52 protein-coding genes and 3 pseudogenes (2 of these 55 cut by a window edge) are annotated in these 57671 nt (G+C 42.1%); 28 read left to right on the top strand and 27 right to left on the bottom strand.

Annotation, left to right across the window (positions count from 1 at the left end):
* The 5 genes from ID165_RS12765 to ID165_RS12745 all read right to left on the bottom strand — a co-directional run.
* A protein-coding gene (locus tag ID165_RS12765) for a M3 family metallopeptidase (protein ID WP_192351154.1) crosses the window boundary here: on the bottom strand, positions 1-1918 show its 5' portion. It extends 119 nt beyond the left edge of the window; only the first 1918 of its 2037 coding nucleotides appear in the window; it begins with the start codon at positions 1916-1918; the stop codon falls past the left edge of the window.
* 372 nt (positions 1919-2290) lie between these two features.
* Positions 2291-4720, bottom strand: coding sequence for a zinc-dependent metalloprotease (locus tag ID165_RS12760; protein ID WP_192351152.1), 2430 nt, complete (start codon positions 4718-4720; stop codon positions 2291-2293).
* 98 nt (positions 4721-4818) lie between these two features.
* A complete protein-coding gene (locus tag ID165_RS12755; RefSeq protein ID WP_192351150.1) occupies positions 4819-6924 on the bottom strand; it encodes a helix-hairpin-helix domain-containing protein in 2106 nt (701 codons plus the stop codon).
* On the bottom strand, positions 6921-7742 hold the full coding sequence (locus ID165_RS12750) for a hypothetical protein (protein ID WP_192351148.1): 822 nt from the start codon (positions 7740-7742) through the stop codon (positions 6921-6923). The genes ID165_RS12755 and ID165_RS12750 overlap by 4 nt, the downstream gene beginning before the upstream one ends.
* An 82-nt stretch (positions 7743-7824) precedes the next feature.
* The gene (locus ID165_RS12745) at positions 7825-9285 is read right to left on the bottom strand and encodes a hypothetical protein (RefSeq protein ID WP_225587120.1); all 1461 of its coding nucleotides are present in this window, start codon (positions 9283-9285) and stop codon (positions 7825-7827) included.
* 75 nt (positions 9286-9360) lie between these two features.
* On the opposite strand from ID165_RS12745, the gene yidD reads away from it, so the two are divergent.
* Entirely contained in the window at positions 9361-9585 is a 225-nt protein-coding gene (gene yidD, locus ID165_RS12740) for a membrane protein insertion efficiency factor YidD (protein ID WP_192351146.1), read from the top strand.
* Here the strand turns inward: yidD and ID165_RS12735 are convergent.
* From ID165_RS12735 to ID165_RS12715, 5 genes and pseudogenes are all read right to left on the bottom strand, one after another.
* Positions 9582-10685, bottom strand: coding sequence for a prolipoprotein diacylglyceryl transferase (locus ID165_RS12735; protein ID WP_192351144.1), 1104 nt, complete (start codon positions 10683-10685; stop codon positions 9582-9584). The genes yidD and ID165_RS12735 overlap by 4 nt on opposite strands.
* Before the next feature lie 10 nt (positions 10686-10695).
* Positions 10696-12531 (bottom strand): annotated as a pseudogene (gene nadE / locus ID165_RS12730) (NAD(+) synthase).
* 32 nt (positions 12532-12563) lie between these two features.
* Positions 12564-13304 carry a ribonuclease III gene (gene rnc, locus ID165_RS12725; RefSeq protein WP_225587119.1) on the bottom strand — a complete coding sequence of 247 codons (741 nt, stop codon included), beginning with the start codon at positions 13302-13304 and terminating at the stop codon, positions 12564-12566.
* 8 nt (positions 13305-13312) lie between these two features.
* Positions 13313-14564: pseudogene (gene fabF / locus ID165_RS12720) on the bottom strand (beta-ketoacyl-ACP synthase II).
* 19 nt (positions 14565-14583) lie between these two features.
* Positions 14584-14820 carry an acyl carrier protein gene (locus tag ID165_RS12715; protein ID WP_192351142.1) on the bottom strand — a complete coding sequence of 79 codons (237 nt, stop codon included), beginning with the start codon at positions 14818-14820 and terminating at the stop codon, positions 14584-14586.
* 152 nt (positions 14821-14972) lie between these two features.
* On the opposite strand from ID165_RS12715, the gene ID165_RS27125 reads away from it, so the two are divergent.
* From ID165_RS27125 to pyk, 3 genes and pseudogenes are all read left to right on the top strand, one after another.
* Positions 14973-15140: an IPExxxVDY family protein gene (locus ID165_RS27125; RefSeq protein ID WP_370539754.1), complete on the top strand. Its 168-nt coding sequence runs from the start codon at positions 14973-14975 to the stop codon at positions 15138-15140.
* Positions 15110-15400: an IPExxxVDY family protein gene (locus tag ID165_RS12710; RefSeq protein ID WP_370539760.1), complete on the top strand. Its 291-nt coding sequence runs from the start codon at positions 15110-15112 to the stop codon at positions 15398-15400. The genes ID165_RS27125 and ID165_RS12710 overlap by 31 nt, the downstream gene beginning before the upstream one ends.
* A gap of 7 nt (positions 15401-15407) precedes the next feature.
* Positions 15408-16833, top strand: a pseudogene (gene pyk / locus ID165_RS12705) (pyruvate kinase).
* A 330-nt stretch (positions 16834-17163) separates the two neighbouring features.
* Here the strand turns inward: pyk and ID165_RS26755 are convergent.
* The 8 genes from ID165_RS26755 to ID165_RS12675 form a co-directional block, all read right to left on the bottom strand.
* Positions 17164-18156 (bottom strand): NFACT RNA binding domain-containing protein, encoded by a 993-nt coding sequence (locus tag ID165_RS26755; protein WP_255505227.1) that lies wholly within the window; start codon positions 18154-18156, stop codon positions 17164-17166.
* Between the two features lie 47 nt (positions 18157-18203).
* Complete coding sequence (locus ID165_RS26750) at positions 18204-18506, bottom strand: hypothetical protein (protein WP_225587117.1); 303 nt, start codon at positions 18504-18506, stop codon at positions 18204-18206.
* A gap of 233 nt (positions 18507-18739) precedes the next feature.
* A complete protein-coding gene (locus ID165_RS27120; RefSeq protein ID WP_370539753.1) occupies positions 18740-18928 on the bottom strand; it encodes a hypothetical protein in 189 nt (62 codons plus the stop codon).
* A complete protein-coding gene (locus tag ID165_RS12695) occupies positions 18880-19506 on the bottom strand; it encodes an MBL fold metallo-hydrolase (protein ID WP_370539752.1) in 627 nt (208 codons plus the stop codon). Before ID165_RS12695 ends, ID165_RS27120 begins: the two co-directional genes overlap by 49 nt.
* On the bottom strand, positions 19503-19781 hold the full coding sequence (locus ID165_RS12690) for a hypothetical protein (RefSeq protein ID WP_192351140.1): 279 nt from the start codon (positions 19779-19781) through the stop codon (positions 19503-19505). The genes ID165_RS12695 and ID165_RS12690 overlap by 4 nt, the downstream gene beginning before the upstream one ends.
* Positions 19782-19783: 2 nt before the next feature.
* On the bottom strand, positions 19784-20161 hold the full coding sequence (locus ID165_RS12685; RefSeq protein WP_192351138.1) for a response regulator: 378 nt from the start codon (positions 20159-20161) through the stop codon (positions 19784-19786).
* Positions 20158-20430, bottom strand: coding sequence for an Hpt domain-containing protein (locus ID165_RS12680; protein WP_192351136.1), 273 nt, complete (start codon positions 20428-20430; stop codon positions 20158-20160). Before ID165_RS12680 ends, ID165_RS12685 begins: the two co-directional genes overlap by 4 nt.
* A gap of 35 nt (positions 20431-20465) precedes the next feature.
* Entirely contained in the window at positions 20466-20906 is a 441-nt protein-coding gene (locus ID165_RS12675; protein WP_192351134.1) for a response regulator, read from the bottom strand.
* Positions 20907-20948: 42 nt separating this feature from the next.
* Between ID165_RS12675 and miaA the strand changes: the two genes are divergently transcribed.
* Positions 20949-21857: a tRNA (adenosine(37)-N6)-dimethylallyltransferase MiaA gene (miaA, locus tag ID165_RS12670; protein ID WP_192351132.1), complete on the top strand. Its 909-nt coding sequence runs from the start codon at positions 20949-20951 to the stop codon at positions 21855-21857.
* Here the strand turns inward: miaA and ID165_RS12665 are convergent.
* Complete coding sequence (locus tag ID165_RS12665) at positions 21845-22180, bottom strand: hypothetical protein (RefSeq protein WP_192351130.1); 336 nt, start codon at positions 22178-22180, stop codon at positions 21845-21847. The genes miaA and ID165_RS12665 overlap by 13 nt on opposite strands.
* A gap of 1 nt (position 22181) precedes the next feature.
* On the bottom strand, positions 22182-23156 hold the full coding sequence (pfkA, locus tag ID165_RS12660; protein WP_192351128.1) for a 6-phosphofructokinase: 975 nt from the start codon (positions 23154-23156) through the stop codon (positions 22182-22184).
* A 553-nt stretch (positions 23157-23709) separates the two neighbouring features.
* On the opposite strand from pfkA, the gene ID165_RS12655 reads away from it, so the two are divergent.
* The 5 genes from ID165_RS12655 to ID165_RS12635 are packed head-to-tail and all read left to right on the top strand — an operon-like array spanning position 23710 to position 28040.
* Complete coding sequence (locus tag ID165_RS12655) at positions 23710-23991, top strand: hypothetical protein (protein WP_192351126.1); 282 nt, start codon at positions 23710-23712, stop codon at positions 23989-23991.
* Positions 23992-24852, top strand: coding sequence for a restriction endonuclease (locus tag ID165_RS12650; RefSeq protein WP_192351124.1), 861 nt, complete (start codon positions 23992-23994; stop codon positions 24850-24852).
* Positions 24853-24862: 10 nt separating this feature from the next.
* Entirely contained in the window at positions 24863-26425 is a 1563-nt protein-coding gene (locus ID165_RS12645; RefSeq protein WP_192351122.1) for a type I restriction-modification system subunit M, read from the top strand.
* A gap of 19 nt (positions 26426-26444) precedes the next feature.
* The gene (locus tag ID165_RS12640) at positions 26445-26780 is read left to right on the top strand and encodes a hypothetical protein (RefSeq protein WP_192351120.1); all 336 of its coding nucleotides are present in this window, start codon (positions 26445-26447) and stop codon (positions 26778-26780) included.
* Between the two features lie 48 nt (positions 26781-26828).
* On the top strand, positions 26829-28040 hold the full coding sequence (locus tag ID165_RS12635; protein WP_192351118.1) for a restriction endonuclease subunit S: 1212 nt from the start codon (positions 26829-26831) through the stop codon (positions 28038-28040).
* On the opposite strand, the gene ID165_RS27115 is transcribed toward ID165_RS12635, so the two are convergent.
* Entirely contained in the window at positions 28033-28302 is a 270-nt protein-coding gene (locus ID165_RS27115; protein ID WP_192351508.1) for a restriction endonuclease subunit S, read from the bottom strand. The two genes, ID165_RS12635 and ID165_RS27115, sit on opposite strands and share 8 nt — an antisense overlap.
* Complete coding sequence (locus ID165_RS12625; RefSeq protein ID WP_192351116.1) at positions 28299-29186, bottom strand: restriction endonuclease subunit S; 888 nt, start codon at positions 29184-29186, stop codon at positions 28299-28301. Before ID165_RS12625 ends, ID165_RS27115 begins: the two co-directional genes overlap by 4 nt.
* An 88-nt stretch (positions 29187-29274) precedes the next feature.
* On the opposite strand from ID165_RS12625, the gene ID165_RS12620 reads away from it, so the two are divergent.
* The 6 genes from ID165_RS12620 to ID165_RS12595 all read left to right on the top strand — a co-directional run bounded on the left by ID165_RS12620 (position 29275) and on the right by ID165_RS12595 (position 39784).
* Positions 29275-30201: a site-specific integrase gene (locus tag ID165_RS12620; protein ID WP_192351114.1), complete on the top strand. Its 927-nt coding sequence runs from the start codon at positions 29275-29277 to the stop codon at positions 30199-30201.
* 146 nt (positions 30202-30347) lie between these two features.
* Complete coding sequence (locus tag ID165_RS12615; RefSeq protein WP_192351112.1) at positions 30348-31202, top strand: DUF3800 domain-containing protein; 855 nt, start codon at positions 30348-30350, stop codon at positions 31200-31202.
* A gap of 106 nt (positions 31203-31308) precedes the next feature.
* Positions 31309-34176, top strand: coding sequence for a type I restriction endonuclease subunit R (locus ID165_RS12610; RefSeq protein WP_192351110.1), 2868 nt, complete (start codon positions 31309-31311; stop codon positions 34174-34176).
* A gap of 41 nt (positions 34177-34217) precedes the next feature.
* Positions 34218-35108, top strand: coding sequence for an aldo/keto reductase (locus ID165_RS12605; protein ID WP_192351108.1), 891 nt, complete (start codon positions 34218-34220; stop codon positions 35106-35108).
* A gap of 77 nt (positions 35109-35185) precedes the next feature.
* Positions 35186-37372, top strand: a complete 2187-nt coding sequence (locus ID165_RS12600) for an acylase (RefSeq protein ID WP_192351106.1) — start codon at positions 35186-35188, stop codon at positions 37370-37372.
* 426 nt (positions 37373-37798) lie between these two features.
* Complete coding sequence (locus ID165_RS12595) at positions 37799-39784, top strand: M1 family metallopeptidase (protein ID WP_192351104.1); 1986 nt, start codon at positions 37799-37801, stop codon at positions 39782-39784.
* A 257-nt stretch (positions 39785-40041) separates the two neighbouring features.
* Here the strand turns inward: ID165_RS12595 and ID165_RS12590 are convergent, their stop codons facing one another.
* Positions 40042-40413, bottom strand: coding sequence for a single-stranded DNA-binding protein (locus tag ID165_RS12590; protein ID WP_192351102.1), 372 nt, complete (start codon positions 40411-40413; stop codon positions 40042-40044).
* Positions 40414-40623: 210 nt separating this feature from the next.
* Between ID165_RS12590 and ID165_RS12585 the strand changes: the two genes are divergently transcribed.
* Positions 40624-41412: a type IV toxin-antitoxin system AbiEi family antitoxin gene (locus ID165_RS12585; RefSeq protein ID WP_192351100.1), complete on the top strand. Its 789-nt coding sequence runs from the start codon at positions 40624-40626 to the stop codon at positions 41410-41412.
* Between the two features lie 126 nt (positions 41413-41538).
* Positions 41539-42018 (top strand): nucleotidyl transferase AbiEii/AbiGii toxin family protein, encoded by a 480-nt coding sequence (locus tag ID165_RS12580; RefSeq protein WP_225587141.1) that lies wholly within the window; start codon positions 41539-41541, stop codon positions 42016-42018.
* A 172-nt stretch (positions 42019-42190) separates the two neighbouring features.
* Here ID165_RS12580 and ID165_RS12575 read toward each other — a convergent pair whose 3' ends face one another.
* Positions 42191-42562 (bottom strand): single-stranded DNA-binding protein, encoded by a 372-nt coding sequence (locus tag ID165_RS12575; protein WP_192351098.1) that lies wholly within the window; start codon positions 42560-42562, stop codon positions 42191-42193.
* A 531-nt stretch (positions 42563-43093) separates the two neighbouring features.
* Here ID165_RS12575 and ID165_RS12570 point away from each other — a divergent pair.
* The 7 genes from ID165_RS12570 (at position 43094) to ID165_RS12540 (ending at position 47474) form a co-directional block, all read left to right on the top strand.
* A complete protein-coding gene (locus ID165_RS12570; RefSeq protein ID WP_192351096.1) occupies positions 43094-43351 on the top strand; it encodes an AraC family transcriptional regulator in 258 nt (85 codons plus the stop codon).
* 243 nt (positions 43352-43594) lie between these two features.
* Positions 43595-44047 carry an AraC family transcriptional regulator gene (locus tag ID165_RS12565; protein ID WP_192351094.1) on the top strand — a complete coding sequence of 151 codons (453 nt, stop codon included), beginning with the start codon at positions 43595-43597 and terminating at the stop codon, positions 44045-44047.
* A gap of 50 nt (positions 44048-44097) precedes the next feature.
* Positions 44098-44532 (top strand): VOC family protein, encoded by a 435-nt coding sequence (locus tag ID165_RS12560; protein ID WP_192351092.1) that lies wholly within the window; start codon positions 44098-44100, stop codon positions 44530-44532.
* Positions 44516-44968 carry a DUF1569 domain-containing protein gene (locus ID165_RS12555; RefSeq protein ID WP_192351090.1) on the top strand — a complete coding sequence of 151 codons (453 nt, stop codon included), beginning with the start codon at positions 44516-44518 and terminating at the stop codon, positions 44966-44968. Before ID165_RS12560 ends, ID165_RS12555 begins: the two co-directional genes overlap by 17 nt.
* Before the next feature lie 172 nt (positions 44969-45140).
* Positions 45141-45515 (top strand): hypothetical protein, encoded by a 375-nt coding sequence (locus ID165_RS12550; protein WP_225587116.1) that lies wholly within the window; start codon positions 45141-45143, stop codon positions 45513-45515.
* A gap of 80 nt (positions 45516-45595) precedes the next feature.
* The gene (locus tag ID165_RS12545; protein WP_192351088.1) at positions 45596-46456 is read left to right on the top strand and encodes an HAEPLYID family protein; all 861 of its coding nucleotides are present in this window, start codon (positions 45596-45598) and stop codon (positions 46454-46456) included.
* A gap of 130 nt (positions 46457-46586) precedes the next feature.
* Positions 46587-47474: a zinc-dependent peptidase gene (locus ID165_RS12540; protein ID WP_192351086.1), complete on the top strand. Its 888-nt coding sequence runs from the start codon at positions 46587-46589 to the stop codon at positions 47472-47474.
* A gap of 475 nt (positions 47475-47949) precedes the next feature.
* On the opposite strand, the gene ID165_RS12535 is transcribed toward ID165_RS12540, so the two are convergent.
* The 3 genes from ID165_RS12535 to ID165_RS12525 form a co-directional block, all read right to left on the bottom strand.
* Positions 47950-48465: a hypothetical protein gene (locus ID165_RS12535; RefSeq protein WP_225587115.1), complete on the bottom strand. Its 516-nt coding sequence runs from the start codon at positions 48463-48465 to the stop codon at positions 47950-47952.
* 4 nt (positions 48466-48469) lie between these two features.
* A complete protein-coding gene (locus ID165_RS12530) occupies positions 48470-49735 on the bottom strand; it encodes a sulfite oxidase (protein WP_192351084.1) in 1266 nt (421 codons plus the stop codon).
* A gap of 65 nt (positions 49736-49800) precedes the next feature.
* The gene (locus tag ID165_RS12525; protein ID WP_192351082.1) at positions 49801-49983 is read right to left on the bottom strand and encodes a hypothetical protein; all 183 of its coding nucleotides are present in this window, start codon (positions 49981-49983) and stop codon (positions 49801-49803) included.
* Between the two features lie 228 nt (positions 49984-50211).
* Here ID165_RS12525 and ID165_RS12520 point away from each other — a divergent pair, with 228 nt between their 5' ends.
* The 3 genes from ID165_RS12520 to ID165_RS12510 form a co-directional block, all read left to right on the top strand.
* Positions 50212-52683 carry an ABC transporter permease gene (locus tag ID165_RS12520; protein WP_192351081.1) on the top strand — a complete coding sequence of 824 codons (2472 nt, stop codon included), beginning with the start codon at positions 50212-50214 and terminating at the stop codon, positions 52681-52683.
* 50 nt (positions 52684-52733) lie between these two features.
* Positions 52734-55178 (top strand): ABC transporter permease, encoded by a 2445-nt coding sequence (locus ID165_RS12515; RefSeq protein WP_192351079.1) that lies wholly within the window; start codon positions 52734-52736, stop codon positions 55176-55178.
* Between the two features lie 139 nt (positions 55179-55317).
* A protein-coding gene (locus tag ID165_RS12510; RefSeq protein WP_192351077.1) for an ABC transporter permease crosses the window boundary here: on the top strand, positions 55318-57671 show its 5' portion. Its footprint extends 64 nt past the window's final position; the window shows 2354 of its 2418 coding nt (coding positions 1-2354); the start codon lies at positions 55318-55320; the stop codon falls past the right edge of the window.

Below are 57671 nucleotides of genomic sequence, written 5' to 3'. Positions count from 1 at the left end.
CAAAAGAATCAGCAGTGGCTTCATCGAAAACTCCGTTTTCTTGGAATAGCTCAAATGCGTCTGCATCCAATACTTCTGCCCACTTGTAGCTGTAATATCCTGAAGAATAGCCTCCTTGGAAAATATGCGAGAAGGAAGTGCTCATTAATGTTCCGGGAACTTTGGGAAGTAGATCAGTAGGCTTCATCACATCTTCCTCAAACTCGAAAATACTCGAAATCTTACTTGGATCCTCGCTGTGATAAGCCATGTCCAATAGTCCGAAACTGAGTTGCCTTACCGCCTGATATCCCTGCTGAAAGTTTGAGGCTTTTTTGATCTTCTCGATAAGATCTTCGGGGATTTTCTCACCTGTTTGATAGTGCTTTGCAAATAGATCCAAACATTCCTTTTCGTAGCACCAATTTTCAAAAATCTGTGAAGGCAGCTCCACAAAGTCCCAAAATACACTTGTACCGGAAAGTGACTCATATGTACCTTTGGCCATCATGCCATGAAGCGCATGACCGAATTCATGGAAAAGTGTTGTTACTTCGTTGAAAGTCAGTAGGCTGGGTTTTGATTTTGTAGGTTTGGTGAAATTGCACACGATAGAGACGTGTGGACGGATATCTTCTCCTTCCTTGATGCTTTGTCCCTTGTAGCTGGTCATCCATGCGCCATTTCTTTTGCCTGGACGCGGAAAAAAATCTGCATAGAATATGGAGAGGTATTTTCCCTCTTTGTCCTTGACCTCATAGGCAGTGACATCCTTATGGTAGAGCGGAATGTCTGCTACGGGAGAGAAGGTGATTCCATAAAGTTTTTCGGCTGTCTGAAACACACCGTCAATTACCTTCTCCAATTGGAAATACGGCCTCAACAGTTCATCGTCAAGTGAATATTTTTCCTTTTTCAGAAGTTCGGAATAATAGGCGAAATCCCACTTTTTCAACTCTGTAAGACCATCCAGTTCGGCTGCAAAAGCCTCCAGTTCTTTCATTTCGGTTATTCCCTTTGGTTTTGCTTTTTCGAGCAGGGAGTCCAGGAATGACATGACTTGGTCAGGACTTTTGGCCATACGCTCTTCCAGTACAAAATCTGCATGACTCTTATAGCCTAGCAGCACTGCTCGGTTATGACGAAGTTTTAAGATTTCTTTGATGACTTGTTGATTGTCAAGTTCATCCCCTTTAGCGCATTTTGTTCCATTTGCCATGAACAGTGTCTCACGCAGGGCCCTGTTTTTAGCATAAGTCATCGCCGGGATATAGCTTGGATAGTCAAGCGTAAATGCCCATTTCCCGGGTTCTCCTTTCTCTTCTGCAATTTGGGCAGCAGCTTCTTTGATCCCATCGGGTAGCCCTTCAAGATCAGATTCCCGATCCACGAAATACACGAATTTGTTAGTCTCTGCTAGTACGTTCTCACCGAATTGCAAGGTTACTTGAGCTAATTCTTGATCGATTTTTCTAAGTTGATCAGCTTTTTCACTTGTGAGTTTGGCTCCGTTCCGTACAAAAGATTTATAGGTTTTCTCGAGCAGAGTAGCTTGTTCCGGTGTCAATTTCAGTTGACTCTTTTGTTCAAAAATCCGGGCTACCCGCTGAAAAAGTTCTTGGTCTAATAGGATGTCATTTCCATGCTCGGTAAGTAAAGGAGATATTTCTCTGGCCAGGGATTGAATTTCATCATTAGTTTCGGCCGAGTTTAGGTTGAAAAATATTCCGGCTATAATACCGAGGCGCTTGCCGGTACTGTCCAATGCCTCTATTGTGTTTTCAAAAGTAGGTACCGCTTCGGATTTAATCTTGGAAATGTCCTCCTTCGCTTCTGTGATTGCGGCTTTGATGGCAGGAAGAAAATGAGCTGGGGTGATTTGATCGAAAGGGGCGGTCTCAAAAGGAGTGGCGAAATCCGCCAATAATGGGTTATTCATATATAGTTAAGCGTTTGGGTAATTAAACAGTGGTTTGTCAAGAAGGTTTCATCCAATGTCCTATCCTGATCAATGCTCCCGCTAATTTACCGATTTGCTTTGTAAAGCTTTGCCAAATATGCACATCATGCGTTTTTTTCTGAAAGTCTATTCCATTGAAGCCCCGTGACTGTCCCCACTCACGGAAAAGTGGGTATTAACGTCCGTTCGTGTCATCACGAACGGACGACAGGGAGTAGGGATTGAAGTCCATTCATGGTGGCACGAACAGCGGTAGTACTAATTCATTTTTCGAGTATAGAGCCCAAAAGAATGAAGGTGTTTTCATTCCGGAATTACCGGACTATAGCCAGTGCAGAGGTAGGGTAAACTTCAGAAATCAAAATCACAGCTCATAATATCCATACCAATCGGAGATCCGTCCGGCGATTTGATTTCTTCCTGAATGGTTAACTCCACCGGTAGATCCAAGAATGCCTCTATTTTGTCAATAAGATATTCCGAATGCATGTGGAATTCCCCAGAGCTTTCCCTGTTTTCTAAGACTGTATCTTTCAGATCATCCAAATGGCCTCTTACGATAGCCCTTACAGAGTTGGATGTTCCGGTGCTTTTTGCCAATGCGATCATGTGATCAATCATCTTAGCCTCAGTCATTAGCTTGATTTCCGAATTCAAACCTTTTGGAAGGTTATTGGAAAATACCTGCTTTTCGATGGTGGTCAGAACATTGTCAAAGCTTGGGAGGTTTGAATTTTGTAGATTTTGGAGGTAAATACGATCCGCCCGTGCTTCATTGAAGATGAAATTGAAAGTCAAATCTACTATGCTTTCTGCAGGCGCTATTGGGTCGAAGGTAAGCCCTGTTCTGGAAACGAAGGTTTCTCTGTTTTTACCATAACCAAATGGTCGTGGTGGAATTAGGGTTAGGACATGCTCAGGAACTTCCAGTTGATCTGGTGAAATGGTGTAAAGTAGAGCTTTCAATGCATCATTCTGCTCCTTTTCGCTCACCCACTTGTGATTGGGCTGATTGTCATCTTTGATTTTGTAGTTGTAGTCCAAACCTCCAATAAGCTTCGTAGTAGCCTCAATTTGATATCTATGCATCAGATAGAGTGGTACAAAAACTTCTTCAAGTAGCGCTTGGGGCTGACCTGTGGGAATGGCATTTAATCCAAAAGTTTTCATTCGGTTTTTTCGAAGTTCAAGCATGCGCATCAGCTCCCCTGAAGCGGATTTCCCGTTATCCCATAGATGAGATCTTGGATGTGCACCGCTTGGGCTTCTAGAGTCCGAATCTGTAATGAATTCATGTCCTGCTTCGTAAGTTTCTTCCAACGTTTTTTTAAGAAATTGGCTTTCCTCTTCACCTTCGGGAACGACGGCATACCCGTATTTGATAGCCCATTTGTCCCAATCGCCTATTTTATCATCATAGGCATTGCTGAGGTCAAGCTCTCCATCCGGGGTTTCGGTGATCAGAGGATAGGGATAATCCATTACGGATGCGCGGTTATTCGCCGAAGTAGCATAGCTATGTGCTAAACCAATGGTGTGGCCTATTTCATGTGCCGATAACTGTTTGAGTCTGGCTACCGCAAGCTCAAGCATTTTGGGATTGGCGGGAGAACCTTCTTCGAATGGTTGTAATAAGCCCTGAGCAATTAAATAATCTTGCCTCACACGTAGCGAACCTAAGGAAACATGGCCTTTCAAAATCTCTCCTGTCCGTGGATCACGTACACTTGCACCGTAGGACCAGCCACGTGTAGAGCGATGTACCCATTGGATCACATTGTATCGCACATCCATCAGATCCATGCCTTCCGGTGCCAGTTCTACGCGAAAGGCGTCAATAAATCCGGCGGCTTCGAATGCTTGATTCCACCAGTTTCCACCTTCTATCAACGCGGAAGCTACCGGCTCGGGCGTACCTCGATCAAGGTAGTAGACAATCGGTTCTACCGCTTCGGACATTGCTGCGCTTGGGTCTTTCTTTTCCAACCGGTGGCGGGCGATGAATTTCTTCGTGATCGGATCTGAGATAGGGGTGGTGAAGTCCATGTAGGAAATACTTCCAAACCCGGCTCTGGGATCAAACTCACGGGTAGTGTATTTGTCGTCAGGAAGCTCAATGAATGAGTGCCGCTGACGTACTGTCACTGCATCGGGGGTAGGAGTGACAGATCTTAAATTTCCGCCTGTTGCCTGCCCGGTCAATGTGATGGTGGCTTCTACTTCGGTGTTTTTCGGGAAATTTTTGGTCATCGGGTAGTATAGTCCAGACCGGCTAGCGTCGGTGCGAAAAGATCCCTGTTTGCTTCTACTTAACTTTTCTCCAACTCCGTGGGCATCCTGAAGGTAAAAATTGGTTGCATCAACAATAAATTTGTCTCCCTCTTTTAGTGCAATTTCAAATCCCCAAAGGATTGATTCTGCAAATGCATCTTTGATGGATTGAACTTCGGCCGGATTATCAGAGTATGCTCTGAAATCGTAATTCTTGTGCACCAAGAATAGCTTGTTTCCGGACTTTCTGAATTCCACTATTCTTGTATTGCCCAACTGGCCACGATCTAAACCGATGTCATTGGATCCTATTCCGGCCTTAAGAGAATTTACATAAAGGAATTCCCATTCCAGCGCGTCGATTTCTAAGTAAATCTTTCCTTTCTCCTCATCTAAGTAAAATGGGATAAACCCATCATTTTTACTCATTTTTCCCAAGTCTAGGGTTTGAGCGAACCCAAGATTTAATGAAAGCAAGAAGAAAATGGTTAGTTGTAGTGTTCTTTTCATAGGTTTTGGTGGTTTCGGTACAAATTATCAAAAAAGCTGGCTCCCGGTAATACCATTGATGGAATTTAACCCCGAATTTTAAGACTTAGAATCGGGGGTTAACGATGAAGCATGTAGCGAATCAACAAAGCGGTTTCCGTTTGTCTGGAGCCTTCAATCTCCTGTAGCCCCGAACTGATGGTCTCCCTATCTGTATAGGATGTACGGGAAAATCGAAAATAGGCGGTGATTTGCGAGTTGACTTTATATTGTGCGAGAAGATAGTAACGCATGCCCTGTCCTGCAAAAGCAGGTATGGAGAAGGTCCACAGCACGTTGTTTTCAAAGGTATAAATCCGAGTGTCATAGTCCTCTGTATCGAAGAGAGCAACTCTCCCTGTCAGTCTGAATTTACTGAAGCTGTATTGGGCATCTTGAAGTATCATAAAACCCGTCATTTTTTGCTCATCATAATTAACTCTACTAAACAGAATTCTGGAGCGAAAAAAGAACGATTTACTGACTTGATGTTCAAGACTGAGCATTCCATTTATTTTATTTAACGGTCTGATCTGATAGGGGAGTGCAGGCTCTCCCGAATCTGAAAGATTTCTGTCTTTTTGCTCTTCTCTGACTTGAAAGAAGGCTGTGAGATTTCTCGTGGGTTGATAACTGATTCTGCCTAACCATTCGTAGCCTTTGGATGGTGCATAAAGTCGGTATCTGAACCATGGGAATCTGAAAAAATCATAATATGCATTGATTCTCCACTTGGAAATAGGCTTGATCTGTATACCAAGGTAAACACCTTGCTCGTTTGCAGGCCGTGTGCTTTCCGAGAAAGAATTTGCATAGAAACTATGGAAGTCCTTACCGTATTTTCTCCACAGTAATGAAAAATCCAACTGCTTGCTCAAACTGGAAACAAAGCCAAGCACTTTGCCAATGCCGCCTGACTGTGAAATAGCCGATTCTCCAAAAAGAAAGAAATTCTTCCAATTGTAATTCATGTAGAAACTTCCTACTTGGTTGCTCTGTCCTGAAAAATCGAACTGGTTGTAGAGTCTGGGCACTTTGATCCAAGGATGATCAAATCGGGTAAATAGGTAGTTGACTCCGGATTGCAGTTGACCGGAGGCGGCCGAATACTGGATGTTTCCTCCCAGGCTTAGCTCCTTGAATTGGTTTTTGGTACTGAGCTCACTTTGCGTGCGGTGAAGCCCACTTTGATTAAATGAATTGATGGTCAGAGCTTCTGAGCTAAGTGTGTCAACACTGCTGCTTGTAGCCCTGCCGTCCCTGGGAGCGTAAGATGTAATTATACTACTTTGCCATTTCCCACTTTGATAGGTAAGACCTGCTCCTCGAAAGAAGCCAAACTCCATAGCAGCAGTATAGGGCAAAATCCCTACACTGCTTTTACGGACAGTGGGGACTGTTTCGGCACCTTTACCTAAAGAATAACTGGCTCCAAACACCAAACCCTGCCCAAATTGAGCCTGAAAATCTCCCAAAGCAATGGTTTTCCACTTGCCCAAGTAGTACTTGGTGAAATGAAAAGAAAGAAAATTGAACCCGTATCTTGCCGTTTTGCGATCCCAAGTGAATTGCTCGCCGGGGTCTTTATCCAGTGTAAATCCTAAACTGAAATCCCTGGCATGCTGAATACGGAATCTTAGATAGAATTCATTCGGGTCTCCCAAATAACGATTTGAAATTCTTCCCGTAGAACTGGTGTCGGGAGGGGTAAAACCTTTGCGGGGTTCCCATGTACGGCGATGGCGAAGTAAAAAATATGCTTGCTCTTCATTGGCAACACGCTTCCAAAAAGATTGGGTTTGAGTGGAAGTGCCGGTTCCCAAGGTCAAAAATGGGATAATTTGTTCTATAGTTTTCAGGTCAAAACCCGGGACCGCTTGGAGCTCATAGAGTGAAATCAGCGAACCCTGGCGAGCTCTGTAGGAGATTAAGCCGGAGATCTGGCTTGGGTTGAGTAGATAGCTTGAGGCTAGCGTTTCGGCACTTGCACGATTGATGTCCATTGGGTTTAGATAAAGCTGGAGTAGGACTTCGTAGATCGATTCGTAATCCAAGTCCTCATCTTGGACAGGGAAGAGACGTTCCATTAATGATTCCAAATCCATTTCCGTCTTAGGGGGATACTGCGCCAGTACAAAAGAACTCAGGCAAAAAGAAAGACCGATCAGGAAAATTAGTGCCTTCATTTTTCCGGCAGTGAGAATCCCAAACTTACATGATTTGTACTACCCAAGGCTTGATTTTGCCCATGGGCATAGTCCAGAATAAAGCGATTTGATTTCAGACCCAATCCAAAAAAAAGCCGGCTGGGATTGCTGTTGATGCCTGTTCGGATAAATGCCCAATCTTTGATGCCATATTCCAATCCTGCCTTTATTACAGGTTTGATTTGAATATCCTTTTCCACTTCGAGATGCGCTTGGAGCTGTGGGATAGGAGTGTAAAGGAGCCCTAAACTAATTCCCGTCGGTAATCTTACGTCAGTGTCTTTTGATATTTTGGTTCGGTTCAGATTGGAAATACTGGCACCTACAGAGAATGTAGAGCTAAGCTCTGCCATTCCCCCAAGGCTGAAAATAATAGCGTTTCCATCCCCGAATCCTTCGATATGGGTTTGAAACCATTCCAGTTTTCCGCCTATACTTACAATTCCCAATTGATTGGCGAAAGCGAAGCCAAGGGATTGCTGATTGAATAAGTTGCCTCCATAGCGGGAAACTCCAAAACCTACCGTTCCGGCTTTCACTTTCCAGGCTCCTGCTAGATCGACGGTACCTAGTTCCTTCAACCCAAATCGACTGTCGTATCCCGCAGATACAGCAGAAGACTCCAATTTTGCAAGCCCACCGGGATTATTGAAATAACTCCAGGTATCCATTCCGTGCACCCGTAGATTGCCCATACTCTGACTTCTAGCACCGTGCACTTGGGTGAGGGGGTCTGTTTGCGCTTTTGCACAATAAGCCAGACAAGCCAAGAAGCATAAAAAAGTCCATAGCTTCATAATGGATCGATAAAAAGTCTCAACTAAATATAGTTAAAAACTTGATATCCATACCAAAAAACCAGGGTTTTTTACGGGGAATTTAGAAAGGCGCGGAAAAATTAAAGAAGAAGTTACCTTCTTTGCTGTTATTCATGGAATATTCGAAGCGTAAAACAGCATCATAAAAACCAACCAAATCTATCCCCGTTCCATATCCCATCAGGTATTTATTGGCTAGTCGGGAATTCTCGGGGATATGATTTCTATCCTTTACATAGCCATGATCGAAATTTGCACTGAGATATAGTCGAATGGGAATAGTGTTGAATTGCTCCAGCTTAATCAGATTGGAAATGTCAATTTTCCAATCCAAGAATTTATACCTGAAGCTGTTTTTATGTACATATAATTGCTGTCCTTCCACTACATTCAGTTCATAACCCCGTATGAAATTTGGACTGTATCCGATCCCTCTTACAAGCGTATATGGCTGCCCTGTACTCAAAAACCAATTGGCTGTAAGACCGGAGTTGAAGTGGAACTTATCGGAAATTTTGAAATATTTGTTTGCTGTGAGATTGACTTCCACTTCATCTAATTCATCGGTGAATATGATTCCATATTTCGTGAGAGAAACCTGTAAAAGCTCACCGTCAGTAGCGTAGGACACATTGTCTCTTCTATCATGTCTGAAGGTATAGGTGGCAAATGCATAACGGAGTTTATTGCCACCGTGCTGGAAGTATTCCGGATTTTCGGTCAATACATCATCTGCCACCAAAGTATAGCTGTACCCTAAGGTAAGAAAGTGATAGTTATAGTAGCTTCTTCGGTAAGTGTATCGTAATGCAGCGGCAAAGTTTTTTCTAATTATATCTTCTTTTTCATTGGTGAAAAAGACCTGTTTATTGAATTCGGATTTGAGGGGGATTGTTTTATTTTCCTTGTAGGTAAGTTGTACAGCTAACCCGTGCTTTTGTTTTTTGTCAATATATGGCTTGCTATACTGAAGATCCAAAGCCTTTGTAAAACCAAGTTGCCCGGCAAATCTGAGTTTGTCATTTCTCCCTCCTACATTACTATGGCTTAAGCGCAAACCGTAATTCACTCTGGAAAAATCCCGGCTCTGGTTGGTCCACCATTCCGAGAAATTCCGGTCAGCGAGCTCAAAAATTATCTGCGGTAAGAGGTACCAGCGTTCCTTTACAGTAATGAGAATTTCCACTTCATTATCTCCGGTGACCAGTGGAGTGATTTCTACTGAAGTGAAAAGCATGAGATTGTATATCTTCTTTTGATCAGCAATAAGTATTTCCAGAAAGGTATTCCAGTCATAATAGAAGTCGGTGATGAAGTCCAGCTCTCTGAGAATTACACTCTTTTTTGTTTTTACATTTCCTACTATAAAAATATTGTTAACCTTTACACTATCAGGGGATTGGTTAATCGCAGGTGCATAGGAAGTGTCTCCTTGTGCATAGGATGTGTTTTGTCCCGACTCAAAAAAAAGAGCTAGAAGCAATAGAGAGAAGTAAAGGATATTTGGTTTCTTGCCGATCAAGAGGGAATTCTGAAAGTTTAATTTTGGTTACTTACGAAGTTGTTGGCAGATTCGCTACAATTATAGAACTTATTCATGGCAAAATCCTTACTTCGAAAGATAGCTATATTTCCGGTCTTGGTGTATCAATACACTATTTCCCCTTTATTTCCTTCGAGTTGTAGATATACACCTACGTGCAGCCAATACATGAAGGAGGCAATAATGAAGCATGGGGTTTTTAAAGGAGGATGGATGGGGCTCAAACGGATAGCCCGCTGCCACCCTTGGGGCGGCCACGGGCATGATCCAATTCCTTAATTTTTGATTGGCTTCAAGCCGTTTTTCAATGCTCGAATCACTAATATCACTCCACCAATGACTAGTGGAATACTCAATAACTGTCCCATATTGAAGGCCATAGCATCTTCGAAATCCACCTGACTTACTTTGAAGAACTCCCAAACGAAGCGCATGCCGAATACGGTGATCAGAAAGATACCCAATAGAATCCCCTCAGGCAACCGTTCTTTATATTTGTTCCAAAGGGCAAAAAGCACAAGGAATATTACAAAATAAGAGAGGGACTCATAGATTTGAGTCGGGTGCTTTGTTCTCCCAAATGTCTGGACAGTCACTAGGTAATGGTCTCCTTTATCTGAAATTGCCATATTTAGGGGGCTTTCTACAGGTTCGGCTAAGTAGTCCTGACTTGATTTGAATTGGGTCAAAGCATACTTAATATCCCTTCTCAAGGCGGTTTCCAGCTCTTGGAGGCTGTATGTGCCTTTATTGATTTCCAAGTCAATATTTACAGGGACAATCCCATTGCCTACCAGTTCTCCTTGACGATCATCAGGTTTGTAAGGATCTACAGACTCTACAGGCACCTTCAAAGTGCTAAGTAACTCCTCACTATCCCAAGCGTAAACTATCCCATAATCAGATCCTGTATCTTTTCCGCCTATTTCAGAATTCATCAAATTACCAAAGCGGATCAATGCTCCGGTCAATGCTGTTACGATTACTATTCGATCTACTACCCAGAGGTAACTTTGTCCAGGAGTTCTTTTGGCATAGAGCCATAAGGCAAAAAGAATAGCAATAGCAGCCCCGTGGCTGGCAAGTCCACCTTCCCAAACTTTTAAGATTTCGATTGGATTGCTTAAGTATTTGGCAGGCTCATAGAAAAGAACATGACCAAGCCGGGCACCTACGATAGTCGCTATCACCATGTAGATGGTCAATTTGTCAACCAGCTCAGGGTTTTGCCCTTCTTTCTTGAAAAAATGAACCATAAACTGCTGCGAAATCACAAAACCGGCGGCAAAAAGTATACTATACCAAGGTGGTCTTTCCCATCCCGGAATTACAGAGGGGTTTGGATCCCAAACGATATAGTTCATGATTAATTCAAACATAATTTTTGTTTTATAGTTGATCTAGTTGAGCAAGTTCTTCCGCAAATCCTCCGGATAAAATCGGAAATCTGTACCAAGTTTTTGGATCCACATTGAATTCATCCAAATGGAAGGAAGGGGCAAGTCTTTCCCTTTTCCATTGATTGCGAGACCAAAGTCGGAAGAATTTTTTGATATAGCCTTTCAAAATATCAGGTTCTAATTCAAGTTCTTCAGAGAGGATCAGAAAAACATCCATAGGTGAACGGCGATCCCGAATGGCAAGTTTTTCTATTTCCAAGATGACAGCGTATGGCATCAAGTCTTTTTCGTCAGTTTGGGTTCTCTCCTGCGGCCGGAGTTCTGCAGTCGGCTGAAGAGAATTCACTTTCCTCAAACCCGGGTGATCTAGGTTTTTCTCGGCCCAGCTTAGCCAGCTTAGGATGAAATATTTATCCACTGCTGCAATTGGAGAAATACTACCCGATGTATCCCCATCCATGGTGGCATAACCTACATCTCCTTCACTTCTGTTGGAAGTGGAGAGGAGCAGGGCATTGTTGATATTGGCGAGCATCCAGATTATCGGGGACCGGGTTCTGGCTTGGATGTTTTGAAGCGTGATATCGTCCTGTTCCCAAGTCAATTTTCTGCCTATGGCTTTCTATCTTGGCAGTGTAGGATTGTACTTCTTCGTCGATTTCCCAATGATAAAAGGTGGCACCTATGCTTTTGGCCAGGGACTCAGCAGAAGAGAAGGTGTCATCCGAGGAGTTTTTGGTTCCTTGATATGCTGTGGTCAGTAATTGAGCCACCAGTTCTTTTTCAGGATTATGGGATTGTGGAGTGGATACTATTCCTGCTTTTTGACAGAATTTCTCTACGCCTAATTCATCTATCCCCCGCTTCACCATCTCAGCTACCAAAATTGCAATCGAAGAAGAATCCGCTCCACCCGAGAGCGAAAGAACAAAGCCATTGCTTTCGGCTTTTCCTCATATAATCAAATAGAGCCAAAGCTGAAGCTTGGACAAATTCCTCATTTTTTGAATTTATAGAGCTATGCCCTGGCTTTTTGGCTCCAGATAAAAACTGTTGACCTGAACGTCTTCAAAAGAGAGAAGTCTATTCCTTGAGAGTAATTCCCCGGATTTGGCAAGCATTATTTCCCCGTCGAAAATCATTCTGCCGGCTTCATTTCCCAGTAAGTTAGCATAGCAATAGTAGCAGTCAAAACTGGCTGAACTTTCTTCTACTAGCTCTTTGCGGAGCTGGCTTTTTCCATGGCAAAGTGACTGGCACTGGGATTGAATATCAAATTGACCTTTCGTTCACAAAGCCTATAGCCAGGCCTTAGACTGCCTCTCCATGCATCTTCACAGATTTCGAATCCGAAGTGAATTTCTTTATGGTGAAAAGTAAGATCGCCAAGAGGAATCATTTGATCTTGAAACGCTATTTCGACGACTTCATTTGCTCTCCATGGCGTAAACCAACGGAATTCATAATGTACGCCATCGATTGCCATAAATTGCTTTGCCACAAAGCCCTTGACCGCTCCATTTTCAAGGACTGCTACACAATTATAAACCTTATCCTGAATTCTAACGGGAAGACCTATAGCTACTGTGATTCCCATACAGTGGGGTAGCAAGAGTGCAAGTTGGGCCAGTGCTTTCTTTGGATACCAGTAGCTTAAAAATAAATCTTCGGATCCATATCCTGTGATAGCCAATTCAGGCAAGCACAGGATTTCAACCTCTTGATGTTTGGCTTCTTCAATAGCCAGTATAATTCTGTTCAGATTTCCTGACCAGTCCAGCGGTGTTTGATTGACGGTAGCTCCCGCGATTTTAATTGAAGACATGAATTGGATTGATTAATCCTAAAATTACTAAGCTATGTGGCAATACTTAGTGTTTCGCATGCATTTTTGGATGCTTCTTGCTCTGCTTTCTTTTTTGTGCTTCCTTTTCCTTGTGCGATTTCTTTTGCATCGACGTGTAAAGCTACCTTAAATTCTTTGAATCGTTGGTTTCCACTGACTCCAAGCACCACAAATTCCACCGGCTTATTTTCCTTTTGGGACCACTCGATGATCTTACTTTTGTAATTTGTAGTAGTAGCTATCATGCTTTCTACATCAAAGTGAAGTAGAATTCTTTGGGTAATGAATCTCTTGGTGAAGTGATAGCCTTTGTCAAGGTAGACGGCTCCAAGAAAAGCCTCCAGCATATCTCCGTACAGCGACTTGTTTCCTGTGAATGTCCGCTCACCGATCTCCATGTCCAATGCTTTTCGCAGACCGATTTTGATCCCGGTATCGTTCAGTGTTTCTCTGTTTACCAATTTTGATCTGGTTTCGGTGAGAAAACCTTCGTCCCGGAAGGGGAATTTCTGGAAAAGGAATTCGGCGATGACAGCTCCCAAAATCGCATCACCAAGAAACTCCAATCGCTCATTGGAGAGTCGGAATCCATGTGAAGTTTCCTCACCCAAGCCAGACGGCGTAAGTGCAAGCTTATACAGCGATAAATTAAAAGGCCTGCTTCCCGTCATCAGTCTGATGGAGGTAGCAAGCCTTTTGTCTTTTTCACTAAAGAAGAGATTATTAAATCCGAGTCTTTGAAATAATTTCAAAATCCAGACTAATTATATTTTTTGAAAATCACCGAACAGTTATGTCCGCCAAATCCAAACGTATTACTCAACGCATAATTTATCTCTCTCTCCTGTGCTTTATTGAAAGTCAAGTTTAGTCTTGGATCAAATGCCTCGTCGTCTTCGAAGTGATTGATCGTAGGAGGTATCACGCCTCTGTTCAAAGCATAAATGCAAGCAATTGCTTCTACAGCGCCGGCAGCACCCAGTAGGTGACCGGTCATGGACTTTGTACTGCTGATGTTCATCTTGTACGCATGCTCACCGAAAACCCCCTGAATCGCCTTGATCTCTCCTACATCTCCCAAAGGAGTAGAGGTGCCGTGCACATTGATGTAATCTATGTCTTCGGGTTTGAGATTAGCGTCTTCCAAAGCAATTTTCATCACACTGCTGGCTCCCAAACCATCGGGATGCGGAGCTGTGATATGGTGCGCATCGGCAGTCATTCCGCCCCCTACCAGTTCGGCATAGATTCTGGCACCACGTGCTTTAGCATGCTCATATTCTTCCAGAATTAATGCTCCGGCTCCTTCACCCAATACAAAACCATCACGATCCTTGTCAAAAGGCCTAGAGGCTGTCTCCGGTGATTCATTTCTTTGGGAAAGGGCTTTCATTGCATTGAATCCACCAATACCAGCTTCAGTCACTGCTGCTTCAGAACCTCCGCTGATGAAAATATCAGCTTTTCCCATTCGGATGTATGTAAATGCATCGATAAGGGCGTTGGTTCCTGAGGCACAAGCAGAAACTGTTACAAAGTTTGGACCGCGAAAACCATATTTAATAGATATAAAGCCGGAACTTATATCAGCAATCATCTTAGGGATAAAGAAAGGGTTGAAGCGCGGAGTCCCATCTCCGGTGGAGAATGTCGTCACCTCATCCTGAAAGGTTCTTAACCCTCCGATTCCCGATCCCCAGATTACTCCGGCTCTTGATTTATCGATTTTTTCAAGATCCAACCCCGAATCTACCACGGCTTCATCAGCTGAAATCATGGCATATTGGGTAAAAGGATCCATTTTTCGAGCTTCTTTCCTATCAATAAACTGCTCTACATCAAGGTTTTTGACCTCGCAGGCAAATTGGGTTTTGAAAAGGGAAGCATCGAATTTGGTAATCGGCGCAGCACCGCTCACACCATTAGCCAAACCGTTTCCAGAATTCCTCTGCGGTATTGCCTATTGGTGTGAGGGCACCTATACCTGTTACAACAACTCTTTTTAAATTCATGGAATGAATTTAGGAATTATTATTTTACGTTAGCTTCCAAGTAGGTTACTGCTTGTCCAACAGTACCGATTTGCTCAGCCTGATCATCAGGAATAGAGATGTTGAATTCTTTTTCGAATTCCATAATCAATTCTACAGTAGCAAGAGAATCAGCACCAAGATCATTGGTAAAGCTCGGCTCCAAAGTAACTTCAGACTCTTCTACGCCAAGTTTGTCAACGATGATGGCTTTTACTTTTTGTGCAATTTCAGACATTTTGTGATCAGTTTAGTTAATAACACTTCGCAAAGAAATATATTTAATGCCTAATTGACAAAGAAAAGATTCAAGTAAATTTTTAAGCAAATCGTTGTCCATAGAAGTTGGATTATATTTTCTAACTTTGTTTTGATTCATTTTTTCCCCGCATGAAGAAGGCCAAATTACTGATTGAACATACGTATGATTTCGAGCTTTTGGGGCTTGTATCCCCTGTAAAGGACTATAAGATGGCATGGCTTATCAATAGGGAGTTGGATCTTAACCTCATCAAATACGATGACCTATTATTGGAATTTATGACCCTCCAAGCCTAAAAATCTCGCAATATTTCCTTTCTTTACCGCATGGATTTGTTCAACTGCTAAAGAATAAGGCCTTGAATTCTACAAATCAAGTGTCTTATTTGATCCCGGAATTGAAATCAATGGATTATTTCCTTTTGGTTCAGGACGAGACCTTTCAAATAAGTATTAATACATTTGCCAACCAGCTGGCGAAAAATCGTTACATACAAAATGTGATGAAGCTGGATGTAAGCAAACTAAAATCAAAAGAAAACCTATTAACTTATTAATCCCCTAATGAGCCATTTCAATAAGACTAAAATTCTAGCAACTATAGGCCCCGCTTCAAATAACTACGAAACTATCAAAAGCCTGGCAGCAGCCGGGTGCCAATGTGTTTCGTCTGAATTTTTCACACGGTACTCATGACATTCACGGTGAAGTAGCGAAAATAATCAGACAAATCAATAAGGATGAAAACCTTAACCTTGGGATTCTCCAAGATCTCAGGGACCAAAAATCCGTGTGGGCGAAGTAGAAAACAACGGTGTAGAGATTAAGTCGGGAGAGTTGATCACCATTACAAATGATCCTGTAATCGGTACTAGCCATTTGGTCAGCACTGTGTATCAAAACCTTCCGAATGATGTGGTTACAGGGGACAGGATTTTGATTGATGATGGAAACCTGGAAGTAAGGGTGAATGATACCGATGGAAAAAATGTTAACTGTACAGTAATCCATGGAGGAATTCTGAAATCCAGAAAAGGAATAAATCTTCCTAACACAAAAGTAAGTGCTCCTTCCCTCACAGAAAAAGATATAGAAGACTTGGCTTTCGGCTTGGAAGCAGGAAGTTGATTGGATTGCACTTTCTTTCGTAAGAACAGCTGCTGACATTATCGATCTTAGAGAAAGGATAGAAGCGAAAGGCAAAAGTTTGTAAGATAGTAGCCAAGATAGAAAAGCCTGAAGCGCTTGATAATATTGACGAAATCATTGAAGCTACTGATGCAATTATGGTTGCCCGCGGTGATTTGGGGGTGGAAGTTCCTATGGAAATCGTACCTCTCTGGCAGAAAAGAATCGTTGAAAAATGTAAGCTTGCCTGTAAGCCCGTGATCATAGCCACTCAGATGATGGAAAGTATGATCGTGAATCCACGCCCCACCCGTGCTGAGGACAAATGATGTAGCCAATGCTGTGCTTGACGGTGCAGACGCAGTTATGCTTTCGGCGGAAACGGCATCAGGAAAATACCCGGTGAATGCAGTGAAGCTATGAGCAGCATCATCAGCTATTTGGAAGAGAATGCTGAGATCTATCACAATCTCTACAAAATCCCTGAGGATGGACAGTACATTCTTAAGCAACAACTTGATCCTGATGGCTTCCAGACTTTCCCGAAATGTGAAAGCTAAGGCAATCGTAGGGATTACTTCTTCCGGTTTCACAGGATTTAGAATAGCTTCTCATAGACCGTCTGCAAGTATTTTTGTATTCACCAGAAACAAGTCTTTGATCACTCAAATGAGTCTGGTGTGGGGAGTACGTGCCTATTTATATGAGAATCAGGTTTCAACTGACGCTACCTTTACGGATATCGAGAATACCCTGAAAATGATGATCATGTGAATACGGGTGATATTATCGTAAACACAGGCAGCATGCCGCTAAAATCAAACGCAGAACCAATATGCTTAAAGTTCATATAGTAGAATAAGCTTGTAGGGAAATCGCCATTAACCATCCAAATCGAGAACCCCGAAGGATTTTAGAGTAAAAGCGATTTCTGAGGATAAGCTTGTACCGAGCTGCTTGATAAGATCAAAAAAGAGACTCCAGAAATGGAGTCTCTTTTTTGATCTTTAGTCTGTGTCTCATGCCTTGAATCAAAGAGCAAAGATGCTTTCTGACTTCTTTTTAGAGATATTCGCCACAAAACTATCTGAAGATTTCTATTAATTCTAGATACAAGTCATAAGACTTGCACCAATTTGGTGTTGTTCACTGTTTACTGACTACTGCGACCTGAATACTGATTTTATTCTACTCACCCTTTTCCAAAAATCTCTTCTGGGCCTTTAGGGACGACCATCATAACTTTTTCTTTTTCTACCATTACCGAACCCGCAGGAGAGCCTTTTACTTTTCTCACGTACTTGGCTTCTGTATGGATCACAGGAGCGAGTGACTCATTCTTATTCTTGGAGTAAAAAGCTGCCAGGGATGCTGCGGTCTCCAGCACGCTCATAGGGATGCTTTTAAGACCAGAGGTCTTGATTAGCACATGTGACCCAGGAACCATGCGAGCATGCAGCCAGATGTCATCTTTTTTCGTGTAGCCGCGAAGCATTTCATCATTTGCTTGGGCTGACTTTCCTACCCAGATAGAGAAGCCCTCGAATTCAAATGGTTTGAAAGGTAATATCACAGCGTCTTTTTGGAGAACCTTATCCTCTCCGTGAGATTTCTTGTAGTTTTTCAGTGCCCTAAAGTCCTCAATGGTGTTCAGTTCTTCTAGGTTGGATTCGAGCTCGGCTGCTTGCTTGATTTTTGCTTCAATTGTCTTTTGCAGCTGTTCCCATTCCAGTTTCCTGTTTTTACTTTTTCTGTATAAGGAGGTCGCATGATCCTGTGGTTTTTGATTTGGCTTGAGTTTGACCGATACGGTTTCTCCAGTATAAAAATCCATCAGCTCTGCCTCCAATTTCCCTCCTTGGAATTCATGAAGATTCGCCATGATCACATCCGCAAGTTGGGAGGGAGAAGGGCTGTTGCGCAGTTCTTCCAGTTTTTGTGTGGATTTTTCGATGTATGAGTTGGTTCGTTTGAGTTGCTCTTGATATTTTTTGAGGAGCATGTTTTTTTCCTTCTCAAAGGTTCCCCTAACCAGCGCCAGATAAAACAACTCATTGATTGCCTGGATAGGGTTGGCGAAACGTTTTATCGGATTTTCTTCCGGCAGGAGGCTCAGATGGATTTCTCCGTTTTTTTCTGCCAAAGAAAAAAGGGGAGTGTCCAATATGTCCAACAGCTCCTGCATAAGCTTCCATTTGTCCGCCAGTTCAGCTTCTGGATAGTTTCTTTCTTTTAGCCAGTTTCTCGGAACTGCACCCAGGGTAGGGAGAAATTTGGAAGCATTCCCCTCCTGAGATTCAAAACTTTCCCGGCTAAGATCATAGCTTTGTTCAATGAATTCCAGTCCAAATCCCTGTCTTCAGTGATACCGTTTCTGAACAACTTGACCGGAGCAGTTTTTCCTTCTTCGTAAAGCAGTACATTACTTCTGTTTGCGTGCAGTTTGAATAGGAGAATCTTGCCTGAACTTAGTCTCAAATAAAAAGCCCGCTCAAAATTAAGTACGTGGCAAGCAATTATTTTTTCTCCAATCAATTCTTTGAACAGATCTATGCTGTTTCGTTTTGCACGTTGGAAATTTTCAGGGAAAGAAAAAATAGATTTGAGGAGGAAGAAAATGTGCCCGAATGTATCGTGATTCAGTTTGGTCTTCAGTTTCTATGATCAGCTCGTCCTTGTTCTGGGAAAAACAGGCACTGATTGTTTTGCCCAGGAATACTTTTTCAGTTCAGGGCACAGGTATTTCAGGAAATGGTAATTGAGATGCATTAGCCCAAAGTTAGCTGAAGGCCGTCATAGGCCAAAGCTATTCCTTCGGGTAATTCCTGATCCACGGAACCATGCAGACCGAGTTTGTGTGAAATGTGGGTGAAATAGGTCTGTTTCGCACCGACTTTCCGTGCAATTTCTATAGCTTCTCCCAAGGTGAAATGTGAAATATGGGATTCTTTCTGCAAGGCGTTGATGACCAAAATCTCAGTGCCTTCGATGAGTTTGAAAGAGGCTTCGGCGGATATAATTGGCCATCCGTGATGTAAGTGAAATCTCCGATTCTAAAACCTAAAACGGGTAGCTTGTAATGCAAAACCGGAATAGGTGTGATGGTGATTCCTTCAATTGTAAAAGGATTTTCATCGATCTCTATTGTCTCTACCTGCGGAACGCCGGGATACCTTTTTCCTGTAAAAATATACGCAAATTCACGTTTGATTTGTTCCAGCACCTGAAGCCTTCCAAAGACCGGCATGTCCTTTTGTTGCTTAAAGTTAAAAGGTCTGATATCATCCAACCCAGCGGTGTGGTCCTTGTGCTCATGGGTATAGATTACCGCATCAAGCTCGGTGATTCCCGCTCTGAGAATCTGACTTCTGAAGTCTGGACCTGTGTCAATTACGATACACAATTCGCCGATTTGAATATAAACTGAGGCTCTGAATCTCTTATCCCGAAAATCCAGTGAGTTGCATACAGGGCAGTCGCAACCGATCACGGGGACGCCTTGGGAAGTGCCGGTTCCTAAAAAAGTTACTTTCAAAATTTCAACTGGGTTTGTCTCAGCTCTGTGAGAAAGTCATGGTTTGCTTTATCCTTGAAGTCTGCAGGATCTAGATTCAACTCGATCAGGATGTCTACAAGGGCATTGATTTTGCCTTCCAGAGGGAAATATTTGTTTACGATTACGATTTTGGCATCATTCAACACACAGTAGCCGGATTTGAAGTTACCCTTTTCGTAGCGCAGCATATAATCTGATGAAGCGAATAGATTTTCGAGTTTGTCCAAAAAATGCTTGGTGTGTTTTATAGCCATAATCAACTCAGAAATTTCTTTACAGTAGCGAGTAATTTATCGTAGTCAAGCGGTTTTTGGATGAAGTCATCAAAACCCAATCTTCTGAATTCATCCATTGTGTAGTTGTGCATATTGCCCGAAATAGCAATGATCGGAAGCTTTGATTTGGAGGGATCATTCATTTCACGAATTAGTTTGGTGCAGCTAGTCCCATCCAACACAGGCATGTTGAGATCCATAAGAATAAGATCAAACTCCTCTTTTTCCAACATCTCCAAAACCTGTTTTCCGTTTTTGGCAGCTTTCATTTGATAATTTTCAAAAGAGAGAATGCTTTTAGTCAAGTTGATGATAACGGAACTGTCTTCCCCTACAAGAATTTTTTTTGGGTTGTTCATGTGCTAAAAGTAGTTTCTTCTTTGATATAATTCTCAAAAATAACACGCTCATTTTTTAGTTTTATTAGTACTGTTTCCAAAGTTTCCCAGTCTTGGGACCGTACTTTCACATGGGCCTCACTGGATAAGCGGTAAATGGCATTGGCCCCCAAAGAACCCGAGTTACCTTTTACCGTGTGCAGGTGTTCAATCAGAACTTGTGATTCTCTGCTTTGAAACGCAGTGTCTATCAGAGGGATCAATTGATCAAATTCTTCTAGAAAATCCACATATATAGCTTTAATGGAATCTTTGGGGTTGTGTTTCAGCAGCTGATAATATATTTTTTATCCAAGACTAACCCTTCTTCCCCTGTAGTTACTTGATGATCTACATTTTTAGTTGAAGGGATGTGGGAAGAGATGACGTCCATTAGTTCTCTCGGTCGGATCGGTTTGGTGATCAGGTCGTCAAATTCCATTTCCAAAAAACACTTTTTGGTAGATTCGTCGGAATAGGATGTAATCGCTATGATGGGACACTGAAATGGAGACTGGCGTCTGATAATCTTTGATACAGTGATCCCATCCATTTCCGGCATTTCAATGTCGATGAGGATCAAATCAAATTTATCCTTGCAAGCCTTGTCTACCGCTTTCACACTCGTTTTAACCGCCTCGAAGTTATATGATTGTCCGATCAGGTTTTCAAGAAGCTTTCGGTTCAAGTCATTGTTGTCCACAATCAACACCTTATTGTTTTTCATGACTTTACTTCGGATTTTTGCTTTCAGCTAATCACATTTATTTTGTCAAATCAACCCTACTTGATCTTAGTGGTGGGAGCCACCGCAGTCGGCAAGACCGATTTATGTATAAATCTAGCCAAAAAATTCAAAACTGAAATTGTGTCCTGTGACAGCAGGCAGTTTTACCGTGAAATGAATCTAGGAACGGCAAAACCCGATTTAGAAGAATTAAGCCAAGTTCCGCATCATTTTATAAATAGCCTGTCAATAGAAGAGGAATATGATGTCCGAAAGTTTGAACAGGATGCATTGTTTTTGCTTCAGGAGTTGTTTGCAAAGTATCAAACGGTGATCATGACAGGAGGCTCCGGATTGTTTGCCGATGCTGTCGTAAATGGGATGGATGAAATGCCGGAGGTTGTACCTGAAATCCGTGCTGGGATAATTAAGGAATACGAGGAAAAGGGCTTAGTTTTTCTGCAAGATGAAATAGCCAAGAATGATCCCGAATATTTTGAATTGGTAGATCGAAAGAATCCCCAGAGATTGATGCGGGCTTTGGAAATATTCAGAGGGACCGGCAAGAAATTCAGCTCTTTTCGGGTAAAGTTAAAAAAGCCTCGCCCGTTTGAAGTCATCAAAATCGGTTTGGAAAGGGACCGGCAAGAATTGTATGCCAGAATAGATCAAAGAATGGATCAGATGATAGCAGCGGGATTGTTTGATGAGGCTGATGCGCTCTTTGGCAAAAGACATTTGAATGCGCTTCAGACAGTCGGCTACTCAGAGATCTTCGGATATCTTGAGGGAAAATATGATAAGGAGGAAGCTGTCCGGTTGTTGAAAAGAAATTCTCGTCGCTATGCCAAGCGGCAGATGACGTGGTTTAAGAAAGATGAGGCTATAAATTGGTTTTCTCCGGAGAAGCAGGAAGAAATTCTAGCATATATACAAGCTCAGATTTTCTGAAAACTTCCGATTTTCCCCACCCAATTGTAGGGGGCTTTTTTTAGCAGTGCGTTGTATTGAATACGGTTGACTTTAAGTTCCCGGATGATTTTAAGTGCTTTTTCAGTAGTGTTTTTTTCTATCTGCCTTTCCTTTAGCGCAGCTATTAGCAAGTCTGGATCAGACGAATCTTCCACCAAGATGCCCAGAGCCGGATTTAAGGAATTCAACTTAAAGAGGAGCTCTTTCTGATGATTGAGTTTGCGCTGTAAGGCATTTTTTACAGTGAGAAAAAATAGGAGGCATCCGCCTCCCAACATGATAAATAGTGGTATAAAGCCCATCTTATATACTGCAAATTTTCATTAATTTAAGATGATCTTCGATCAGGTGCTTTGTTTTGCCGATGCAGTCAGCGAATGGGGTGAATACCACTTCTTGATTGACAATCCCTGCCATATGATACTGATGGCCGGCAAGTAGCCCTTCCACCGCAGACATTCCACATCGGCTTGCTAACACGCGGTCACGCGCTGTTGGATTTCCTCCCCGTTGAATATGACCCAGTGTCGTGACTTTAAAATCCTTTGCGGGATCATTCAGTTTTGTTTTCACTTTTTCCATAATGGTCTGGGCATTGCCCGCATCATCGCCTTCAGCTACCACAATGATGCTTGAGGATTTGCTTTTTCTAAGGTTTTTCAGTGATCTTACGACATCGTCCAAGTTAGTTTTGGTTTCAGGAACCATCACAAATTCAGCTCCACCGCCAATTCCCGATTCTACGGCGATAAATCCGGCATCCCTTCCCATTACTTCGATAAAGAAAATTCTGTCGTGGGCGGCGGCTGTGTCCCGGATTTTGTCGATCGCTTCCAAGGCAGTATTCACTGCAGTGTCAAATCCAATGGTGTAATCCGTGCCATACAGGTCATTATCGATAGTTCCCGGGCAGCCGATGGTAGGAATGCCATATTCTTCAAAAAATATCTTGGCTCCCGTAAATGTACCGTCTCCACCTATTGCCACCAATCCTTCGATGCCATGGGCAGTAAGATTATCATAAGCCTGTTTTCTCCCCTCAGGTGTTTTGAATTCCATAGATCGGGCGGATTTCAGGACAGTTCCGCCACGCTGTACTATATTACTTACCGAATGAGACTGCATGCGCCTGATTTCGCCATCGATCATGCCTTCGTATCCGCGATAGATTCCATATACTTCCAGTCCTTTGAAAATAGCTGTACGAACGACTGCTCTCACACAGGCGTTCATGCCGGGACTATCCCCTCCAGAAGTAAAAACTGCTATTTTTTTCATATGTCTAATTGTCTTTCAATGGTCACCCTGAATAGTCGGGACAGGCTATGGAATCTCGCACGGCGTATAATCATGCCTCCGTGTGATCGCATACCTACGGGATCACGCTCGATTTCATATTCCTAGATTTAATACCCAAAAATAGGAATTAAAGAAAGAATGCTCTCAGTTTCTTAAATTATTAAACTTTTAATAAATACTGATTTTGTGAAGGGGTTGAATTCCAGCACTAAAAATCGAAAGTGGGCTTCCTCCAAATTCTAATCCTTGCTAATTCGTTCCATTGGATCCGGCTACTTATGGATATGAGCCTCAGTTCGTAATTGCTGTCTACAAAAATAAAACCCATATCATCTTAAGTTGATTAGAAAAACAATATACCTAAATACGAACCCTAATGGATAGTCCGAGTTTAATCGACAATTCATGATTTGGGGATTTTTAGTGGCCTTATTACATTAGGGATTTCTTTTCCTATATTTGACTACCTAGTCAATCCAGCAACCGGGGTGACGGATTTTTGAAAACACGACCAAAGCAGACCTTCTGAACTATGACTTACCTGGGAACCAAGATACGGAGCCAAGGGCTTATTTATGCGTCAAATAGCCGTACATATCGAGGTGGATACCGCCTTGGTATGCCAATCGATCTGGGAAAATGGAAAGCCCAACCACATCATATCCCGAAAATAACCGCCATTCTGGGAAAGGATGAAAAGGGGCTGTCTACGCTTTGGCTGGCTGATAGGGGCCAGGATGCGATCCAAGGTGAAAGGGAAGTTTTGGAAGCACTAAGGTTTGCAGAGAATATTTTTTCTCAAAAGACGAGATAAATGGACAAACACTTCATCTACAAATACGACGACCTTTTCAACCCTACCCTGAAAGCACTGAAAAAGCTTGGTGACTCTGGGGCGGTAAGTGAGATCGAAGAGGAAGTGGCTCAACTTTTAGGCCTGACCGAAGAAGCCATTAATGAAGGTCATGGGAAAGGGAATACCACCAAATTATCCTATAGACTTGCTTGGGCGAGGAATTATCTGAAACAATACGGGCTCTTAGAAAACTCTTCCAGAGGAGTATGGGCTTTGACTGAGGAAGGGCAAAAGGTATTGGAAGTCAACAAGGAAAAAGTTAAACGGGCTGTTGTCAAAAAAGACCGGGAACAGCGACTTGCAAAAAAGGAAAAGGACTCTCCTGAACTTCAATCCACTACTGAGGAAATTGAGGGATTTTCTTGGCAAGACAAGCTGCTGGACACGTTAAGGAGCATCCATCCCGATCAGTTCGAAAGACTTTGTCAACGACTCTTAAGAGAATTGGGGTTTGTTAATGTGGAAGTAACCGGAAAGACCAATGACGGTGGAATTGATGGAAAGGGAATAATACGGATTGGAGGGGTGCTCTCCTTTCATGTGGTATTTCAGGCCAAACGATACCAGGGATCGGTTTCTTCTTCTGTGATTCGGGACTTTAGAGGTGCGATGAGTGGCCGAGCCGACAAAGGCCTGATCATGACCACTGGGAGTTTTACCAGGGAAGCCAAAAAAGAGGCGCAGCGGAACGGTGCTATTCCCATTGACTTGATCGATGGAAATGACTTTGCAGAAAAACTAAAAGAGCTAAAGCTGGGTGTAAGCGTCGAATTGGTTGAAGAAGTGAAAATCAAGCCTGAGTGGTTTAAGAATATTTAAAAGGAACAGCATGTCAGAAGATCAAAAGAAAATTTTAGAAAGTCAGCTTTGGGGAATTGCCAACCTGTTACGAGGTAAAATCAGTGCCGATGACTACAGGGATTATATCCTGGGCTTTATTTTTTACAAGTATCTTTCAGAAAAACAATACCTCTATGCCAATGAACTACTTGTCGGAGAAGAGGTAACGGATTACAAGGAAGTCGCCGATCAGGATACACTGGAAGCTATTAAGGAAGAATCCTTGCTGAAACTGGGATACTTCTTAGCGCCTTCCCAATTGTTTTCCGTTTTGGCGGCCAAAGGAAATGCGGACACGGAAAGTGAAAGCAACTACATACTGGAGGACTTAAAGTCTGTACTGAACCATATCGAGCAAAGCACCATGGGCACAGAATCAGAAGAGGACTTCAATGCCTTGTTTGAAGATTTGGATCTCAACTCCACCAAAATCGGCAGGACTGTCGGTGCAAGAAATGAGATTATAGTCAAAATCCTCTCCCATCTGGACAAGATCGATTTTAAGCTCAGCGATATGGATGCCGATGTACTGGGGGATGCTTACGAATATATGATTTCTGAGTTTGCCGCCGGAGCGGGTAAAAAAGCAGGGGAGTTCTATACCCCTCAGCAGGTTTCCAAAATCCTGGCGAAAATCGTTACTTCCGGTAAAGAAAAAATCAAGTCGGTCTATGACCCTACCTGCGGATCGGGATCCCTGCTCCTGCGGGTGGCCAAGGAGGCCGATGTGAGCGAATTTTATGGGCAAGAGCTCAACCGTACTACCTACAATCTGGCACGGATGAACATGATCTTGCATGATGTCCATTACCGCAATTTTGACATTCGTCAGGAGGATACACTGGAAAATCCACAACACCTGGGTCGACGTTTTGAGGCGGTGGTGGCCAACCCTCCGTTCTCAGCGCATTGGAAAGGGGATGACAATCCCTTAAACTCCACCGATGAGCGCTTTAGCCAATATGGACGATTGGCACCGAAAACCAAGGCTGATTACGCCTTTTTGCAGCACATGCTACACCAATTGGCCGACAATGGCGTGATGGCCAGTGTATTCCCTCATGGGGTGCTGTTCAGGGGAGCTGCCGAGGGACATATCCGAAAGTACATTGTCATGGAAAAGAACTGGTTGGATGCCGTGATCGGCTTGCCTGCCAATATCTTTTACGGTACCTCCATCCCCACCTGTATCATGGTGCTGAGCAAATGTCGTAAAGTTGATGACAATGTCATTTTTATCGATGCCAGTGGGGAGGACTGTTTTGTCAAGGAAAAGAACCAGAACGTGCTGCGCAATTCCGATGTAGAACGCATCGTCAATACCTACCGCAATCGAGAAACCCTGGACAAATACAGCGCAGTAGTCACCCTAAAGGAGATCGCCGAAAATGACTATAACCTCAATATCCCCCGTTATGTGGATACTTTTGAAGAGGAGGAACCCGTGGATCTCGATACTGTCATGAAGGAAATCAAGACCCTGGAAGCCCAGCGTGCGGAGCTGGATCGGGAAATCGCTGGATATTTTAAAGAGCTGGGGCTCCAGTTTTAATTATCAAAACAGTCAGAATATGAGCAGCAACAGCCAACTTTTACTATACCAAAATGCTGACGGTACAATAAAAATTGATGTCCATCTGGAAGACGAAACAGTCTGGTTGACAATCGAGCAAATGGCTACGCTTTTTCGAAAAGGAAAGTCAACCATCAATGAGCACATTCTCAATATTTACAAAGAAGGTGAATTAGAACAAAACAGCTCCATGAGAAAAATCGGGATTTCCGATTTTTCTACCAATGAAAAATCGGGTTTGGAATATGAAAAATACAGGGATACACAAAAATCCATCGAAAAGGAACAAAGCCTCAAAGAAATCGAGGAAGATATTAAACGGTTGCAAAAATAGGCGATAAAATATCCTCAATGTTTTCAGCTAAGAAAAAGAAAATCAATAATGAGCAAGAATAACAAATCGGTAGGCAATTTTCCCCCTTTGAGATTTAAGGGGTTTGGGGGAGAGTGGACTAAAAACAGTCTTGGGAAATTTGCGGAAATATTTGATGGGACACATCAAACTCCGAAGTATGTGAAATTTGGAATTCCGTTTGTAAGTGTTGAGAATATTGGTGATTTAGCAGGAACAGAAAAGTACATAACACCGGAAGCTTTTGAAACTGAGTATAAAATCAAGCCCCAAACTGGTGATATTTTAATGACCAGGATAACGGCTGGTATTATAGGTTCAACAGCAATAGTTAAAAATGATAACCCTTTAGCATACTATGTCAGCCTAGCTCTAATAAGAATAAAAAATGAGAGCCTCAAAGTTGAATATCTCAATCATTTTATTTCTACAAGCTTTTTTAAGCGAGAACTCCACAAGCGAATTATTCATATCGCATTTCCCAAAAAGATAAACCTAGGAGAAATCAACCACTGCTTTATTACGGTGCCTGATGAGTGTGAACAGCGAAGAATAGCATCTTTCCTTTCCTTAATTGGCCAGCGTATCCAGACCCAAATCAAAATCATTGAGGAGTTGAAGGCTCTAAAATCAGGGTTAAGTAGTAACATATTTATGCGAAAAGTGAAACTGGCTGAGCATGAAGAAAAGTGGGTACCAGTTCAACTAAAGGAAGCTCTTACCATTCCTGAAAAAATCAAACCCTCTAACATTGATAAAAACAAGTTGCTAACAGTCAAACTCCATCTGAAGGGGATATCCAGAAATGACAACTCTGATACACTATCAATTGGTTCGACAAACTATTACGTTCGAAAAAAAGGGCAACTAATTTACGGAAAGCAAAATCTTTTCAATGGTGCATTAGCTATAGTATCCGAAGAGTTCGACAGTTTTCTCAGCTCAGGTGACGTCCCTGCATTGGACATTATTAGTTCAAAAATTGATCCAGAGTTTCTATTCCAATATATCAGTAGACCCTCTTTTTATAAGCGCCTTGAATCAATAGCAAGTGGTTCAGGAAGCAAACGTATCCATGAGAATGATTTGCTTAGCCAAAGCATTACAGTTCCTTCCATCGAAGGACAGCAAAAAATCGCTTCCATCCTATCCGCAATCGACAAAAAAATTAAACTCGAAACCAAGCACCTAGAGCTTCTGAAACAACAAAAGCAATACTTTTTGCAGAACTTATTTATATAAACAGGCTTTGCAAAAAGTACTTTTTCTGGTTTTGGTATTGGGCCAAAATTTGCTTTTCGGACGCTATTTTCTTGTCGATAGATGAGAGGAAATTGGCGATTTTGGTTTGTTCAGCAGGATTGGGTAATAAGATTGTTAGTTTCAGTAGCTCAATTTTTGACAAATTGAACCTAGTGCTTCCTTGTGCCAGTTTGACAACTAGGGTTCTAAACATACTACTTCTAAACAAGTACTTAGCAAATAGTGGATTCAGTTTATTCAACGAAGTGGGTCTGTAGCCAAAGCAAAACTGTTTAAATAAACATCTTCTACTTCTTCCAACAAAACAGAGCTCATACCAACTTCTTCAGGAGTTTCAGAAGAAACAGTAAAAAAAACATCTCCCAATTTCACTTTAGTTTGCCCCTCATTTTCCGGGACATTAACAAAGCCGCTTTTAGATATGTCAATGCTCGAAGAATCAAAAATCTGTTTATACTGAATATACCTCTTGCCCACGCCGAAATCCTCTTTGGTTTTTCCAGTAAGTCCATTATAGGTTTTTCCAATTTCTTCCAACCTCTTCTCCTCCCAATCCGGGAAATCATTCCCTTCATCATCTTTAAACCTTATCTGCTGAGAAAAGATCTTTTGCCGGAGACCGGACATTAGGGTTTCTAATTGTTTAATGATTTTGATTTGGGCTTCGATTTGCTTATCCAAGGTTTCTAAGAAGGCTGCTATTTTTTGTTGCTCAGTTTTATCTGGAACAACCAGTTTAAATCTGAGAAGTTTAGCAACTGACAGTCCTGGTTGTGCAGAGGATTCCGACAATCTGTTTAGGTTGTAATACCTTAACCTTTGAGCTAGCCATTCTGTATCAGATTCATCATTTGCCATTCCAGCAATCGCATGCTCTGAAATAAATGCTTTACCATAAGATCGGTTTATATTCCCACAAAGAGCCCCCTGTCTTCCAATCAGTAAATAGAACCCATCATGAGTAAATGTATCAGTAAACCCACGAAGACCGTTCCCTCCATAAACGGGATAGTTACCATCGTCATTTATATGCGCCGACGTAATTCCAGTTCCACTCTTAAATTCTTTAAATAAACCTTCAAGCCTTTTCTCAACCCACTCCTCCCCAAACCCCTTAAATCTCAAAGGGGGAAACTAGGAGAACACCCATCCCTAAGGATTTAAAAATTCGATTGGTTTCCTTTGGCTTTTATTCATTTTAAAACCAGAAAATATGTCAAAACAAAAGACTCTTTCGGAAGTCATCACGCTATGGAAAACTGACAAAAGACAGTACATCAAAAAATCCAGTTTTTCCGCTTATGTCCTATTGATCGAAAACCATATCCTGCCTGCATTTGAGGACAAGACTGGATTGAACGAATCGGATGTTCAATCCTTTGTATTCCAGAAGTTGGATCAAGGTCTTAGTCAGAAAACCGTAAAGGATATCCTGATCGTCTTGAAGATGATACTCAAATTCGGAACTAAAAACCAATGGCTGGAGAATACCCCGTTGGACATCCGGTTTCCTACGGAGCGGGAGAAACAGCACTTGGAAGTATTGAGCAAAACCCAGCAGAAAAAGATCATGAACTACGTGCAGGAACACTTTACTTTCCGAAATCTGGGAATCTATATCTGCCTGAGTACCGGTCTTCGGATCGGCGAGCTTTGCGCCCTCACCTGGGAGGATATAGACACGGATCATGGAGTCATTCAGGTAGGTAAGACCATCCAGCGGATTTATATCATAGAAAACGATATCCGAAAAACAGAGCTGATACTGGATTCGCCCAAAACCAAGAATTCTATCCGGGAAATCCCCATGAGTCGCGATTTGCTGCGCCTGCTGAAACCTATCAAGAAAATTGTAAATCCTGTCTTTTTTGTGCTGACCAATGATCAAAAGCCCACGGAGCCCAGAACCTATAGAAGTTACTACCAGAAATTTATGAAGGAACTGGATATGCCGGAACTTAAGTTTCATGGACTCCGGCACAGCTTTGCCACACGCTGTATAGAAAGCAAATGCGATTATAAAACGGTAAGTGTCCTGCTAGGCCACTCAAATATTAGCACGACCTTGAACCTGTATGTACACCCTAATATGGAACAAAAGAAAAAGGCGATTGAGCAAATGAGCAGGGCATTGAGGTAGATTTTACTATTCCAATTTCTTATCTTCATATCGACAGTACACGCCACGCTACCCGTAAGATCAGCGTCCCAGGGCGTGTCTTTTGCTTTTTATGTACCTGTGTCAATCGGAACTATTTATTTAACTTTAGGGAATACTTGTTTGATATGAACAAAGGGTTCTACATATTCTGCGATGAGTCGATAAGTTCCGGTCGCTATTATTCCAATTTTTACGGAGGATGCCTGATCCCTATTGCCGATTATGAACGCGTCAATAATCTACTTATCAGCAAAAAGCAGGACATTGGTATGGAAGACTCGGAACTGAAATGGAGCAATATCAACGGCTACCGGGTAGAAACCTACTGTGAAATGATGAACCTCTTTTTTGAGATCATTAAGGAAGGGATTGTCAAGTTTAGGGTAATGTTTACAGATAATCGCTTCATTCCCCGAGAACTTAGTAATGAACATCGCAAAAAGGAATATCATCTCCTTTATTACCAATTTATCAAGCACGCATTTGGCTTCAGTAACTTAGAATCGGATTACGATATACCACTTGAACTATATTTTGATGAGTTGCCGGATCAATATGAAAAAAACCTTCATTTCAAAGAATATATCCATAGCTTGCAGTATCTGCCTGAATTGGCTTTGGCAAGATTGAAGGTCCGTAAAGACGCAATATATGAGGTGGATTCTAAAAAACACATCCTTCTACAATGTACTGACGTGGTTCTTGGGTCAATGGGTTTCAGACTAAACGATCACCATAAGGATAAACCTGATGGAGAAACAAGAAGGGGAAAAAGAACAGTAGCGAAAGAATACGTTTACAAGTTTATCAATAAAAAAATAAGGGAAATCCGGCCAAACTTTAATATTGGTGTCTCTACGAGTATGGACGGTGATCCACTTAATCGGTTCCTTCACCCATACAGACATTGGTTATTTGTGCCGAATAACCATGATTACATACCCAACAGTAAAAACAAAAAACGCCCCAACTCATCCTAATTGCACTCCTACGTACGACGTAGGCCTTCGGATCAATCAAAGCGCTTCGACAGGTAAAACAACAAAAACCAAAACATAATTCAAATAGAGATAGCTCATTTTTTTTATGACCACCCAACCTGAACAAATACTAGAAGATAAATTGGTGACTCAACTGGAGAAGCTGGCCCATAAAAAGGTGATAATCCGTGACGAGAAGGATCTACTGACAAACCTGAGAGTCCAACTGGAAAAGCACAACAAAACTGTCCTATCCGATAGTGATTTCAAGCAAATACTCAATTACATCAATAAAGGAAATGTATTTGAACGGGCAAAAATCCTCCGCGACCGAGTGCCTTACATCAATGACCAGGGTGAGACCAAGACCATAGAACTCGTCAATCAAATCCATTGGTGTCAAAATGAGTTTCAAGTGACCCGGCAGATCAGTATTGACGGCAGCTATAAAAACCGCTATGACGTAACCCTGTTGATCAATGGCTTACCTCTGGTACAAATAGAACTTAAGCGAAGAGGTTTGGAGCTTAAGGAAGCGTTTAACCAGACCAATCGCTACGAACGTCATTCCTATTGGGCGGGACACGGATTGTTTCAGTTTGTACAGCTCTTTGTTATCAGTAATGGAGTAAACACCAAGTACTACGCCAACTGTCCTCTGAAAGGCCGATCCTTCAAGCAAACGTTTTTCTGGGCAGATCAGAAAAACCAGTTGATTACACAGCTATCGGATTTTTCTGAAGTCTTTTTGGAGCCCTGCCATATCTCCAAGATGATCACCAAGTACACCGTACTCAATGAATCCCAGAAAATGCTGATGGTATTGAGACCTTATCAGTTTTATGCGGTGGAGGCGATCGTGGAACGGGTGAAAACCACTCCCAAGTATGGATATATCTGGCATACTACAGGATCTGGCAAAACCCTTACTTCCTTTAAGACTGCTCAGATACTCACCAACCTACCGCAAGTCTATAAAGTAGTATTTGTTGTAGACCGGAAAGATTTGGATTACCAAACCACCAAGGAGTTTAACGCTTTTAGCAAGGGAAGCATTGATGGAACAAACAACACCAATACCCTGGTCAATCAACTTTCGGGTGACAATAAGCTGATCGTTACCACCATTCAGAAGCTCAATACCGCTATCACCAAAAAGAGGTATTTGGATAAAATGGAGGTTTTGAGAGACAAGCGTATCGTTTTTATCTTTGATGAATGTCACCGCAGTCAGTTTGGAAAGACTCATGAAGATATCAAGAGCTTTTTTGAGAACTGCCAGATGTTTGGGTTTACAGGTACACCTATTTTTGAAAACAATGCCGGAACCAATGAGTACGGAAAGCGAACCACTAAAATGCTGTTTGGCGACTGTCTGCACCGATATGTGATCACAGATGCTATCCGGGACGGCAATGTGCTGAAGTTTTCGGTGGAGTATATCCGGACGTTCAAAAAAAGGGACAACGTCTTGGACATCGAGGTAGAAGCCATAGATGAAGCCGAGGTCATGAATGCACCTCAACGGCTCAATAATGTCAGCGATTACATCATCGCCCACCACAGCAGAAAAACCCATAATAGAGAATTCACAGCCATCTTTTGTGTATCCAGTGTTCCTGTACTGATTGAATACTACAAACTCTTTTTACAGAAAAAAGAAGAAGGACAGCATAATTTGAAATTGGCTACTATTTTTTCCTATCAGGCAAATGAAGAAGATAAAGACGCAGTGGGCTTTATCGAAGAAGAGGAACTCCTGATGGCGGCCGAACCTACCGTGAAGTATGGGACTGGAGCGCAAGATCTTTCCTTCCAACATTCGAGGGATGAGCTGGAAGATTTCATCAAGGAATACAATACCCAATTTGGCACCAATTTTACCAGTAGGGACAGCCAGTCTTATTACAACTATTACAATGACATTGCCAAAAGAGTAAAGAATAAACAGGTGGACTTATTACTGGTCGTCAATATGTTTCTGACCGGATTTGACAGCAAGCATTTGAACACCCTTTATGTGGATAAAAACCTCAAATATCATGGTTTGATTCAAGCTTACTCCAGAACCAACCGGATATTGAATGAATTGAAATCCCAAGGCAATATCGTCTGTTTTAGGAATCTGAAAGAAGCCACAGACGAGGCTATCACACTGTTTTCCAATCTCAATGCCAGAGATGAAATCATCATAGAGCCCTATGAGGACTATGTGGCCAAGTTTAACAATGCGTATCTCGAATTGCTTAAAATCGCCCCTACGGTCGATAGTGTCAATGACTTCCCCAGTGAAGAGGAAGAATTGGCTTTTATCAAAGCTTTCCGGGAATTGATGCGAACAAAAAATGTTTTAACCACTTTCACCGAGTTTACTTTTGATGATTTGGACATGACGGGGCAGTTATTTGAAGACTATAAGAGCAAGTATCTAGACTTGTACGATAAGACCAAAAATCATGATCAAGTAGAAAAAGTATCTATTCTGGATGATGTTGACTTTGAATTGGAACTGATTCACAGGGATGAAATCAATGTGACCTATATTCTGAAACTATTGGCCAAGCTTAAAGACGCTGCACCGGAGGATCAGGAAAAGCAGAAAAAAGCCTTGATAGAGTTGATTTCCGGAGATGCCCAGTTGAGAAGCAAGCGAGAGTTGATAGAGAAATTTATTCGGGAAAATTTACCGCAGATCGCAGACTCAGACGATATACCGGAAGCTTTTGACGACTATTGGGACGAAGAAAGAAAAGCGGCGCTGAAAAAACTAAGCAATGAAGAAAACCTGGATGAAGAAAAGCTTCAGGAAGTGATCAGCCAATATCTGTTTACAGAGAAAAAGCCCATGAGGGATCAAGTGATTGACCTATTAAACAAAAGACCGGCACTTAAAGAACGTGCCAATATTGCCGAAAGGGTGACGGACAGGATACTGAGATTCGTAGAGACGTTTGTGAGTGGAGTAACGGGGTAACCCTCTCAAATTACTTAGATTACTTTAATACTACTGGTTTAATGGAAAAAAGAAACTTACCTGCACTAGACTTTGGAATAAGCTCAATTGGATTGGGTTGTATGTCGCTGAAAGGCAATTTGAAAGAAGATCAAGAGATTATAGATGCAGCAATTTCGGGAGGAATCAGTTTTTTGGATACGGCTGATCTGTACCAAAAAGGATTGAATGAAGAAATTGTGAGAGCTGCTATCCGTGATAAAAGGAAAGATGTGATCCTAGCGACCAAAGTAGGGAATCAGCTTAGGGAAGACGGCAGCGGATGGGATTGGAATCCTAGGAAATCTTATATTCTAAAAGCTGTGGAAGAAAGTCTGAACAGACTGCAAACTGATTATATAGATATTTACCAGTTACACGGCGGCACCCTGGAAGATCCTTGGGAAGAAACACTCGAAGCATTTGAAATCCTCAAAAGTCAAGGGAAAATCCGGGCTTTTGGTATTTCTTCCATTCGCCCCAATGTGATCCGAAAGGTGCTGGAAATAAGCACTCCTGCCACAATCATGATGCAGTACAGCCCTTTGGATAGAAGACCGGAGGAAACGGTTTTTCCTATGATCGCTGAATCAGATACCAGAGTTTTGGTTCGGGGAGCTTTCGCAAAAGGGCTTTTGATCAATAAGTCAGAAGAACCTTTTTTGGATTATTCAGCAGCTGAGGTAAAAGAAATCCGTGAGTTGATTGCAGATTCCGGGCTGCTTCCCGAGGCTTTTTTGATCCGCTTTGGATTGATGCAGCGGGCAGTCGGCTCTCTGGTGATCGGGGCAAGTTCGGTGGCGCAAGTTGAAAAATTAATTACTGCTTATCGGCAGCAGGAAATGATTTCTGATGAGTTGTTAAGAGGAGTTTCCATGAAAATACCGCTAAACCGATATACGCAGCACAGATAAAATTCCAATTGCCTAAACTCCGCAAATAGGCTATTTTGGGAGAGTATATTTTACTTTGCCTTTAAAAATACCCAAATATGAAATTTAGACTGTTACTTTTTGTTCTGCCGGTTTTAATCTGGTCATGCGAACCCAAGGAACTTACTGAGCCCGAACGCTGGGAGGATACCGCAAGTCGGGTGGAAATTATCCGCGATGATTTTGGAGTCCCTCATATATATGGTAAAAGCGATGCGGATGCAGTTTTTGGATTGCTGTATGCCCAGTGTGAGGATGATTTTAGAAGAGTGGAGCGTAATTACATCTGGGCTACGGGAAGACTGGCCGAGTTGGATGGGCATGAGGCTATTTACAGTGATCTTAGAGCTAATCTTTACATGACTGAAGGTGAGGCAAAAGCTGCTTATGAGTCAGCTCCTGATTGGCTAAAGGAACTTTGTATTGCTTTTGCCGACGGGGTAAACTACTATCTGGCGACGCATCCTGAAGTAAAACCTCAGGTGATAACACATTATGAGCCTTGGATGCCGATGTTTTTCAGTGAGGGTTCGATTGGAGGTGATATAGAACAGATACCCACCCAAAAGATTCAGGCTTTCTATGCAGAAAAGGAATCTGATGTAATGGCGTTTTATGAAGATGAGTTTACTCCTCCGTCTCTTTTGGATGAGCCGAAAGGGTCAAATGGAATTGCGTTAAACGGTAGGATGACTGCCTCAGGCAATGCCATGTTGCTTATTAATCCACATACGTCATTCTATTTCAGACCTGAAGTCCATGTGGTGAGCGAAGAAGGCCTGAATGCTTACGGTGCAGTGACCTGGGGGCAGTTTTTTGTCTATCAGGGATTTAATGAAAAAACCGGATGGATGCATACTTCTACCCAGGTGGATTTTATAGATGAGTTTGTAGAAGAAGTAGCTGAGAAAGATGGGAAATATGAATATCAATACGGCGACGAAAGCCGGGCAGTAGAAGAGTTTCAGGTTTTATTGAAATACAAGTTGGGAAACGAACTCAAGGAAAAACCATTTACTTTCTACAGAACCCATCATGGTCCGATCACACATAAAATCGGAGATAAGTGGGTGGCAACAAAAATCAATTGGGATCCGGTAAATGCCCTTATCCAGAGTTTTACACGAACAAAACTGAGCAATCATGCTGAGTTTAAGAAAATGATGGCTATCCGTACAAACTCTTCCAACAATACGGTTTTTGCTGATGCGGAAGGGAACATCGCTTACTTCCACGGTAATTTTATTCCAAAGAGAAACGAAGGATTTGACTTCTCCAATCCGGTAGATGGTTCAGATCCCAAATCCGATTGGCAGGGACTGCATACCGTGGACGAAAGTATACTGATATTAAATCCCGGTACAGGTTGGATTCAGAACTGTAATTCTACGCCATTTACTGCTGCTGGTGAGTTTAGCCCGAAGCGGGAAAATTATCCGTTTTACATGGCTCCTGATCAGGAGAATTATCGGGGGATTCATGCGGTGAAGGTGCTAAATGAGGCGTCTGGACTGACATTGGATAGCTTGATAAAACTGGCTTATGATCCATATTTACCGGCTTTTGAGAAACTGATTCCTATGCTGCTGAAAGCCTATGAGAAGCGGGGTGTAGCTGATCCTCAATTTGCCGAGCCCATTAGAGTCTTAGAATCGTGGAATTATCGGACTTCCAAAGAATCAGTGGCTATGTCGCTGGCACATTTTTTTGGGATGAATTTTATGCGGAATCATGGCAACATTAACAGTTTCCTTGCTTTTGATGTGGATGAAAATAGCAAAACACCAAATCCTTTGCCAACGGAACTGCTGGCAACTTTCAGTCAAACGCTGGATGAAATGAATGCAGATTTTGGTACCTGGAATACACCATGGTCTGAGATCAATAGATTTCAGCGCCTGACAGGAGAAATTCATATGCCATTCGATGATTCAAAGGAATACACGCCGGTGGGAATGGCCTCAGGAACTTGGGGGGCTTTGGCGGCTTTTGGAGCTAAAACCTACCCCGGAACCAAGCGATTGTATGGCTACCGGGGAAATAGTTTTGTGGCAGTGGTGGAATTTGGGGAGAAGCTAAAAGCAAAATCAATACTTGCAGGTGGGCAAAGCGCAGATCCGGATTCTCCGCATTTCTATGATCAAGTTCAGGATTATGTCGATGGGAAGTTTAAGGATGTCGCGTTCTATCGGGAAGATGTGGAGGCTAAGGCAGAAGAGCGCTATGTGCCTGGGAAGAGGGAGTGATTTTAGTAGGCAGTCATCAGTCTCAGTTTTCAGTTGACAGACCTTTGTCAGGTTGAGCAGCCAGTCTGCCGAAGGCATGAAAGTCGAAACCTTGTTGAAAAAAAACTCGGTTTGTGACTAACAAACCGAAATCGGCAAGTGCTTTTTATTGTCTATAATGACATGAAGGGAATTGTACATGAAGACTGGCGGCTCAACCAAATAAATGATAGCGCTATTAGCCAGTGTTATGTTAAGTGTAAAAAGTACAGGACAAACCAGCCGGGTTTTGGTTAGCGTTATTAGAAATAAGTAAATTAGATAAAAAGTAAATTGTAGATTTAAAATGACCTACACATCCATTCCATTAGCCCATTACGCTCATTATTTGACAGGATAGATGATTTTTTTGCTAAACTTTCACTTGAATAAAACCCCATCCAACTTATGAGAAAAATACTCTTTTTAGTGCTCCTTAGCACATCAGCTGCTTTTGCGCAGCAAGAAAACACCAAGTCCCTGCGAACTTCCGTAGAAACGGATACCCGTGTGATTCGTCAGGATGTACCGATGACGAATTCTATCCGCAAAGCGTTTGAAGAGGGGGCTAGAAACTTCTCAGGTAAGCCGGGCGAAAATTATTGGCAGCTGGAAACTGACTTTACCATCAACGCAAGCTTGGATCCAAGCACCCAGACGATCACAGGATCAGAGAAAATCCTTGTACATAACAATAGTAAGGATGATCTGGATGCTATTGTCCTTCGACTAGATCATAATATTTTCAGAGGAGATGTGCCTCGCGGTACTTCAGTGCCTGCAGAAAATACGGAAGGAATGGTCGTGACCGCCATCAAAGTAGCCGGAGAATCGGTAGATCTGAAGGCTGCACCGTCTGGCCAAAATGATCCGCCTGCATTACGGGTAAGAGGTTTGCAAAGTACCGTTGCGACCATCTCACTTGTCAATCCGATCAAAGCGGGTACTACTGCGGAAGTGGAGATCGACTGGCATACCAAATTACCGGGTGGAGACAATGGCAGGGGACATAGAATGACACAGCGTTTTGACAGCACTTTGTTTCAGCCTACACAGTGGTTCCCAAGATTGGCGAAGTATGATGATCTGCGTGGATGGGAGACGAGCCTTTACTTAGGCCCGGCGGAATTCTTCAATAACTTTGGACGCTTCGATGTTTCCCTTACTGTGCCTGCTGGCTGGATAGTAACCGGTACGGGTGTATTGCAAAACCCAGCTGAGGTTTTGACTCCAACAGTCATCCAAAGACTTTCTACCGTGCTTGACTCTGATGCGGAAGTGACGCTGGTGGGCGAGGATGAAAAAGGCCCGGGTAAAGCGACTAAGGCAGGAGATAAGCTTACTTGGCGTTTTGTGGCGGATAAAGTAAACGATTTTGCATGGGCTACTTCTGATAGATTTATCTGGAAAGCAAGCAGGGCCACTATTCCGGGCAAAGGACCTGTGCCGATTTACATGGTTTTTATTCCTGAGCGGGCCAAGTATTTCGAGAAAGCGGTGGAAAATACCAGACACGCGTTGGAATTTTACTCTAAACTCTGGGCTCCCTATCCTTTTCCCCAGCTCACCCTTCAGGACGGCCCAAGTGCCGGTATGGAATACCCTATGGTAATCAATTCCAACCAAGGTGCGGCAGATCATGAAACTGCCCACCAGTGGTGGCCCATGATGGTAGGAACCAATGAAACGCGTTATGGCTGGATGGATGAAGGGTTTAACCAATACATGAATATTCTTTCTGCCGCAGATAGCAGGGGAGTAGCTTATGATCTGGACGGTCTTGGGCAAAGCTATGGGCGAATCAGTGGATTGGAAGATGAAGCCCCGATGATGTGGAGTGCCAACGATGCGGGCATGATGTATGGATTTCAGACGTATGCCAAAACACCCCTGATGCTTTCCATGCTAGGAGGAATAGTAGGGGATGAAGCAGTGATCAATGCCATGAAAAAATATACGGATGCTTGGGCTTTCAAACACCCCTCACCTTGGGATTACATGTTCTTTATGAATAATGAATTGGGGCAAAACTTGGAGTGGTTCTGGTATTACTGGTTGTTTACCACAGAATCTGTGGAGGGTTCTATTCAGAAGGTAAGTACATCAAATGACAAAACAACAGTCACAGTACATCAGGCTGGACAAATGCCTTCTCCGGTTGTGTTACAAGTGGAGTTTGAAACAGAGGGTGCTGAGATCGGAAACATGCCGAATGCCAAAATGCTAAATGCTACTACGGTGGAGGTGACCTGGCCGGTGACGGTTTGGTTTGACGGGAGCCGTACGTTTGATGCGGTTTTGGATTTCGGGGATAGAAAAATCACCAAGATTACCTTGGATCCACATCGACGTTTTCCTGACAAGGATGCGGCTGACAATGTATGGCCAAGATAAATTGATCATGAAATGGGGCTTGAAAGGGCCTCATTTTTTTAACCACTGAAACCGCGGAGATTTCAGGAGAGAACGTAGGTTAGTTTATTCTGCGCTTGTGTGCTTTCTGTTATCCTGCTTCTCAAGAAGGGGGATCTGATTTACTAAATCATAGAGAAGGTCTAATTGACGAAATGTTTTCCTTTAGGAAAGGAGGTAAGAGAAAGGCCGGAAGTCCATCTGAACCCCCAGCCATTTTCTTTTACCCTTTGATTTCCTTAGAAAGGAAGATCAGCTTCTTCCTTCATTTTAGCGGTTTTTTCGCCCAAGAATAGGAAGTCATTTACCACGATCTCAGTAACGTATCGCTTTACGCCATCCTTATCGCTGTAGTCCCGGTTGGAAATTTTTCCTTCTACGGCGATTTCAGATCCCTTGTCGGTATACTTTTCGAGTAGCTCTGCATTCTTGCCCCAGATGACCAGTCTGTGCCAGGTAGTTTCAGTGACTTTTTCACCTTTCTGATTTTTATAGGATTCGTTAGTTGCGAGGCTCACGTGTCCTAAGACCTTACCGCTTTCCAGGGTTTTCAATTCTACTTTGGCTCCCAGATGACCGATTAGCTGTACTTTGTTTCTTAGCGCATTCATGATGTTTGTTGTTTTGGTTAGTAAATTTGTTTGTCATTTTCGCAAGAGGAAGAACTTATGATCCAAAGTTGCAGGATCGGTCTGTGCCAAGTCGGTAGTTAGTCGTTTGTATTCGACAGTAAGCGTTTGTTGTCGGATAAGGAGTGGTATTTATAGTATTAATTCTATATAAGTAGTTTTTTTTGCTGCTTTTAGAGAAAAGTTACTAAAATGAGAGTGAAGGACTATATCAAGCATCTACTATCGATAGAGAATTATTCATTCTCACTGGAAGAAGTCATTGGTAACACAAATTCTGTACGGGCTTCACTGAAGTTTGAACTTGCCCGACAAGTTGAAAAGAAAGAAATAGTAAGCCTTAGAAAAGGATTTCATCTGATAATACCTCCAAGGTATTCAAAACAAGGGCATTTACCTATCCAGCTTTACATTGATAAACTGTTTAAAAGTTTGAATCGTAACTATTATCTGGCTTTTTACTCTGCAGCCAAATTTCACGGAGCTAGCCATCAGCAGAGTCAAAGGGAATACGTTATAACAGAGCGTCCCAAACTAAACGATATTAAGAAAGTTAAGCTTGATATCAAATTCATGACCTCTTCAAAATGGCCTACTAAGAATATTGTAGAAAGAAAGTCAGATGCTGGAATTTTTAAAATATCCAGCCCTGCACTGACGGCAGTAGATTTAATACATCACCAAACTAAATTAGGAGGGCTTAACAGAATGCTGTCCATATTGGAAGAATTGTCTGAAGAGATAACCGATAATGACCTTAAAGATCTATTGTCTTGGTACCCACATAGAAGTACGTTACAGAGGTTTGGATTTATTATGGAAGAATTGCAATTGGGGATAGAATTAGACCCTCTATTTGACTATTTAATTTCAGGTAATTTTTTTCCTGTACTACTTTCTCCAAAAGGGAAACAAAAGCCGGGATCAGTCGACAATAGATGGAAAGTAGATGTGAATATTAAACTGGAAAGTGATTTGTGATTCCAAAACCATACATAGCACAATGGCAGGAATCTGCACCATGGAAACAGTTCTATCAAGTAGAGCAGGATTTAGTAATTAGCCGGGCTTTAGTAAGACAGAACAGCGCAAAATAGAGGCCATGGCATCAAAGCATTATACCGGTTTACTTCTGAGTATGAAGAAATTCGGATGCGATTAAAACTTGAGATCAATTGTCGGGAACATTTCAATGTATTGGATTGGATAGACTTCCCTTATACTATGCAAAGTGAATGGTTTGAAGGGAACTGTAAAATACGCACTTACAGCATAAATGAGTTGCTAGGGACGAAACTTCGGGCCTTGTACCAAAGAAGTAAAGGGCGAGACTTGTTTGATTTGGATTATGGCAGACGCAATAGAGACATTAACATTGATGAAATTCTTGAGTGTTTTCGGCAGTACATTGCATTTGCGACGGAGAAAAAAAAGCCGAGTCAAAAGGAGTTTTTACAAAACATAGAAGCAAAAGAAAATGATCCGAACTTTATAGGAGATATGGAAGCTTTATTACGGTCGGAAATAGAATATAATCAACAAGAAGCCTTTGAATGGCTGAAAGATGAGGTAATAACAAGAATTTAGATAATAACTAAAAGATAATTTCAAATCGGTTTTGACAAAGCTTGGTTTTGTAGATTCTGATGATACTTCCATGAAGGAATTCAGGGAGATTGAAGTATGTTTCAAAAGTTTAGAATATAGAAAAAGCCGGAGCTTTGTGAATTCCAGCCTTTTCTTAAGGAAGTCAGTTGTATTAAAAAGGCATGTCAGCTTCTTCACTTACTTTTGCGGTCTTCTCACCCAAGAATAGGAAATCATTTACCACCACCTCGGTGATGTAGCGTCTGACCCCATCCTTATCGCTGTAGTCCCGGTTGGAGATTTTTCCTTCTACGGCGATTTCAGATCCCTTGTCGGTATACTTTTCGAGTAGCTCTGCATTCTTGCCCCAGATCACTAGTCTGTGCCAGGTAGTTTCTTTGATACGCTCACCTTTTTGATTTCTGTAAGATTCATTAGTCGCGATGCTTGCGTGTCCTAAGACTTTACCACTTTCCAGAGTTTTCAATGCTACTTTCGCTCCCAGGTGACCGATTAGCTGTACTTTGTTTCTTAGCGCATTCATGATGTTTGTTGTTTTGGTTTGAAAATTTGTTTGTCGTTTTCGCCGGAGGAAAAACTTATGATCCAAAGTTGCAGGGCCGGTCTGCACTTAGTCGGTAGCTAGTCGTTTGTATTCGATAGTAAACGTTTGTTGTCGGATAATGTGGGTTTATTTGCTTCTTGGAGTGATAGGAGGTTCAGGAAAGTTTGATAGTTTAGAAGGATCAGTGAGTTTTGGATATTAATTTGGTGTCTTTCCGCACTGAAAAATGCCCTTCGATTAAAAAGGGCATTAAGAACACATCAGTTATTTGCCGGGAAAATATGGATTGGATAATGTAAATTATACCCATCGTTTGCCTTTGTGACATTTATCCCTAAGTCATTTACACCAACGTCAGCAATAATCATGTTTTTAAAGTTTCTGAATCGCTTGGAAACGAAGCTTCAAGTTGTTCTTTGAGTCTAATTCCCATAGAATAAAAATCTAAATTCAAATAGGTGATGCGTAAGTTCCGGAACGCTTTCAAGGTTATTTCACAAAGAACTTCCTATGGGGTTTGGGGTTTGGAAAATGCGCTTGAAATTAATGGAAGCGGTTAAACAATTAGGGGAAAAGAAAAGTGTTAAAGAAATTTCATTTGAATTAGGACACGAAAATGTCAGTTCATTTATAGCTACGTTTAAAAAAATATTTTGGAAAAACACCGACAAATCACCTAGTGAAATAAGTGCGAACAAATCACCTAGTGAAATAAGTGCGAAAACACAACAATTAGGGTTTAAGAATTCAGGCAAACTGCCAACTTGAAAATTTCCTTGAATGAGTACTCTAAACCAGCTGACAAAATGCAGATAAAACGAATCGTTAGTAATGTCATTACAGAAAGCGCAGCATCGGTTTTATGTTAGGGATCCTTTCCGTAAATTGGTAAACATACTTTCGCATATCGATACGTCAAACCCGATTTATTTAACCTTTCTATTGATAAAAACGTGATATCAGCGATAATGAAATTTCGGATATGAGCTTTCTAAAGTCAACGACAACAAAATGGCAACAGATCAATACCCCAAGGTTTATTTATACAGAAGGATAGTTCAGGCAAAGCTTTTTATTGACAAAAACTTCGCAGATAAAATAGACTTGGACAACATTTCTGATGAGGCTTATTTTTCCAAATTCCATTTTATACGTCTCTTTAAGTCCACTTACGGCAAAACTCCCCATCAATATTTGAAATATGTAAGGATTGAAAAGGCAAAAGAGCTTTTGAAAGCCGGGGTGCCTGTTACAGAAGTGTGCTATTCCGTGGGGTTTGACAGTCTTTCCTCATTTAGTGGCCTTTTTTCCAAGACAGTGGGTGCATCACCATCCGTATTTTCTGCTGAGCATATAAGAACCAAAGAAAAAATCAAGAAAGAACCGCTTGCCTTTGTGCCGGGCTGCTATGCTTACCGGCATGGCTGGCTTGAGAATAGCAATTTTGAAGAAGTTGATAGCTAAACGATTGCAGATATTTGTCTTGAGTTCAACGTTTTAAAATATAAGCTATCATGATTACAAAAATGACCATCACGAATATTCACGTGATTGACCAAGACAGTGCCTACGACTTCTATGTGAATAAATTGGGTTTCAAAGTAGTAGATGATATCCCTATGGGGCCAGACACAAGATGGCTGACAGTGTCTCCGCCGGAACAACCGGATTTGCAACTAGTGCTCTTCCCTGTGAAGGTAAGTAAAATGTTCCCCAAAGAAACTGCTGAAACCTTGATTGACCTTATCAAAAAGGGAGTGTTCGGCTGTGGTGTGCTTACCTGTACCGACATCTTTGCCACTTATGAAGAACTGAAAACCAAAGGGGTGGAGTTTATAAAACCTCCAAAAAAGGAATTCTATGGAACTGAAGCTCTCTTCAAGGATGATTCGGGAAACTATTTTTCTTTGCAGCCCATAGCCAATTTCGACAATGAAGACGGTGTTTGAAAAAGTAACACGGGATGAATTGATACAGAGGATTCATTTGCTCAAAAATGACAATACCGCACACTGGGGAAAAATGAATGTTTACCAAATGACGAAGCACAACACGTATTGGAACTGTTGGATTTTGGGTGAGGGTGATTTTGTGTATAAACAGGAGTTTTTAGGAAAGATTTTTGGAAAAATAGCATTGAAAAGAATGATAAAGGACGAAAAACCATTGGATAAAAACATCCCTACTTCCGAGCAGTTCAAAGTAAAAGTATTGAGTGGTGACTTGGAAGCCGAAAAGTCTAAATGGATTTCTTTGCTAGGTGAATATGAAAACTATAACAACCCTAAATTTGTCCACGATTTTTTAGGTAAAATGACCAAAGAACAAATAGGCGTATTAGTGCACAAACATACCGACCATCATTTAAGACAATTTGGAGTGTGAATACGGAAACTGAAACAATTAAGAAATAGCGGTTTAAGATTCATCTAAACCGCTATTTTGTGATCCACAAGGATCTGAATAGATATATTATCATCATAATAACAGTGTTTTTTGGGGACTACTATATCGCCAGCTTGCAAAATAGTGTTAGTTTTGGACTGTGATTAGCCAATTGAGGAATAACAGATTTACCAAGATCCTATGGGGTTTGATGGGACTTTATCTGCTTAATATAAGTGCTGATACGGCAGACCCGCACCCTACTCATATTCCGGAAGATTTATCAATCAATGACCAGGAAAGTATCATCGAGGTTGTCGTTGAGACAATTTTGGGCTTTGAGGATGCGTTCCAAGAGTATGATGATCCTGACACAGAGGGACATGACAAAAAGCCAACTGTTAGGATAGATTTAATCATCCAGCATACAGCTTATTCCTGCATTGCGCATTCACTTATTGCAGGGGGAAAAGAGTATTTTCCTGACTATAACGCTTATTTGACAAGCGGCTTTCTACAACTTGATACTCCTCCACCCAAGAGTTGATTTGTCTATATGACTTGATTATCCCCAATGCTTTAACCGGTGCCGGGACAATTTTGTAGTGTAAAAAGAACAAATCAAAAATGAACATCAAAAAAATAGGGGTGTTAGGCATTGTCTTGGCATCTTCGACCTGTGCAATTGCGCAAACAACCAATTCTGAAAAGGACAGCCTATATATCGAACAAGTGGAAAACCACAAACACCCTGACAAGGTCTTGCATGCTGAGCCGCTCTATATTGACCTGATAAGAGATCTCGGGGCTAGAAAAGGCGAAAAGGAGTGGAACTTAGGTTTTGGCATGACAGACAAACGGAAATTTGACTCATATGAGGCTCTTATAGAATATGAATGGGCTCCGATTAACCGCTTGGGTTTTGAAGTAGAGCTTCCTTTTACGATTTATTCAGGAATCAACGGAACGCCAAAGGATTCCATTCCTTCAAACAGCCTCAACAGTATAAAACTGGCTACCCAATGGTCTTTTTTCGTCAATGAAAAAATAGCTACTTCTATGGCGATAGGCTATATTAATGAGTTTGAGCTTTCCGATTTCAGAAACTTCGGCCAACCTTTGATTAAAGGCAATGTTTACAATCCATTTTTTGTGGTTGCTAAGCGTTGGGGTACTAATTTCCACTCATTGATTTATACAGGCCCAATGATAGAACAGAACTACAGTACAAAAAAAATCCATACCACTTATGACATTAATACAAGCTTTCACTACATGATTTCCGGGACAAGGAATTTTATTGGAGTTGAATTTAATAAGACTATTGACGGTAGCGACTTTGATATGACAATGCGGCCCCAGATGCGTGTAGAAGTAACGGACAGCTTGCTGATAGGAATTGTGGCAGGAATTCCGGTGAGCAGGAAAAATGAAGGGTTAAGTTCCTTTTTGAGGTTGATTTACGAACCTAAACATAAGGAAAAATAGCACTTCGGATATCCATATATTGTAATCTTAAAAGGGAAGGAATTGATAGCATTCAGTAGTTTTATTTCAGGGAAATAGCTGGGGACACTATGCATTCCTTCCCTTTTCTTGTCTTTGAAACAACGAACTCGTGACCATTAAAATAATAGTCGGATTATTCATTGCTTTGGTTCTTTATTTACTTTTTCGCCCCAGAGGAATAAAGAGCGGGTTTCCTGTGCCTGAAGTATTTCCGGAGGATTGGAGACTTTATTTACTAAAAGAAGTGAATTTCTATGCTTCTCTTACTAAAGAAGATAAAGCTGTTTTTGAAGCTGATATTCTACGATTTCTGAAGCGGGTGAGAATTACTGGAATTAAAACCAAGGTGGATGATGAAGATCGGCTTTTAGTCGCCAGTAGTGCAGTTATCCCTGTTTTTGCTTTTCCGGAGTGGGAGTACAGTAGTTTGCATGAGGTGCTGCTTTATCCTGATTTGTTTACGGAGAAGTATGATTTAAACGTGCAGGGTCGGAATATCTCAGGCATGGTGGGAAGTGGAGGAGTGATGCATCATGTGGTGATCTTTTCTAAGCCTGCTTTGCATCAGGGTTTTGATAATGCCGGCGACAAAATGAATGTGGGTATTCATGAGTTTGTGCATTTGTTTGACAAGCAAGATGGAGAGATCGATGGGATTCCCCATGCAATTATGAAAAATCAGACAGTATTGCCATGGCTGCATTTGATCAGTGAGAATACAAAGGAAATGCTTGACGGGAAAAGTGACATTAATATTTACGGCGCTACAAATAAGCAGGAGTTTCTGGCGGTTGTGAGCGAATATTTTTTTGAACGACCGCGGCTATTCAAAGGAAAGCACCCTGAATTATACGAAGTGCTTTCTTCAATATTCCAAACTGATCTGGCCAATAGTCAGGTAGGAGATAATAAGCTAAAGCGAACAATAGGGAGAAATGCCTCCTGTCCATGCGGTAGTGGGAAAAAGTTCAAAGACTGTTGTATGATGCATGATTAAACCCGGATTTTACATTAGGTTTCGTTAAGAGACCATTAATTGCACTAAAATCAGGCTGTTTGGAGACTGAGTCCTCCGCAGCGTATATGGTGAAGTCGAAAATTGCAACGCAGTGACTGATTTTGAAGCAATTTTTGGTCGCAATAACTTGTACGCCGTGACGTAGAAATGCTAATGCATAATTCGGGTTAAAACTCGTTGAGACCATGAAAAAGTATTTTTGTTCCTCGTTCTTATGAGTTGTTTTAATTGCTTTTCGCAGCAACCTAAAAATATGGAAGAAGCTGCCGTGTGAGCAGTGGTCCACCAGTTTTTTGAATCCTTGGGAAAGCAGGATAGCGTTTTGCTAAAGCCGATCGCTTTTATGGACGGGCAGACCTGAACAGTTGCCAATACAGTAAGTTCACTAAGAAGGAGTAGTAGCGGGCAGGAAGTTTTGGATGGAGAAAATATTCAAAAAGTTAAACTGAAATCTCTAGTCTTTTAGCTCATACCATTCTATACCACTAAGAGGAATTCTTCTTCCCTGAGGAGCTTCAGGAGCGTAATGTGCTGCGAGATAGTCCAAAATGATTGATTCTGCACTGCCTAAGTCCCATAATCCCTGCGTTTCCTGCATCCAAACGATCTTGGCGTGCCAACCTTCACGGGTAAATCTGTTTTGAAGGATTAATGCGCTGGAGTGGCAATTGGTGCAGTTTGCTTTGACCAGCTCAAGACCTTCACCTGCCATCAATCCTGTCTCCATGTCTTTTCCGTCTAGTATATAGTCGGTGCTTTCACTTTGGTTTGCTGAGAGATCGGGAGAAAGTTCTGCTGAATCCGAACGTCGAAAAGCCGGCAGGTCAGGCTGGAAAACTAAAAAACCGATTAATCCCAGCAATAGAAATAGGATCACTACTAGTCCCGATACAGATGTGACAAGGCCGTCGAAAAGCCTTTTTTTCTCTCTCTGAGAAGATTTTTCGGAAGGATTGGGGATGTTTTTCATAAACTCAGCTTACTTTCACTGCGATTCTATGACAGGCATTGTTTAGATATCCCTTCGGATTCCATGCCGGCATCACCATAGGTTGGGAGATTCCCTGATCATCAGTGGCTTTTGCCCAGACCTCATAATACCCTGGCTGAGGAAAGTCCAAGTCAATAGACCATTGTTGCCAAGCCAGTCGATTTGCGGGTTTTTTCAAAATGCATTTTTGCCATGTTGCCCCAAAATCCGTACTTACCTGCATATCCTTCACTTCATACTCACCTGCCCAGGCATGCCCCTGTACAGTCAATTTTTTGGAAGAGGAAAACATCGCCCCCGATTTGGGGTACGTGATAATTGACTTTACAGGCATGGATTCGATGATTTTCATATCCTCATCCGGTACTTTTTCACCCGGAGCTACCGGATATTTTGGTACACGATAGGCATCTCCCATCATCTTCTCTCCGTCATGCACCTTATTTCTCACAACCAGCTTGTGAAGCCACTTACCGCAAACTGACGCTGGCCAGCCTCCGCACACCAATCTCAGTGGGTAGCCATGAGCCAGTGGAATATCTTTTCCATTCAGTGCCCAAGCCAGAAGTGTCTCATCCTGCATAGCCTTTGCAATAGGAACCCCTCTCGAGATCACTACTTTATTAGGGTCTCCATTGAGGTGCTTGTCTTTGCCATAGTAGCCAATATAAACCGCATCAGATTTGATTCCCACATCAGCCAAGACATCTTTTAGTCTCACTCCTGTCCATTGCGAATTGTAAACAGCCCCTTCTTCCCATTGATTGCCCGAAGCCGGTGGATAAAAACCAGCCCTTCCATTTCCACCGCATTCTAGCACCAGTTGATAGGTGTAGGATTTGAATTTTTGTTTGAGCTCGTCCAAGCGGTATGTTTTTTCCTGAGAAACAGATTCTCCGGCTATCGTGAGTGTCCAGTTATTCACGTCAATATCTTCCGGAATCAGTCCATTGTTCCTGATGAAAATATTTTCAAAAGGAGTTATAGCATCATTCAGTAGATGGGGTGCCGGCTCCACGTTCCAAGGTTTTTCATTGCGGATGATCATTCCTTCAGCTTTCCCTTTCATAGGGTCAAAATCCGCTGGCAATGCAACTGGTTTGTAATCCTTAGGCATGGTGGCAGCGTGGACGATATCGGTTCCCAAAAATGCAGACATAGCTGCAAGTGTGCTTTTTTGCAAAAAGGCCCGTCTATCTTCGGTTAAGCTTTTAGTATTCTTTGGTTTGGTATTGTCAGCGTTTGACATGGCTACAGGTTAGTGAAAAGGGATAGAAAGTAAAATTAAAAATCTTCGGGACTAATGTCCTATTGTCAGCTGTCCATTTCTATAATCCAACTGGTTGTGAATGGAGAAGTAGATCCTTTGGAAACAGGATAATCTTGGCTGATATCTAGCTTTTCATCGATTTCATGCGCTTCATTGTCATAGACAGGAACTTCCTGACTGAGACAGAATACGGTTAACTGAATACTACTTTGAAAAACTTTGCCCACCAGCGGACAAAAATGTCCGATTGATTTTTCGATTGGATACCTTTTTAGGCGAAATAAGCCTGTTTTAGCTGATTATGAATGGCATAGAAATTTGATAGTAGTGGAAGTGGAATATTCTTTTTCCCGGAGTGTTGAGTCTTCAGCGTACTTCGGCGATGAATGAATAGACTTAGGATAGTGGAGCTTACAGCTTGATTAGTCTTGACCTAATAACTAACCATGTTTCCAATGTGGAAGAATTACCTGAAAATAGCCTGGAGAAATCTTTATAGACAGAAATCATTTTCGCTGATTAATGTATTGGGATTGTCTGTAGGCTTGGCTTGCTGCCTGATAATTTTGGCTTTTGTCAAGCACGAAAGATCCTATGATTCTTTTCATTTTGATTCGGATCGGATATTTAGAGTAGTTCAAGAGGTACAAGCTACTAACACTTGGGCTTGGGCTGGAGGTGCGGTTGCACCTATGCTCCGAAAGGAATTTCAGGGTCAACTCGATGAAGTCGTGAGCCTAACACAGATCAGTACTTATTTGTATGCTCCCGATGGAATAACGCCGGATGAGCGATTTAGAGAAGATCGCTTTATTTTTTCAGATGCAGGTTTTGATCAGCTTTTTGGATTTGAACTCAGCAGGGGAAGTTGGAAAGGAGTACTTGAAAATCCTTATCAAGTAGTGATCACGGAAGAGATGGCACTGAAGTATTTTGGAGAGGCAGATCCGATCGGGAAAGTGCTGATATCTACCGGTGATTTTTCTTTTGAAGTTCGTGGAGTGTTGAAAAAACTTCCGTCCAATACCCACATGAAATTCGATTTTGTCTCTGGGATGAATACGTTCAAATCCTTCAATGAAATTCCGCTCACTGCTGATTTTGGGAGTTTTTGGTGGCCACAGACGTACACCTATGTCAAAGTAAATGAACAACATAATCCCGCTGTCATAAGCAAAAGAATTCAGGAAATAAATCCAAAGTATAGAAATCCCGGGGAAGCCAAAGCCTACGTGCATTTTTTGCAGCCCATCAGGGATGTTCACACCAATGCAAGCTTTCAGGGTGAATGGACTCCTCCAATGTCTGCACAGACCTTATGGATTTTCCTTTCCATTGGGGTATTTGTTTTGGTATTGGCCTGTATCAATTTCATCAACCTTGCCACTGCCCGGGCAATCAAACGGATGAAGGAAATCGGGATCCGAAAAGTAAATGGCGCCCATAAGGGCCAGTTGATCGCCCAGTTTCTAGCAGAGTCGTTTTTAATCAATGCGATAGCCATGGTGATTGGTGTTTTGATGGTTTATCTGTCTATCCCACTCATAGCCTCAATTATTTCCTTGCAGATTCCTATTGACTTATTGCAGGATAGTCGATTGCAGTTATTGCTTGTAGGGATTTGGATTTCCTCTTCCTTGATGGCAGGAATTTTCCCCGCATTCTATTTATCAGGGTTAAAGCCGGAGATGATTTTAAAGCAATTTCCCTTAACTAAAGGAAAGTCAATGTTGAGAAAATCTCTGGTGGTTTTTCAGTTTGTCTTATCTACGCTTCTTGTTTTTTGCGCTTCGGTAGCTTTTTATCAGTATCAATTTATGACTAACTCATCGATGGGCTTTGAATCGGAAGGTTTGATTTCTGTAAAAATGGGGAATTTGGCCAAAGAAAAAGGAGATGTGTTAAAACAGGAACTTTCCAAACTCTCCGGCATTGGAGCTGTCAAATTTACCAGCGATAGACCGGGGATTGACACGGGATGGAATCCGACGGCTGATTATCCTGGCATCAAAGAAGGAGAAACCACGAATATCAATGTGCAATATGTAGATGCAGGCTATTTTGAAAGTCTGGGTATCCCCATACTTTCTGGGCGGGAGTTCAATGAAGATGGGGCTGACCGGGGAGTTTCAAAATTGATGAGAGACCGCTTCCCTGAATTGAGCAATGTGGCTATGATCGTGAATGAAGCAGCATTGGCTTGGATGGAAAAAGATCTAATTTCAGTTATTGGATCAGATTTACGGGTGTTCACTGAGGAAAATGGTGAGCTTTTTTCCAATTATAAAGGAAATGTGGTGGGAGTAGTCAAGAATTATCATACCCGGGATTTAAGGTATTCGATCGCCCCTACGATCTATTTGCCAGCCAAAAATGCGGCATTTGATGGGACCAATTACGTTTTGATCAAAGCAGATAAAGGAATTGATGAGGAAATTTTGGGACTCTTGAAAGCTACATGGAAGAAAGTAAATTCGGGGTTACCTTTCGATTATAAGTTTTTGGATGAGGATATCGCCTTGCAGTATGAACAGCAGGCAAAAACCAGTTCTCTTTTGGGATCATTTGCTTTCCTGACATTACTTATTTCCTGTTTGGGCTTGCTGGGATTATCCATGTTCACGGCAGAATCCAAAAGGAAAGAAATAGGGATCCGACGCGTGCTTGGCGCATCGGCTTTGACCATCGTAAATAAACTGACATCTGAATTTCTGATTCTTGTTGGGGTTTCCTTGTTGATTGCTTTGCCACTTAGCTATTATTTGATGGAAGAATGGTTGGATCAGTTTGCATTCAAAGTCCCGATCTCAGCTTGGTTTTTCTTGGCTTCCGCTGCCATTTCGATTGTTTTGGCTTATTCCACCGTTTCAATTCAATCGTTGAAAACTGCCTTAGCCAATCCCGTGGATGCCATCAAGAATGAATAAAACATTAAAGTCAAAAAGAATATAAAATCCTTTTCTCTGAGTTAACTAACATGTGGAAGAACTACTTTAAAATCGCAATCCGTAATCTGTCCAAAAACAAATTACACACGGGAATCAATTTGATCGGGCTTACACTGGGTTTGGGGGTGAGTACGTTGATTTTCTTTTTTGTGCAGTTTGAGGTCAATTTTGATGATTTTCATAGTGAAAGTGATAGGATTTTCCGAATACAGCGATTTGAGGTTGAAGATGGAGAAGGCAGTGCTTCTTTTTCTACTCCTATTATTACTGCACCTACTTTTGCGGAGGAATTTTCGCAAGTTACCCAAACAACGCGCTTGGTGAGTGGTGCTGCCCAGACTTATCTGGATGAGGAGACCACCCAAAACCAGCCTTATTTGATGGTGAGTCCAGAGTTTTTGGAAATTTTCAGTTTTAGGTTGCTTCAGGGGTCCAAAGAGCAAGTGCTTCAGGACAAGTTTAGTGTGGTGATCACGGAAGAAATTTCCAAAAAGTACTTTGGTGATGCAAACCCCATCGGCAAATTTCTCAGAATGAAGATGGGAGACAACTACGAGGAATATAAAATTACAGGTCTTTTGGAGAACCTGCCTGCAAACAGCAGTATAAAGTTTGAGGTGCTGATGAATGACAGGAACCTGGATTTTAATGTCGCAGAACAAAACCAGAATTCTTGGTTTAATGTCTACGGAGATACCTATGTAAAATTAAACAATGCATCTGATAAAGCCGTCGTAGAAGCAGGAGTGGAAGGTATGATGAAAAAGGTTCTCGGAGAACAATACAAGCCAGGGGAATATACCTTTACGCTCCAACCAATCTCTGAGATGCACCTGACAGATAATCCGGATCCGGGTATGATAGAATCCACCCGTCCATCGCTATTGTGGATTTTGGCAGGAATTGCATTTTTGACTCTGTTGATCGCCTGTATCAATTTTACCACAATGGCAATAGGCAGGTCTACCACCCGTGCCAAAGAAGTGGGTGTTCGCAAGACCATGGGAGCAGATTTCGGCCAGTTGGTTTTTCAGTTTCTGACAGAGGCATTTCTGACCACTATCGCAGCATTGGTTTTCGGATTGATCTTGGCAGAAGCTCTGCTTCCTATTTTTAACAATCTGTTTGATAAGCAACTTGATCTGGTTTATGGGCCGACTCAACTCTTGATATTAGGTGGTTTGGTAGTCTTAATTACTGCGCTGGCAGGCGCATATCCGGCCTTTTTCATGTCCAGTCTGAAGCCTATTAAAGTGCTGAAGGGCAATCTCTCAATACGTTTTGGGAAGCAGGCGCTGCGAAAGGGATTGGTGGCATTTCAGTTTTTTATCTCCTTTGTGTTGATCGCCTCGACATTGATTATGGTCAATCAGATGGAAGCAGTTCGGGATTATGATTTGGGTTTTGACCAAGATATGGTGGTGCTGGTGGATATTCCTGATGTGCCCAGTACGAGTTTCGTAAAATCGATAAATGAGAGCTTTGCACAGGCAGAGAAATACCGCCAGGCTTTGGAAGGCAGATCAGAAGTCCAATCTGCAGGAATTACTATCGCAACCTATGGAGACGATGCGTTTTGGAATGGAGGATTCCCGACGGAAGATGGCAAGCAGTTTAATTTCCGATTGAATTTTGTGGGTGGGGATTATCTGAAAACCCTTGGTCTGGAGCTGTTAAGCGGTCGGGATTTCAATCCTGAAACCGGATCAGACGGCAACGCGGTATTGATCAATGAGACTTTTGCAAAAGCTATGAAATGGGAGGATCCTCTAGGGGAATCACTTCCGAGTAATAAAATAGGCAACCATGAAATCGTGGGCGTGGTAAAGGATTTTAATCATAATTCCCTGTATAAGGAGATAGAACCGGTAATCCTGGCAAAAAGCCCTGAAACAGTATTTAGTGGAATCAATATGCTGATGATCAGTTCAGGCACCAACCCGAAGGTAATGGTGAAAGGCAGTGGGACGGATTTCGAAGTTTTCAAGACTATGCTTGAGAATGAATGGAATCGGGTGTTTCCAATGGAGGCTTTTAGTTTCAGCTTTCTTGATGAGGCCGTTCAAAAAGAATATGTAGCAGATGAGCGATTGGGGAAAATGGTCTTTCTGGCTGCCTGTATTGCCATACTGATAGCAGCGATGGGGCTATTCGCCATGGCAGCACTGAGTATAGCCGGGCGAACCAAAGAAATAGGTATCCGAAAAGTGTTGGGTGCTTCTAGCTGGAGTATATCCTTGATGTTTAACAAAGAATTTCTAATCATAACGGTGGTGGGAGTATTGGTGGCTTTGCCGTTGAGTCTGTATTTTATGAAGGGGTGGATTGAGCAGTTTGCGGTGAAAGAATGGCCATCTTGGCTCAACTTTACCTTATTGGGATTTGCGGGAATCGCGTTTACGATTGCAATAGTTTCTGCCCAGTCTTTCAGAGCTACCCGGATGAATCCTGTGAAGACACTTAAAGATGAGTAGGGTAACTGGGGTTTCGTCATTGCGCGGAACGAAGCAATCTCTTTTACGGAACAGATTGCTTCGCTCGTACCTCGCTCGCAATGACGGATAAAATGAACCCTCCAATTTTAGAATTTTCCAATCTTTCAATTCTAACAAAATGCTGAAAAACTACTTTAAAATAGCCTTTAGAAATCTGACGCGAAATAAGCTGAGGACAAGCATTCATATTTTGGGTTTGTCGATAGGCATAGCGATTTGCTTTCTGATCTTCAATGTGGTGACACATTCCTATAGCTTTGATCAATTCCATCCGGATAAGGAGAGAATATACCGAATTAATACCCTGACGGATTGGGGGGATGAGGGAAGTTTTCCCAATTCAGGAACTCCGGGGCCGCTCGGTGAGGTGATTCAGGAGGATGTGTCGGGGATAGAACAAAAAGGCAGACTTTATACGATGGATCAGACCATGGTTGCCTTACCTTCCTCCGGTAAAGTGTTTGGGAGATCAGATAAGGTGACTTTTGCGGATCAGGGATTCTTTAAGGTTTTCCCGAGAGAATGGCTGGCAGGAAATCCTGAAACTGCCTTGCTCCAACCTGAATCACTGGTGATCACTGAAGAGAGCTTGCATAAGTATTTCCCTGGTTCTGAAGCATCAGATGTGCTGGGACAGGAGTTGATGTTTGCAGATTCTGATTCCATCTATGCTAAAGTGACAGGTGTAGTTGCTGACTATACCAAAAACACGGACTTTATTTTCACTGATTTCATCTCTTTTAGCACAATTCGGACAGAGGAGCAAATAGAATGGTATGGTTTGCATGACTGGACATCGGTCAATTCAAGCAGTCAACTTTTCGTCAAACTAGCCAAAGGGGTATCTCATGAGTCAGTAGATAAGGCATTTGAACCTCTAATTGCAAAAAATATGGAGGCTAAAGAGGATAGCGGATATGGCACAAGTTTTTTTACAGAACCCTTATCCGAGCTGCATTTTGGAGAGAATTATGCCTATGACAATGTTTCCAAAGTTTTCCTGAATGGCTTGATTCTAATAGGTTTGATTATTCTGGTGCTAGCAGTGCTGAACTTCGTAAACCTTGAAACTGCGCAAGCCATAGGTAGAGCCAAGGAAGTAGGAATCAGAAAAACAATCGGAGGAACGCGAATTCAGTTGATCACCCAGTTTCTTGCAGAGACATTTTTGATCGTCTTGTTCAGTACTGTCTTGGCAATGGCATTTGTCGAAGGGCTCAAAGTGCTATTTGCAGACTATCTTCCGAAGAATTTCAGTGTTGAATACTTTACTGTTTACAATATTCTTTTCTATGTCGGGTTCTCTGTTTTGATCTCCATGATCGCGGGGATTTATCCGGCTCTGATTCTTTCTAACTATGACCCTCAGCGGGCCTTGAAGGGAGAATTGATCAAGAGTGGTAGTTTTTCTGTAGGAGTTTTTCTGAGAAAGAACCTCACAGTGATTCAACTGTCATCTTCTATTGCTTTTATTATTCTGGTTTTGGTACTGAACTATCAGCTGAAGTATGTGACCAGCCAGCCGCTGGGGTTTGATAAGGAAGCCGTAATGTACGCCTATCTTCCCTTCATGTCGGATCCTGACAAAATGCTTCAGCTTCAGGATCGCTTTAATCAGGAGACAATGGTACAAAGTGCCAGTTTGAGCGGTAGTTTGGTGTCGTCTACGAGTCTTTGGACATCTGATGCCAAAGTGCCTGTGGACACAACTGAAAAGGAGATTTATATACAGGTGATGAATGTCGATTCGGCCTTTGTACGGGTAAATGGTATTCCGCTGATAGCAGGCTCGGATGGGATAGATCGAAAAGATGAACTAATGGTTAATGAGCAATTTGTGAAAGAAGCCGGTTTCGCAAGTGCTGAAGATGCCGTAGGAATAGAGATAGAATATAGTGGGGAGCAACGGAAAATTATCGGAGTGGTTGCTGATTTTCATTCCAGGACACTTAGAGAAGGAATTCGCCCACTTCTCTTCACCTATAATCCTCAATTTTTTCAAACAGTGAATGTAAAGCTGAATTCCAATCAAAACCTGGCTGCGGCAAAGGAAAAATTGGAGAAGATTTACCTGAGTATTTATCCCTACGAATCAGCATCTTTTAGCTTTTTGGATACGCAGATAGATCGATTCTATCAGGAAGATGTGAAAATCAAAAATGTCCTTGGATTTGCCTGTGCGCTTGCGATTTTGATTTCCTGTCTCGGCTTGTTTGGTCTTTCCAGTTTCACAATAGCCCAGCGAACCAAAGAGATCAGTATCAGGAAAGTCTTGGGCGCAACTCTACAGCAGATTCTCTTTTTGATCTCCAAAGAATACATGATTTTGGTGGGAGTTTCATTTCTAATCGCTGTATTCCCTGCATACTATTTTCTCAATGATTGGCTAAATGGCTTCAATACCCGGGTAGAAATGCCGTATTTGATATTTGTAGCAGCGGGTCTGGGAGTGATGGGAATATGTATGCTTAT

Source organism: Algoriphagus sp. Y33 (genome assembly GCF_014838715.1).
GTDB lineage: Bacteria > Bacteroidota > Bacteroidia > Cytophagales > Cyclobacteriaceae > Algoriphagus.
Note: the sequence above shows the minus strand (reverse complement) of the source record. Positions and strands in the feature narration are given on the sequence as shown.

Bases quoted from the DNA above. Each gene is read 5' to 3' on its own strand.
- ID165_RS12760 (WP_192351152.1), bottom strand. From the start codon at position 4,720: ATGAAAAGAACACTACAACTAACCATTTTCTTCTTGCTTTCATTAAAT.
- ID165_RS12755 (WP_192351150.1), bottom strand. From the start codon at position 6,924: ATGAAGGCACTAATTTTCCTGATCGGTCTTTCTTTTTGCCTGAGTTCT.
- ID165_RS12750 (WP_192351148.1), bottom strand. From the start codon at position 7,742: ATGAAGCTATGGACTTTTTTATGCTTCTTGGCTTGTCTGGCTTATTGT.
- yidD (WP_192351146.1), top strand. From the start codon at position 9,361: ATGGCAAAATCCTTACTTCGAAAGATAGCTATATTTCCGGTCTTGGTG.
- ID165_RS12735 (WP_192351144.1), bottom strand. From the start codon at position 10,685: ATGTTTGAATTAATCATGAACTATATCGTTTGGGATCCAAACCCCTCT.
- ID165_RS12715 (WP_192351142.1), bottom strand. From the start codon at position 14,820: ATGTCTGAAATTGCACAAAAAGTAAAAGCCATCATCGTTGACAAACTT.
- ID165_RS27125 (WP_370539754.1), top strand. From the start codon at position 14,973: ATGAAGAAGGCCAAATTACTGATTGAACATACGTATGATTTCGAGCTT.
- ID165_RS26755 (WP_255505227.1), bottom strand. From the start codon at position 18,156: ATGCAGGAGCTGTTGGACATATTGGACACTCCCCTTTTTTCTTTGGCA.
- ID165_RS12690 (WP_192351140.1), bottom strand. From the start codon at position 19,781: ATGGCTATAAAACACACCAAGCATTTTTTGGACAAACTCGAAAATCTA.
- ID165_RS12685 (WP_192351138.1), bottom strand. From the start codon at position 20,161: ATGAACAACCCAAAAAAAATTCTTGTAGGGGAAGACAGTTCCGTTATC.
- ID165_RS12675 (WP_192351134.1), bottom strand. From the start codon at position 20,906: ATGAAAAACAATAAGGTGTTGATTGTGGACAACAATGACTTGAACCGA.
- ID165_RS12665 (WP_192351130.1), bottom strand. From the start codon at position 22,180: ATGGGCTTTATACCACTATTTATCATGTTGGGAGGCGGATGCCTCCTA.
- pfkA (WP_192351128.1), bottom strand. From the start codon at position 23,156: ATGAAAAAAATAGCAGTTTTTACTTCTGGAGGGGATAGTCCCGGCATG.
- ID165_RS12655 (WP_192351126.1), top strand. From the start codon at position 23,710: ATGACTTACCTGGGAACCAAGATACGGAGCCAAGGGCTTATTTATGCG.
- ID165_RS12650 (WP_192351124.1), top strand. From the start codon at position 23,992: ATGGACAAACACTTCATCTACAAATACGACGACCTTTTCAACCCTACC.
- ID165_RS12645 (WP_192351122.1), top strand. From the start codon at position 24,863: ATGTCAGAAGATCAAAAGAAAATTTTAGAAAGTCAGCTTTGGGGAATT.
- ID165_RS12640 (WP_192351120.1), top strand. From the start codon at position 26,445: ATGAGCAGCAACAGCCAACTTTTACTATACCAAAATGCTGACGGTACA.
- ID165_RS12635 (WP_192351118.1), top strand. From the start codon at position 26,829: ATGAGCAAGAATAACAAATCGGTAGGCAATTTTCCCCCTTTGAGATTT.
- ID165_RS12620 (WP_192351114.1), top strand. From the start codon at position 29,275: ATGTCAAAACAAAAGACTCTTTCGGAAGTCATCACGCTATGGAAAACT.
- ID165_RS12615 (WP_192351112.1), top strand. From the start codon at position 30,348: ATGAACAAAGGGTTCTACATATTCTGCGATGAGTCGATAAGTTCCGGT.
- ID165_RS12610 (WP_192351110.1), top strand. From the start codon at position 31,309: ATGACCACCCAACCTGAACAAATACTAGAAGATAAATTGGTGACTCAA.
- ID165_RS12605 (WP_192351108.1), top strand. From the start codon at position 34,218: ATGGAAAAAAGAAACTTACCTGCACTAGACTTTGGAATAAGCTCAATT.
- ID165_RS12600 (WP_192351106.1), top strand. From the start codon at position 35,186: ATGAAATTTAGACTGTTACTTTTTGTTCTGCCGGTTTTAATCTGGTCA.
- ID165_RS12595 (WP_192351104.1), top strand. From the start codon at position 37,799: ATGAGAAAAATACTCTTTTTAGTGCTCCTTAGCACATCAGCTGCTTTT.
- ID165_RS12590 (WP_192351102.1), bottom strand. From the start codon at position 40,413: ATGAATGCGCTAAGAAACAAAGTACAGCTAATCGGTCATCTGGGAGCC.
- ID165_RS12585 (WP_192351100.1), top strand. From the start codon at position 40,624: ATGAGAGTGAAGGACTATATCAAGCATCTACTATCGATAGAGAATTAT.
- ID165_RS12575 (WP_192351098.1), bottom strand. From the start codon at position 42,562: ATGAATGCGCTAAGAAACAAAGTACAGCTAATCGGTCACCTGGGAGCG.
- ID165_RS12570 (WP_192351096.1), top strand. From the start codon at position 43,094: ATGGGGTTTGGGGTTTGGAAAATGCGCTTGAAATTAATGGAAGCGGTT.
- ID165_RS12565 (WP_192351094.1), top strand. From the start codon at position 43,595: ATGGCAACAGATCAATACCCCAAGGTTTATTTATACAGAAGGATAGTT.
- ID165_RS12560 (WP_192351092.1), top strand. From the start codon at position 44,098: ATGATTACAAAAATGACCATCACGAATATTCACGTGATTGACCAAGAC.
- ID165_RS12555 (WP_192351090.1), top strand. From the start codon at position 44,516: ATGAAGACGGTGTTTGAAAAAGTAACACGGGATGAATTGATACAGAGG.
- ID165_RS12545 (WP_192351088.1), top strand. From the start codon at position 45,596: ATGAACATCAAAAAAATAGGGGTGTTAGGCATTGTCTTGGCATCTTCG.
- ID165_RS12535 (WP_225587115.1), bottom strand. From the start codon at position 48,465: ATGAAAAACATCCCCAATCCTTCCGAAAAATCTTCTCAGAGAGAGAAA.
- ID165_RS12530 (WP_192351084.1), bottom strand. From the start codon at position 49,735: ATGTCAAACGCTGACAATACCAAACCAAAGAATACTAAAAGCTTAACC.
- ID165_RS12520 (WP_192351081.1), top strand. From the start codon at position 50,212: ATGTGGAAGAATTACCTGAAAATAGCCTGGAGAAATCTTTATAGACAG.
- ID165_RS12515 (WP_192351079.1), top strand. From the start codon at position 52,734: ATGTGGAAGAACTACTTTAAAATCGCAATCCGTAATCTGTCCAAAAAC.